Source organism: Streptomyces sp. NPDC048417, assembly GCF_040651615.1.
Classification (GTDB): Bacteria; Actinomycetota; Actinomycetes; order Streptomycetales; family Streptomycetaceae; genus Streptomyces.
Genome location: NZ_JBEZKI010000031.1, coordinates 1 through 56,896 on the forward strand (window position 1 = coordinate 1; position 56,896 = coordinate 56,896).

Annotated in this window: 52 protein-coding genes and 1 tRNA gene (1 of these 53 cut by a window edge); 9 read left to right on the forward strand and 44 right to left on the reverse strand. The window is 70.8% G+C overall.

The window, feature by feature from the left end; all coding sequences use genetic code 11:
* Window positions 1-288 precede the first annotated feature (288 nt).
* Window positions 289-1,188 carry a helix-turn-helix transcriptional regulator gene (locus AB0D59_RS38675; RefSeq protein WP_362575627.1) on the forward strand — a complete coding sequence of 300 codons (900 nt, stop codon included), beginning with the start codon at window positions 289-291 and terminating at the stop codon, window positions 1,186-1,188.
* Between the two features lie 60 nt (window positions 1,189-1,248).
* On the opposite strand, the gene AB0D59_RS38680 is transcribed toward AB0D59_RS38675, so the two are convergent.
* The 7 genes from AB0D59_RS38680 to AB0D59_RS38710 all read right to left on the reverse strand — a co-directional run bounded on the left by AB0D59_RS38680 (window position 1,249) and on the right by AB0D59_RS38710 (window position 5,679).
* Window positions 1,249-1,321 (reverse strand) — tRNA-Ala (locus AB0D59_RS38680).
* Window positions 1,322-1,457: 136 nt separating this feature from the next.
* The gene (locus AB0D59_RS38685; protein ID WP_362575629.1) at window positions 1,458-2,126 is read right to left on the reverse strand and encodes a histidine phosphatase family protein; all 669 of its coding nucleotides are present in this window, start codon (window positions 2,124-2,126) and stop codon (window positions 1,458-1,460) included.
* The gene (gene rsfS, locus AB0D59_RS38690; protein ID WP_362575631.1) at window positions 2,126-2,569 is read right to left on the reverse strand and encodes a ribosome silencing factor; all 444 of its coding nucleotides are present in this window, start codon (window positions 2,567-2,569) and stop codon (window positions 2,126-2,128) included. The genes AB0D59_RS38685 and rsfS overlap by 1 nt, the downstream gene beginning before the upstream one ends.
* A gap of 101 nt (window positions 2,570-2,670) precedes the next feature.
* The gene (locus AB0D59_RS38695) at window positions 2,671-4,395 is read right to left on the reverse strand and encodes a LytR C-terminal domain-containing protein (protein ID WP_362575633.1); all 1,725 of its coding nucleotides are present in this window, start codon (window positions 4,393-4,395) and stop codon (window positions 2,671-2,673) included.
* A 16-nt stretch (window positions 4,396-4,411) separates the two neighbouring features.
* Window positions 4,412-5,104: a nicotinate-nucleotide adenylyltransferase gene (gene nadD, locus AB0D59_RS38700; protein WP_362575635.1), complete on the reverse strand. Its 693-nt coding sequence runs from the start codon at window positions 5,102-5,104 to the stop codon at window positions 4,412-4,414.
* Window positions 5,105-5,173: 69 nt separating this feature from the next.
* Entirely contained in the window at window positions 5,174-5,341 is a 168-nt protein-coding gene (locus AB0D59_RS38705) for a hypothetical protein (protein ID WP_351692895.1), read from the reverse strand.
* A gap of 176 nt (window positions 5,342-5,517) precedes the next feature.
* Window positions 5,518-5,679 carry a hypothetical protein gene (locus AB0D59_RS38710; protein WP_362168800.1) on the reverse strand — a complete coding sequence of 54 codons (162 nt, stop codon included), beginning with the start codon at window positions 5,677-5,679 and terminating at the stop codon, window positions 5,518-5,520.
* A 101-nt stretch (window positions 5,680-5,780) separates the two neighbouring features.
* On the opposite strand from AB0D59_RS38710, the gene AB0D59_RS38715 reads away from it, so the two are divergent.
* Window positions 5,781-6,938, forward strand: a complete 1,158-nt coding sequence (locus AB0D59_RS38715) for a M48 family metallopeptidase (protein WP_362575822.1) — start codon at window positions 5,781-5,783, stop codon at window positions 6,936-6,938.
* 10 nt (window positions 6,939-6,948) lie between these two features.
* On the opposite strand, the gene AB0D59_RS38720 is transcribed toward AB0D59_RS38715, so the two are convergent.
* From AB0D59_RS38720 to proB, 5 genes are all read right to left on the reverse strand, one after another.
* On the reverse strand, window positions 6,949-8,019 hold the full coding sequence (locus tag AB0D59_RS38720; protein WP_362575637.1) for a hypothetical protein: 1,071 nt from the start codon (window positions 8,017-8,019) through the stop codon (window positions 6,949-6,951).
* A gap of 89 nt (window positions 8,020-8,108) precedes the next feature.
* On the reverse strand, window positions 8,109-8,684 hold the full coding sequence (locus AB0D59_RS38725) for a hypothetical protein (RefSeq protein ID WP_362575639.1): 576 nt from the start codon (window positions 8,682-8,684) through the stop codon (window positions 8,109-8,111).
* 150 nt (window positions 8,685-8,834) lie between these two features.
* Complete coding sequence (locus AB0D59_RS38730; protein ID WP_362575641.1) at window positions 8,835-10,121, reverse strand: glutamate-5-semialdehyde dehydrogenase; 1,287 nt, start codon at window positions 10,119-10,121, stop codon at window positions 8,835-8,837.
* Window positions 10,122-10,208: 87 nt separating this feature from the next.
* The gene (locus AB0D59_RS38735) at window positions 10,209-10,637 is read right to left on the reverse strand and encodes a hypothetical protein (RefSeq protein WP_189261483.1); all 429 of its coding nucleotides are present in this window, start codon (window positions 10,635-10,637) and stop codon (window positions 10,209-10,211) included.
* 133 nt (window positions 10,638-10,770) lie between these two features.
* Entirely contained in the window at window positions 10,771-11,877 is a 1,107-nt protein-coding gene (gene proB / locus AB0D59_RS38740; RefSeq protein ID WP_362575824.1) for a glutamate 5-kinase, read from the reverse strand.
* Window positions 11,878-12,111: 234 nt separating this feature from the next.
* Here proB and AB0D59_RS38745 point away from each other — a divergent pair, with 234 nt between their 5' ends.
* A complete protein-coding gene (locus AB0D59_RS38745; RefSeq protein WP_362575643.1) occupies window positions 12,112-13,509 on the forward strand; it encodes a polysaccharide pyruvyl transferase family protein in 1,398 nt (465 codons plus the stop codon).
* Between the two features lie 39 nt (window positions 13,510-13,548).
* On the opposite strand, the gene AB0D59_RS38750 is transcribed toward AB0D59_RS38745, so the two are convergent.
* The 7 genes from AB0D59_RS38750 to AB0D59_RS38780 all read right to left on the reverse strand — a co-directional run bounded on the left by AB0D59_RS38750 (window position 13,549) and on the right by AB0D59_RS38780 (window position 23,176).
* On the reverse strand, window positions 13,549-14,763 hold the full coding sequence (locus tag AB0D59_RS38750) for a glycosyltransferase family 2 protein (RefSeq protein WP_362575645.1): 1,215 nt from the start codon (window positions 14,761-14,763) through the stop codon (window positions 13,549-13,551).
* Between the two features lie 332 nt (window positions 14,764-15,095).
* Window positions 15,096-17,183 carry a hypothetical protein gene (locus tag AB0D59_RS38755; protein WP_362575826.1) on the reverse strand — a complete coding sequence of 696 codons (2,088 nt, stop codon included), beginning with the start codon at window positions 17,181-17,183 and terminating at the stop codon, window positions 15,096-15,098.
* A 183-nt stretch (window positions 17,184-17,366) separates the two neighbouring features.
* Window positions 17,367-18,866, reverse strand: a complete 1,500-nt coding sequence (locus AB0D59_RS38760) for a bifunctional cytidylyltransferase/SDR family oxidoreductase (RefSeq protein ID WP_362575647.1) — start codon at window positions 18,864-18,866, stop codon at window positions 17,367-17,369.
* Between the two features lie 291 nt (window positions 18,867-19,157).
* Window positions 19,158-20,399 (reverse strand): hypothetical protein, encoded by a 1,242-nt coding sequence (locus tag AB0D59_RS38765; RefSeq protein WP_362575649.1) that lies wholly within the window; start codon window positions 20,397-20,399, stop codon window positions 19,158-19,160.
* Between the two features lie 128 nt (window positions 20,400-20,527).
* Entirely contained in the window at window positions 20,528-22,078 is a 1,551-nt protein-coding gene (locus tag AB0D59_RS38770) for an alkaline phosphatase D family protein (protein ID WP_362575651.1), read from the reverse strand.
* 173 nt (window positions 22,079-22,251) lie between these two features.
* Complete coding sequence (locus AB0D59_RS38775; protein WP_362575828.1) at window positions 22,252-22,605, reverse strand: LysR substrate-binding domain-containing protein; 354 nt, start codon at window positions 22,603-22,605, stop codon at window positions 22,252-22,254.
* Window positions 22,606-22,774: 169 nt separating this feature from the next.
* Entirely contained in the window at window positions 22,775-23,176 is a 402-nt protein-coding gene (locus AB0D59_RS38780; protein ID WP_362575653.1) for a LysR family transcriptional regulator, read from the reverse strand.
* Between the two features lie 144 nt (window positions 23,177-23,320).
* Between AB0D59_RS38780 and AB0D59_RS38785 the strand changes: the two genes are divergently transcribed.
* Window positions 23,321-23,686 carry an NAD(P)H-binding protein gene (locus AB0D59_RS38785; protein WP_362575655.1) on the forward strand — a complete coding sequence of 122 codons (366 nt, stop codon included), beginning with the start codon at window positions 23,321-23,323 and terminating at the stop codon, window positions 23,684-23,686.
* 14 nt (window positions 23,687-23,700) lie between these two features.
* Complete coding sequence (locus tag AB0D59_RS38790) at window positions 23,701-24,204, forward strand: hypothetical protein (protein WP_362575657.1); 504 nt, start codon at window positions 23,701-23,703, stop codon at window positions 24,202-24,204.
* Between the two features lie 51 nt (window positions 24,205-24,255).
* Here AB0D59_RS38790 and obgE read toward each other — a convergent pair whose 3' ends face one another.
* The 7 genes from obgE to AB0D59_RS38825 form a co-directional block, all read right to left on the reverse strand.
* On the reverse strand, window positions 24,256-25,698 hold the full coding sequence (gene obgE / locus AB0D59_RS38795; RefSeq protein ID WP_362575659.1) for a GTPase ObgE: 1,443 nt from the start codon (window positions 25,696-25,698) through the stop codon (window positions 24,256-24,258).
* Window positions 25,699-25,832: 134 nt separating this feature from the next.
* The gene (rpmA, locus tag AB0D59_RS38800; protein WP_020940020.1) at window positions 25,833-26,087 is read right to left on the reverse strand and encodes a 50S ribosomal protein L27; all 255 of its coding nucleotides are present in this window, start codon (window positions 26,085-26,087) and stop codon (window positions 25,833-25,835) included.
* Window positions 26,088-26,101: 14 nt separating this feature from the next.
* On the reverse strand, window positions 26,102-26,422 hold the full coding sequence (rplU, locus tag AB0D59_RS38805; protein WP_030217740.1) for a 50S ribosomal protein L21: 321 nt from the start codon (window positions 26,420-26,422) through the stop codon (window positions 26,102-26,104).
* Window positions 26,423-26,794: 372 nt separating this feature from the next.
* Complete coding sequence (locus tag AB0D59_RS38810; RefSeq protein WP_362575661.1) at window positions 26,795-27,481, reverse strand: hypothetical protein; 687 nt, start codon at window positions 27,479-27,481, stop codon at window positions 26,795-26,797.
* 1 nt (window position 27,482) lies between these two features.
* On the reverse strand, window positions 27,483-31,136 hold the full coding sequence (locus AB0D59_RS38815; protein WP_362575663.1) for an Rne/Rng family ribonuclease: 3,654 nt from the start codon (window positions 31,134-31,136) through the stop codon (window positions 27,483-27,485).
* Window positions 31,137-31,412: 276 nt separating this feature from the next.
* Window positions 31,413-32,177: a TIGR03936 family radical SAM-associated protein gene (locus AB0D59_RS38820; protein ID WP_362575665.1), complete on the reverse strand. Its 765-nt coding sequence runs from the start codon at window positions 32,175-32,177 to the stop codon at window positions 31,413-31,415.
* A 108-nt stretch (window positions 32,178-32,285) separates the two neighbouring features.
* A complete protein-coding gene (locus tag AB0D59_RS38825; RefSeq protein ID WP_362575667.1) occupies window positions 32,286-33,137 on the reverse strand; it encodes a hypothetical protein in 852 nt (283 codons plus the stop codon).
* A 181-nt stretch (window positions 33,138-33,318) separates the two neighbouring features.
* Between AB0D59_RS38825 and AB0D59_RS38830 the strand changes: the two genes are divergently transcribed.
* A complete protein-coding gene (locus tag AB0D59_RS38830; RefSeq protein WP_362575669.1) occupies window positions 33,319-33,672 on the forward strand; it encodes a DUF805 domain-containing protein in 354 nt (117 codons plus the stop codon).
* Between the two features lie 51 nt (window positions 33,673-33,723).
* On the opposite strand, the gene AB0D59_RS38835 is transcribed toward AB0D59_RS38830, so the two are convergent.
* Window positions 33,724-34,188: a hypothetical protein gene (locus AB0D59_RS38835; protein WP_362575671.1), complete on the reverse strand. Its 465-nt coding sequence runs from the start codon at window positions 34,186-34,188 to the stop codon at window positions 33,724-33,726.
* Between the two features lie 83 nt (window positions 34,189-34,271).
* The gene (locus tag AB0D59_RS38840; protein WP_362575673.1) at window positions 34,272-34,880 is read right to left on the reverse strand and encodes a helix-turn-helix domain-containing protein; all 609 of its coding nucleotides are present in this window, start codon (window positions 34,878-34,880) and stop codon (window positions 34,272-34,274) included.
* Window positions 34,881-34,977: 97 nt separating this feature from the next.
* On the opposite strand from AB0D59_RS38840, the gene AB0D59_RS38845 reads away from it, so the two are divergent.
* Complete coding sequence (locus AB0D59_RS38845; RefSeq protein ID WP_362575675.1) at window positions 34,978-35,940, forward strand: zinc-binding dehydrogenase; 963 nt, start codon at window positions 34,978-34,980, stop codon at window positions 35,938-35,940.
* A gap of 25 nt (window positions 35,941-35,965) precedes the next feature.
* Here AB0D59_RS38845 and AB0D59_RS38850 read toward each other — a convergent pair whose 3' ends face one another.
* On the reverse strand, window positions 35,966-36,202 hold the full coding sequence (locus AB0D59_RS38850; protein WP_362575677.1) for a DUF6400 family protein: 237 nt from the start codon (window positions 36,200-36,202) through the stop codon (window positions 35,966-35,968).
* Between the two features lie 184 nt (window positions 36,203-36,386).
* Here AB0D59_RS38850 and AB0D59_RS38855 point away from each other — a divergent pair, with 184 nt between their 5' ends.
* Window positions 36,387-37,001 (forward strand): DJ-1/PfpI family protein, encoded by a 615-nt coding sequence (locus AB0D59_RS38855; protein WP_362575678.1) that lies wholly within the window; start codon window positions 36,387-36,389, stop codon window positions 36,999-37,001.
* A 50-nt stretch (window positions 37,002-37,051) separates the two neighbouring features.
* Here AB0D59_RS38855 and AB0D59_RS38860 read toward each other — a convergent pair whose 3' ends face one another.
* The 3 genes from AB0D59_RS38860 to AB0D59_RS38870 form a co-directional block, all read right to left on the reverse strand.
* On the reverse strand, window positions 37,052-37,669 hold the full coding sequence (locus AB0D59_RS38860) for a VOC family protein (protein WP_362575680.1): 618 nt from the start codon (window positions 37,667-37,669) through the stop codon (window positions 37,052-37,054).
* A 68-nt stretch (window positions 37,670-37,737) separates the two neighbouring features.
* The gene (locus AB0D59_RS38865; protein WP_362575682.1) at window positions 37,738-38,496 is read right to left on the reverse strand and encodes an SDR family oxidoreductase; all 759 of its coding nucleotides are present in this window, start codon (window positions 38,494-38,496) and stop codon (window positions 37,738-37,740) included.
* The gene (locus AB0D59_RS38870) at window positions 38,486-39,169 is read right to left on the reverse strand and encodes an isochorismatase family cysteine hydrolase (RefSeq protein WP_362575684.1); all 684 of its coding nucleotides are present in this window, start codon (window positions 39,167-39,169) and stop codon (window positions 38,486-38,488) included. Before AB0D59_RS38870 ends, AB0D59_RS38865 begins: the two co-directional genes overlap by 11 nt.
* 440 nt (window positions 39,170-39,609) lie before the next feature.
* Between AB0D59_RS38870 and AB0D59_RS38875 the strand changes: the two genes are divergently transcribed.
* Entirely contained in the window at window positions 39,610-40,299 is a 690-nt protein-coding gene (locus tag AB0D59_RS38875) for a DUF899 family protein (RefSeq protein WP_362575686.1), read from the forward strand.
* Between the two features lie 171 nt (window positions 40,300-40,470).
* On the opposite strand, the gene AB0D59_RS38880 is transcribed toward AB0D59_RS38875, so the two are convergent.
* From AB0D59_RS38880 to AB0D59_RS38935, 12 genes are all read right to left on the reverse strand, one after another.
* Entirely contained in the window at window positions 40,471-42,447 is a 1,977-nt protein-coding gene (locus AB0D59_RS38880) for a TIGR03960 family B12-binding radical SAM protein (protein ID WP_362575688.1), read from the reverse strand.
* A gap of 230 nt (window positions 42,448-42,677) precedes the next feature.
* On the reverse strand, window positions 42,678-44,183 hold the full coding sequence (locus AB0D59_RS38885) for a CYTH and CHAD domain-containing protein (protein WP_362575689.1): 1,506 nt from the start codon (window positions 44,181-44,183) through the stop codon (window positions 42,678-42,680).
* Window positions 44,184-44,319: 136 nt separating this feature from the next.
* A complete protein-coding gene (gene rodA, locus AB0D59_RS38890; protein WP_362575691.1) occupies window positions 44,320-45,519 on the reverse strand; it encodes a rod shape-determining protein RodA in 1,200 nt (399 codons plus the stop codon).
* Window positions 45,520-45,547: 28 nt separating this feature from the next.
* Window positions 45,548-47,797 carry a penicillin-binding protein 2 gene (mrdA, locus tag AB0D59_RS38895; RefSeq protein ID WP_362575693.1) on the reverse strand — a complete coding sequence of 750 codons (2,250 nt, stop codon included), beginning with the start codon at window positions 47,795-47,797 and terminating at the stop codon, window positions 45,548-45,550.
* A gap of 94 nt (window positions 47,798-47,891) precedes the next feature.
* Window positions 47,892-48,569, reverse strand: coding sequence for a rod shape-determining protein MreD (mreD, locus tag AB0D59_RS38900; protein ID WP_362575695.1), 678 nt, complete (start codon window positions 48,567-48,569; stop codon window positions 47,892-47,894).
* Window positions 48,570-48,584: 15 nt separating this feature from the next.
* The gene (mreC, locus tag AB0D59_RS38905; protein ID WP_362575697.1) at window positions 48,585-49,595 is read right to left on the reverse strand and encodes a rod shape-determining protein MreC; all 1,011 of its coding nucleotides are present in this window, start codon (window positions 49,593-49,595) and stop codon (window positions 48,585-48,587) included.
* A 161-nt stretch (window positions 49,596-49,756) separates the two neighbouring features.
* On the reverse strand, window positions 49,757-50,776 hold the full coding sequence (locus AB0D59_RS38910) for a rod shape-determining protein (protein WP_004931372.1): 1,020 nt from the start codon (window positions 50,774-50,776) through the stop codon (window positions 49,757-49,759).
* Between the two features lie 322 nt (window positions 50,777-51,098).
* Window positions 51,099-51,512: a nucleoside-diphosphate kinase gene (gene ndk / locus AB0D59_RS38915; RefSeq protein ID WP_362575699.1), complete on the reverse strand. Its 414-nt coding sequence runs from the start codon at window positions 51,510-51,512 to the stop codon at window positions 51,099-51,101.
* Window positions 51,513-51,663: 151 nt separating this feature from the next.
* Window positions 51,664-52,020: a DUF4233 domain-containing protein gene (locus AB0D59_RS38920; RefSeq protein WP_362575701.1), complete on the reverse strand. Its 357-nt coding sequence runs from the start codon at window positions 52,018-52,020 to the stop codon at window positions 51,664-51,666.
* Between the two features lie 2 nt (window positions 52,021-52,022).
* The gene (locus AB0D59_RS38925; protein WP_362575703.1) at window positions 52,023-53,525 is read right to left on the reverse strand and encodes a folylpolyglutamate synthase/dihydrofolate synthase family protein; all 1,503 of its coding nucleotides are present in this window, start codon (window positions 53,523-53,525) and stop codon (window positions 52,023-52,025) included.
* 46 nt (window positions 53,526-53,571) lie between these two features.
* Complete coding sequence (locus AB0D59_RS38930; RefSeq protein ID WP_362575705.1) at window positions 53,572-55,971, reverse strand: SpoIIE family protein phosphatase; 2,400 nt, start codon at window positions 55,969-55,971, stop codon at window positions 53,572-53,574.
* A 212-nt stretch (window positions 55,972-56,183) separates the two neighbouring features.
* On the reverse strand, window positions 56,184-56,896 hold the 3' portion of the coding sequence (locus tag AB0D59_RS38935) for a valine--tRNA ligase (RefSeq protein WP_362575707.1). Its footprint extends 1,912 nt past the window's final position; only the last 713 of its 2,625 coding nucleotides appear in the window; its start codon lies beyond the right edge, outside the window; it ends in the stop codon at window positions 56,184-56,186.

Here is a 56,896-nt window from a genome sequence, read left to right on the forward strand (position 1 = left end):
CCGGACAGAACAGCCGGAAGACAGCCCAGCAGGGCGTCAGTCAGTGCCCGAGCCACGACCACCGGAACCTGAGTATCAGCATCAATGTCAGTGCCGGGTGCTTCACTTTTCGCAGGGGTTCGAGCGGGTGCGGGACCGGGTCCCGTCCGGGATGTCGTCGTCATGCGTCCGAGCGTGGCGAGGGGCCGGTACGGGTGCCGAGAGCCCGCCGATGCTGGTACTGGCAGCACCTGGCAGAGCGCGGGTGCTGCGCCCACGATGGAGGACGTGACGACGGGGGGCGTGACGATGAGGACGACAGCACACCGCCGCAGGCCGGAGCTGGCCGCGTTCCTGCGCAGCAGGCGGGCCCGGGTGACACCGGCCGACATGGGGATGCCGCCGGGGCTGCGGCGGCGTACTCCGGGGCTGCGCCGGGAAGAGGTCGCCCAGCTCTCGGGCGTGGGGGTGACCTGGTACACGTGGCTGGAGCAGGGCCGGCCGATCAACGCGTCGCCGCAGGTGCTGGACGCGGTGGCGCGGACACTGCGGCTGGACGCGCCGGAGCGGGAGCATCTGTACCGGCTGGCGGAGGTGCCGTACGCGGCGGCGCCGGAGGGTCTGTCCCGGTCGGTCGGCGCGGAGGTGCAGGGCATCATCGACGCCCTGCACCCGCTGCCCGCGGTGGTGTACACGTCGCGGTACGACGTGCTGGCCACCAACCCGGCATACCGGGACCTGTTCCTGGTGCCCGAGACGGTGCGGATCGGTGTGCCGAACGTTCTGTGGACGTTGTTCACGGTGTCGGAGGAGGCCTGCCCGGTGGTGCACCGGGAGCGTGAACTGCCGGTGATGGTGGCGACTCTGCGCTCCTGCTACGGCAGACATGTCGGAGAGCCGGCCTGGGAGGAGTTCATACAGGCGTTGTCCGGGGCGAGTGCGTACTTCGCCCGGTTGTGGGCGAGCGGTGCGGTGGCACAGCCGGGGCCGCGGGTGAAGACGTTCCGTCATGAGGCGGTGGGCGAGCTGCGGATGACGTCGCAGTCGCTGTCGATCGACGGGATGCCGGAGTCCCGGATCGTGGTCTACACGCCGGAGGACGAACGGACGCGGGAGCAGGTCGCGTTGCTGCGGGAGCGCAGGGAGCGGCTGTGGCCGGTGACCGGCGCCGAGATCATCCAGAAGCACACACAAAATCCCGCCCTCTGAAGAGGACGGGATTTTCTCACCGATCTTTGACAACTCGACAGTGTGTGGAGTGTCGATCTGTGGAGCTAAGGAGAATTGAACTCCTGACCTCCTGCATGCCATGCAGGCGCTCTACCAACTGAGCTATAGCCCCTCGTGTTCTTCCCGTCTTTCCGCTCGGCGGGGCGAACAAGAAGAACTTTAGCCTGCGACCTGCCGGAAAGTGAAATCCGGGTCCCGGGGCGGGACGGGCGGCCGGAGGACCGTCGGCCGACGGCCGAAAAGGGCTCTCAGTCGTCGTCGCCGAGGACCGGCTCCGGGAGGGTGCCCGCGTTGTGCTCCAGGAGCCGCCAGCCGCGGGCGCCTTCGCCGAGCACGGACCAGCAGCAGTTGGTGAGGCCGCCGAGGCTCTCCCAGTGCTGGGACTCCAGGCCGAGGAGGCGGCCGATGGTGGTGCGGATGGTCCCGCCGTGGCTGACCACCACCAGGGTGCCGTCCTCGGGGAGCTTCTCGGCGTGCCGGAGCACGACGGGGGCGGCCCGGTCGGCGACCTCGGTCTCCAGTTCGCCGCCGCCGCGGCGGACCGGCTCGCCGCGCTTCCAGGCGGCGTACTCGTCGCCGTGGTGGGCGATGATCTCCTCGTGGGTGAGGCCCTGCCACACGCCCGCGTAGGTCTCGCGCAGCGCCTCGTCGCGGATCACGTCGAGGCCGGTGAGCTCGGCGAGCTGGGCGGCTGTGTCGGATGCCCGCCTCAGGTCGGAGGAGACGATCGTGTCGGGGCTCAGGGAGGCGAGCAGGCGGGCCGCGCGGCGGGCCTGGCCGATGCCGGTCTCGGTGAGCTCGACGTCGGTGGAGCCCTGGAAGCGGCGCTCCACGTTCCAGGAGGTCTGGCCGTGCCGCCACAGGATGATGCGGCGGCCGCGTCCCTTGCGGTCGGTGACCTCGCCCGTGGCGCTCATCACCACTCCCCGGCCGGCTCGTCGGCGTCCTCGGCGGCCTTCAGCTCGGCGTGCTCCCTTGCCTTGCCTCGGGTCGCCTTGGCGTCGGCGGGCAGCTCGATCTCGGGGCAGTCCTTCCACAGCCGCTCCAGGGCGTAGAAGACGCGCTCCTCGCTGTGCTGGACGTGGACGACGATGTCGACGTAGTCGAGCAGGATCCAGCGGGAGTCGCGGTCGCCCTCGCGGCGCACCGGCTTGGCGCCGAGTTCCTTCTGGAGGCGCTCCTCGATCTCGTCGACGATCGACTTGACCTGGCGGTCGTTGGGCGCGGAGGCCAGCAGGAAGGCGTCCGTGATCGACAGGACGTCGCTGACGTCGTAGGCGATGACGTCGTGGGCGAGCTTGTCGGCGGCCGCCTGTGCGGCGGCGGTGATGAGCTCGAGGGAACGGTTGGTGGCGGTCACTACATGGCTTTCCGTCGGCGGTCGTTTGACCTCAAGGGTCTCACGGACCGCCGGGCGCACCCCACGTGATTACCGCGTCACGTGGGGTGCGGGGGGCGTGCTCAGGAGGAGGACGGTTTGTAGTCCTGGCCGAGGACGACCGAGACGTCGGCGCCCGAGCCGACCGTGCCCCTGGCGACGGCGCCGGTGCCCAGGCCGAGGGTCTTGGCGACCTCGGTGGCGTTCTCCTTGTCGGCGGCGTCGGAGTACAGCACCTTGGAGGCGGCCTGGGAGCCGGAGGCCGTACCGCCTTCCAGGAAGGTGTAGCCGCCGTTGACGAGGACCACGCGGGCCTTGTCGGTGTTGTCCTTGACGCCGGTGGCGTTCTGGACGGAGACCCGGACCGCGGAGTCCGCGGAGGGGCTCTTGGCGGTGCCGCCGAGGATGTCCTTGACCACGCTGGAGCTGGTCTGGGCGCTGAGGGTGCCGTCGCTCTGGACGGGCAGCAGGGCGGTCTTGTAGTCGCCGCCCTTGGCGAGGTCGGCGAGCTTGGCGAGGAAGGTGCCGAGGTCCTTGTCGGTCAGCGAGGGGTCGAGGATCTGCGCGAGGGTCTGCACAGTGACCGTGGCGGCCGAGGAGTCGGAGGACATCTTGCGCAGCACGCCCTGCATGACCTGCCCGAACCGCTCCAGCTGGGCGTTCTGGGCCTCGCCGGAGGCGCGGTAGGTGGCGTAGGCGACGGCGGCCTTGCCGCTGAGGGTCTGGTCCTTGCCCTTGTGGACCAGAGGTGCCTCGCCCTTCTTCTTGGCGTCCGGGTCGGGGACGTCGGCGTCGGTGTCGATGTCGATGTTGCCGACGAGTTCGACGAGGTTTTGCAGGTAGGGGGTGTCCAGGCGCCAGGTGCCCTCGATGTTGGTGCCGAGGACGGTGTCGAGCTGGTCGCGGGTCCCGGAGGAGCCGTCGTCGCCGACGGACTTGGCGAGGGTCGTGGTGGTGCCGTCGTCGTCGGTCATGGCGAGCGAGTTGGGCAGCAGGACAGTGGTGCCTTGCTTGGTGGTGGTGTTGTCGACGAGCAGGGCGGTCGAGGTGCCGCCGCCGCTGGTGTTGTGCAGGTGGACGACGACCACGTCGCGTTTCTGGGCGGCCGCGGACGTCGTCGTACCGCCCTTGGAGCCGGAGGAGGACAGGCCGGGCAGTTTTCCGGCGTACCAGAGGTAGCCGGCGCCGCCGACGGCGACCAGGGCGAGGACGACGACCAGGGCGATCATGCGGCTGCGGGCGCGGCGCTTGGCCTCCTCGCGGCGCTCGGTGCGGTTCTCGGTGAAGTTGAGCCAGTCGATGACGTCCTCGGAGTCACCGTCCGGGACCTCGACGAACGCGAACTGCTCGGTGTGGTAGTCCCGTTCGTCCCCGGGGGCCTGCCGGGGACCGGCGGGTTCCGCGACGGGCCCGGCCTGCTGCGGGATGTGCGCGGTCTGCTCGGCGACCCGGGGCTGCCGGCCGCTGGTGGCGGCCTGCCCGTAGGGGTCGTAGACGGGCTGGCCGCCGGTGCCGTACGGGTCGTAGGCGGGCGTGACCGGCTGCTGCCCGGTGTCGTGAACGGGGGGGACGGGGGCCTGCTGCCCGGTGTCGTACGACGGCGGGCCCTGCCGGCCGGTGTCGTACGGCTGCGTGCCCTGCCGGCCGTCTCCGGCGTACGGGTCGTAGCCGTAGCCCTGTCCGGCGTACGGATCGTACGTCTGCTGTTGCTGTGCCGGGATCTGGCGGTACACCGGCTGCCCGTACTCGTCGTAGCCGACGAGTTCGTACTGGTCGCTTCCGTAGCCCGCGTCGTATCGGTCGTTCACCGGTGCCCCTCTCGGCTCACTCGCCGCGGTACAGCTCGCGCTTGTCGATGTAGCGCACGACTCCGTCCGGCACCATGTACCAGATGGGGTCGCTCTTGGCGACTCTCGCACGGCAGTCTGTGGAGGAGATGGCGAGCGCGGGAACCTCCACCAGCGAGACGCCGCCCTCCGGGAGACCGCGGTCGGTCAGTTGGTGGCCGGGCCGGGTGCAGCCGATGAAGTGGGCCAGGGAGAAGAGTTCCTCCGAGTCCCGCCAGGTGAGGATCTGGCCGAGGGCGTCGGCGCCGGTGATGAAGAAGAGGTCGGCGTCGGGGTTGAGGGCGCGCAGGTCGCGCAGGGTGTCGACGGTGTAGGTGGGACCGCCGCGGTCGATGTCGATACGGCTGACGGAGAACTGCGGGTTCTCCGCGGTCGCGATCACCGTCATCAGATAGCGGTCCTCGGCCGGTGAGACCTTGCGGTGGGTCTTCTGCCACGGCTGCCCGGTCGGCACGAACACCACCTCGTCGAGGTGGAACTGGGCGGCGACCTCGCTGGCCGCCACGAGGTGCCCGTGGTGGATCGGGTCGAACGTCCCGCCCATCACACCGAGGCGGCGTTTGCCGGTGTGCGAGGGGCCCGCGGGGGTGTACCGCGGGGTCGTCACCGTGTCCTCGGCGGCATCGGCCGCGTCATGCGCCGGACCGGTAGGCATGTCCTGCTCTCCCATGCGTGCAGACCCTACCGGCCCGGCCCGTGGGCCCCGCCCCGAGGACGGGTGCCGGGCTCGGCCGCCGGCTCAGCGGTCGCGGTTGAAACGGGTGGTGATCCACAGCAGGAGCAGCAGGATGATGAACGCGCTGCCACCGGTGACGAGCGGGTTGAGGCTGTTGTGGTTGCCGCCGTGCTCCTCGCCCTCGGCGGCGAGGGTGACCAACTGGGCAGCGGCGCTGTGAAGATTCATCATCTGCGGCAGGACCTATCGCGTGTGGACGGGATAAAGACGTCGGCCCATCGTATGCGGGCGGCCCGGCGACGATCACGCCGACTCCTCCGTTGAGCCGACTCCTCGGGTCCGTCGGGCCGGCTCCTCGGTCATACCGGCTCCCTCGGCCACACGGGGTGGGGAACGATCCCGGCGGCTCAGTCGTCCTTCTGTCTGTACCCGCGCAGCAGGAACCAGGCCGTCAGCGCGCAGCCCAGGAACATGACGATCAGAACGACCCGCAGCAGGTCGCCCGAGCCCTGTTGATGGGCGGCGCTCGCGGCCTGGGTGAGCCAGGCGGCTCGGGGGTTGTGCTCCATGAGGCACTCCTTCGGCTGTACTGCCCGTCCACGGTATCTCCGCCTAGGCTGGGCCCTGCTTCGGGGGCACGGTGGGCACACTCACGCACATGGGGGATGACATGTCCGACGACGGCCACGAGCGACACGGGCACGAGCGGGTGCCGAGCAGGCAGCGCAGGCGGTTCCCGGGGATCTCCTCGCGCGCGTACGAGCATCCTGCCGACCGTTCGGCCCTGGTGGCGCTGCGCAAGCTGAGCGGCTTCGACACGGTCTTCAAGGCGCTCAGCGGACTGCTTCCGGAGCGGAGCCTGAGGCTGCTGTTCCTGTCCGACTCGGTCCGTGTGTCGGACCAGCAGTTCGCACACCTGAACGACATGCTGCGGGACGCCTGTTACATCCTGGACCTGGAGAAGGTCCCGCCGATGTACGTCAACCAGGACCCGCAGCCCAACGCGATGTGCATCGGCCTGGACGAGCCGATCATCGTCGTCACCACGGGGCTCGTCGAACTGCTCGACGAGGAGGAGATGCGTGCGGTCGTCGGGCACGAGGTGGGGCACGCGCTGTCCGGGCATTCGGTGTACCGCACGATCCTGCTGTTCCTGACGACGCTGGCGCTGCGCGTCGCCTGGATCCCGCTGGGCAATCTGGCGATCATGGCGATCGTGACGGCGCTGCGGGAGTGGTTCCGCAAGTCGGAGCTGTCCGCCGACCGGGCGGGGCTGCTGGTGGGGCAGGATCCGCGGGCTTCGATGCGTGGGCTGATGAAGATCGCGGGCGGCAACCACCTGCACGAGATGAACGTGGACGCGTTCCTGCAGCAGGCCGAGGAGTACGAGGCCGGGGGCGATCTGCGCGACTCGGTGCTGAAGATCCTGAACGTGCTGCCGCGCTCGCACCCCTTCACCACGGTCCGCGCGGCCGAGCTGAAGAAGTGGGCCGAGTCCCGTGACTACCAGCGGATCATGGACGGTCACTATCCGCGGCGGGACGGGGACAAGGACACCTCGGTCAGCGACTCGTTCAAGGAGTCGGCGGCGAGCTATGCGAGCGATGTGAAGAGCTCCAAGGACCCGCTGATGAAGCTGGTCACGGACATAGCGGGCGGGGCCGGCGGCCTGGGCGGCCGGGTCAAGCGCGGCTTCGAGGGGTTCACGAGCGCGTCGCCCCCCAAGGACGCTGCCTCGAAGGACACTGCCTCGAAGGACGCTCCCCCGCAGGACGCGCCGTCTCAGGACGGTCCCGCGCAGGAGGCTCCCCCGCAGGACGAGGAGTAGCGGGGGCTCGTCAGACCTTCGGTTCGGCCCCGGCGGCCAGCGTCCCGCACAGGGCGGTGGCGCTGTCCGTGGCGTACGGGTTGGTGCCCGCCGGGCCGCCCGCCCTGGCCGTCTCGCCGGCCAGCAGCGGGTGCAGGTGGTCGGCGGAGTCCCCGGCGCAGGACAGCGGGCCGGCCTGGACGTAGGAGACGACCAGCTGGGTCTGGCGCAGGCGCAGGTCGTCCCGGTCGAAGCGGAAGGTCAGCTCGCGGCGGACGGTGAACAGGGAGATCTGGGAGCCGGCCGGGGCGCCGGTGGCCCGCAGTGCGTAGACGAGGGTGTGGTCGGCGGTGACCTCCAGGGTGGCCGAGTCGGTCTCGGTGGCCTGCATGCTGCCCTGGACGCGGATCTTCGGATCGGCGAGCTCGGCGCGGGTGGGGTCGAAGCGGACCAGCCATCCGGTGGGCGCGTGCCGTCCGTCCGCCGCGGGGTGGTCGAGGCTCTGGTCGAACTGGTCGAGCTGCCCGGGGTCGAGCAGCACCCGCGCGGGCCGTACCTCGCTGCTGTCGAGGACCTCGGGGTAGAGCGCGGAGCGGACGATGAAGTCCTTGGCGGTGGTCAGGGCGGTGACGACCTGACTGTCGGAGAAGTGCGCGGTGCTGCGGGCGGGCGGCAGCGGTATCCCCTCGGCACCGACCTCGTACTCTGCGGCGGGGCTGTGCGCGAACAGGGTCTCGGCGTCCGCGGCGCCGGGCACCTTGCCCTGCGGGGCGAGCGGGACCACGGTCATCCGCAGGGGTTCGACGGGCCGCTGGGCCTCCTGGGTGCCGTAGGGGTGGCGGACGCCCATGTAGATCGCGGTGCCGAAGGCGACGAGGATCAGCAGGACGAGGATCAGGGCCTGCCGGGTGAGGCCCCGGCGCAGGGGCGGACGGCGGCGTACGGCGGGGGCGTGGTCGGCCATGCGTTCGCGCGCGGAGGACTCCTGGAGGCGGGCAGCGCGAACGAACGATTCGTCGAAGACGACGGATCGGTATTCGTCCTCTCCACCCACGGGGCCGCCCTCGGGTGTCCCCTCGGGTGGGTCCACAGGCCCGCCCATACTCTCAGAGTAGGTCTCGGAAGCCTCAGGTAAACGCCCAGCTACACGACAACTTCTGACAGGTTCTCACCAGAACGGGCAATCGCCGCTCAGGGGGTGCGCGGGACCGCGGAGACCGCCGGCTGGGCGGGCGGGGAGTACTCGGCGGACGCGGAGGGTGCCGCCGCGGTGCCCTGTTCCAGGCCGGTGGAGGGGGGCCTGGGCACTTGGTCGCGGCTGCCGCCCGAGGAGGCGCCGCGGTAGACGGCCGCGAAGGCCAGCGCGACCATGCCGATGCCCATGACGACGGCGAGCACCCAGGCGACGGGACGGTGCCAGCGGACGTGCTTGCCGTACGTCCCCGCGGTGCCGTACCGGTCTTCGAGTACGTCGGGGTCGTCCAGGTCGTCGAGGTCGGCGCCGTGGCCGAAATCGGGGCCGTAGCCGTCGTCGTAGAGCTCGCCTCTGGCATGGGCGCGGCGGGCCTCGGCCTCGGAGGCCTCGGCTCTGGCCTGTGCGGCGGCAAGGAGGCGTTCGACCGCGGTCGGCTCGTGGATCACGGCCGCCTTCACGAAGGCCTCGTCGAAGACCACGGAGTCGAACTCTTCGTCCGACATCCCGCGGTCATGGTCGTCGTCGGGCTCCCAGCCGTCAGGGAACGGCGTGCCCCCCACGTCCTCCGGCACGGATCCAGAGTAGACCTGGGGGGTCAATTTGGGCAGACGGTATGGAAATTCATAGGCCCTGTGAGACGCCTCTCACGCCCGTGCCCGGGCCTGCACGCCCTCCCGCGCGCCCGCACGCCGCGGGGCGTGCGCGGCTGGGCCATACGGGTGTCAGCGGCGGATGTGGCCGTCACCGGTGACGATGTACTTGGTACTGGTCAGCTCCGGCAGGCCCATGGGGCCGCGGGCGTGCAGCTTCTGGGTGGAGATGCCGATCTCGGCGCCGAAGCCGAACTGGCCGCCGTCGGTGAAGCGGGTGGAGGCGTTCACGGCGACGGTGGTGGAGTCGACCAGCTGGGTGAAGCGGCGGGCGGCCTGCTGGGAGGTGGTGACGATCACCTCGGTGTGCCCGGAGGTCCACAGCCGGATGTGCTCGACGGCCCGGTCGAGGGAGTCGACGACGGCGGCGGCGATGTCGTACGACAGGTACTCGGTCTCCCAGTCCTCCGGGACTGCCTCGACGACGGTCGCCTTGGAGTCCTTGGCATAGGCCAGCACGCGTTCGTCGGCGTGGACGGTGACGCCGGCCTCGGCGAGGGCGTCCAGGGCGCGCGGCAGGAACTCGGGGGCGATGTCCTGGTGGACGAGGAGGGTCTCGGCGGCGTTGCAGACGCTGACCCGCTGCGCCTTGGAGTTGATCAGGATGTCGATCGCCATGTCGATGTCCGCGTGCGCGTCGACGTAGACGTGACAGTTTCCGGTGCCGGTCTCGATGACGGGGACCTTGGACTCCATGACGACGGTCTGGATGAGGGAGGCGCCGCCGCGCGGGATGAGGACGTCGACGAGGCCGCGGGCGCGCATCAGCTCGTGGACGGACTCGCGGCCCTCGCCCGGCACCAGCTGGACGGCGTCGGCGGGCAGCCCGGCGCCGCCGACGGCGTCGCGCAGGACGCGGACGAGGGCGGTGTTGGACTCGTAGGCGGAGGCGGAGCCGCGCAGCAGGACGGCGTTGCCGGACTTCAGGCAGAGGACGGCCGCGTCCACGGTGACGTTCGGGCGGGCCTCGTAGATGATGCCGACGACGCCGAGCGGGACACGGACCTGGCGCAGGTCGATGCCGTTGGGGAGGGTGGAGCCGCGGACCACCTCGCCGACCGGGTCGGGCAGCTTCGCGACGTCACGGACGTCGGAGGCGATGGCGCGGACCCGCTCCGGGGTGAGGGTGAGGCGGTCGACGATCGCCTCACTGGTGCCGTTCTCGCGGGCCTTGGCGATGTCCTTGGCGTTGGCCTCGACGATCTCGCTCGTACGGACCTCCAGGGCGTCCGCGATGGCGAGCAGCGCGTCGTCCTTCACGGCACGCGGCAGCGGCGCGAGGTCGGCGGCGGCGGCCTTGGCGCGGTAGGCGGCCTGGGTGACCGGGGACATGGCGTCGTACGGCGAGAGCGTGGTCATGGGGGAAGGGTAGTGCGCGCCGACGTCCCGTCCAGGCGTCATCCCATACCGCGAGACGGGATCAAAAGGGGGCAATAGCGGTCATGGTCAGAACGGGTGGATACCGACCGGTGTCGCCGGTGGCGGACCGTAACCCTCGGCGATCCGCTGATGGTAGGTGGTGCGGTCGATGACCTCCAGGCCGACGATCTCCCAGGCGGGCAGGCCGGCGGTCTGGCGATGCTCGCCCCACAGGCGCAGCGCGACGGCGGCGGCGTCGTGGAGGTCGCGGGCCTCTTCCCAGTAGCGGATCTCGGCGTGGTCGCAGGCGTAGCGGCTGGTGAGGAGGAACGGGTGGTCGTGGGCCAGTTGTTCGAGTCCGCGGCGCAGTTCCGGCAGGGGGACCTCGGCACCGCAGACGCTGAGGGTGACGTGCCACAGACGGGGCAGGTCCTTCGGCTCCTCGTAGGTGTCCCCGGCCGCGACGCTCGTCAGAGCACCGCGGGACGCCGCAGCCCCAGGGCGCACTCGTCTCACGACGGCCTCCTTCAGCTGTGCCAGCTGTGTTCGTGCGGAACGTGGTCCTGAGACAAAGTTGAGCAGGCCGCAAGGGTTCGTGTGGCGGTTTTACGGAACGTCCCCCACCGGGGTCCGTCGTTACGCCCCGTTTTTACGGGTGCAGGATCACCAGGTCGTCCCTGTGTACGACCTCGCGTTCGTACGCCGGGCCCAGTTCGCGCGCCAGCTCCCTGGTCGAACGCCCGATCAGCTGGGGGATCTCCTTGGCGTCGAAGCTGACGAGCCCGCGTGCGACCGCGCGTCCTTCGGTGTCGCGCAGCTCGACCGGGTCGCCCGCGGCGAACTCGCCCTCCACGGCGGCGATCCCGGCCGGCAGCAGCGACTTGCGGCCCTGTACGACCGCGCGGACGGCGCCGTCGTCGAGGGTGAGCGAGCCCTGCGGGGTGGAGGCGTGCTGGAGCCACAGGAGGCGTTCTGCGGACCGTTTGCCGGTGGGGTGGAAGTAGGTGCCGGTGTCACCGCCGGAGAGCGCGTCGGCGGCGCGCACGGCGCCGGTGAGGACGACGGGGATGCCCGCGGCGGCGGCGATCCGGGCGGCCTCCACCTTGGTGACCATGCCGCCGGTGCCGACGCCGGCCTTCCCCACGCTGCCGATGTCGACGCCCGCGAGGTCCTCCGGGCCCCTCACCTCCGCTATCCGCGAGGTGCCGGGCCTGCCGGGGTCGCCGTCGTAGACGCCGTCGACGTCGGAGAGCAGGACCAGGAGGTCGGCGTGGACGAGATGGGCGACGAGGGCGGCGAGGCGGTCGTTGTCGCCGAAACGGATCTCGTCGGTGGCGACGGTGTCGTTCTCGTTGACTACCGGCAGGGCGCCCATCGCGAGGAGTTTGTCGAGGGTGCGGGAGGCGTTGCGGTGGTGGGCGCGGCGGCTCATGTCGTCGGAGGTGAGCAGGACCTGGCCGACGCGGACTCCGTAGCGGGCGAAGGAGGCGGTGTAGCGGGCGACGAGCAGGCCCTGGCCGACGCTGGCGGCGGCCTGCTGGCGGGCGAGGTCCCTGGGGCGGCGGCGCAGCCCGAGCGGGGCGAGTCCGGCGGCGATCGCTCCCGAGGAGACGAGGACGACCTCCTTCTCTCCTCCGCTGCGGCTCTTGGCAAGGACGTCGACGAGCGCGTCGACCCGGTCGGCGTCCAGGCCGCCGGAGGCAGTGGTCAGTGAGGAGGAACCCACCTTGACGACGATCCTGCGGGCCTCGCTCACGGCCTGCCTTGCGCTTGTCACGTCCTGTCCCCACTTCCTTGCGCGTGGCAGCAATCTACGCGAAGCGGATGTACGGGAGACGCGGCCGTCCAGCCTCCGGACAGGAACACGCACGCGCGTTGCGTGACCGATCGATCACGCCCCGCTCACGGCAAAAAGGTTGCACGGACTGCTTATAGAAAATGAAGCAAACGCAAAGTTAATTTGAAGTTTGTGTCATCTAAAGTTCGCAGCGTGAAGCGCATCCTCCTCAGATCGGGCAAGAGTCCTTACGACGTGGTCAGCGTCGAGGAGGCCCTGCACCGGGACGTCATAGCCACCAACTCCGGCAACCTGATCTTCAGCGATGCCGCGCACAAGATTCTCGAGGCCCCAGGCACCGAGGTCGTCTCGAACGGCATGCCCTCCGACGCCTCCGCCGCGGCACGGATCAACGAGGAGTACGACGCCTTCGTCATACCGCTCGCCAACGCCTTCCGGCCGTCCTTCGAGAGCGCGTTGAAGCGGATGACCCGGCTGATCTCGAAGCTGAAGATCCCGGTTGTCGTGCTCGGTGTCGGTGCGCAGACGGGAGTCGGCTACAACCCGGACCGGCTGAAGCGCATCGAGCCGACCGTGCGGGAGTTCTGCGCGGCGGTGCTGGAGCGCAGCGCGTCGATCGGCGTGCGGGGCGAGTTCACCGAGCAGTACCTGAGAAGCATGGGCTTCAAGGACGTCGAGATCATCGGCTGTCCTTCGCTGTTCCTGTACGGCGACCGGCTCCCGGTGCACAAGAAGGCGCTGGAGTTGACGCCGGATTCGCGGATCGCGATCAACGGCTCGCACAGCGCGGTGCGCACGCAGGGCCTGGACCGGATCATCACGCGCACCCACGAGCGCTACCCGTATCTGCGGTTCGTCGGCCAGAACCTCAGTGACGCGCGGCAGTTGCACTGGCGGGACCTGTCGGACCCGAACGCCGCGGTGACCGCGATGCCGACCCACCCGGACCATCCGATGTTCCGTGAGGACAAGGTGCGGGTCTACATCGACCCGGTCACCTGGATCGACGATCTGCGGTCTTTCGACTTCTCCTTCGGTTCGCGCATCCACGGCAACATCGCGGCGCTGCTCGCCGGCACGCCGGCCACCGTGCTGTGCGGTGACTCGCGGACGCTGGAGCTGTGCCGTTACTTCGAGATCCCGCACCTGCTGCTGGACCAGGCGGTCGAGGATCCCGATTCGGCGGACCCGGCGAAGCTGTACGCGGAGGCGGACTTCGGCGGGCTGGTCGGCGGCCACCGGGAGCGCTTCGAGCGGTTCACCGGATTCCTCGACCGGAACGGTCTGGAGAACACCTTCACGCACGGCGACGGCGGTGCGGCCTTCGAGGAGCGGATGCGCGCGCTGACGTTCCCGGCGGGCATCCGCCCCTGGAACGAAGCGGATCTCGCCTCGCTCACCTCGCGGTTCGGCTGGCTGCACAGCCGTATCGACGAACTGTCGCTGGACAACGTCAGGCTGCAGAAGGAACTGAAGCGCGCGGGGTCCCGCGCCAAGGCGACGGTCGTCGTGCCGCCGCCCTCGGTCTACCGGCGGGCCCGACGGGCCATGGGCAAGCCGATCCGGCGGGCGCTGGGGACGGGCCAGTAGGCCGGCGGCCTGACTGGGCACCGGGCGCCAGACGCCCGGTCAGGCCGCCGCCGCTTTGACTTCCCGTGCCGGCAGCGATCTGCGGAGTCTGCGCAGGGCGCGCCGCAGGAAGGTGTTGGCCGCGTCCTCCCGGTAGCCCGCGATGTCGCGGGCCTCGCGGGCCTCGGCGAGGTAGATCCAGTCGGGAACTCCTGCCGTCCTGGAGCGGAAGTGCGGGTAGGCGAAATAGACGCGGGTGCCGCGCTTCTCCAGGAGGGCACCGGCCTGCTTCTTGGCGCGTACGAACTCGACGACGTCCAGGAGGAGGTCGGGGCGCTGTACGGCGACCAGGTGGAGTCGCAGTCGTTCGTGGACCTTGAGGCGGCGGGCGATCTCCGGATTCCAGTGGGTGTCCATCAGCGGCTTGGCCAGCTCCAGTTTCTTCCGGCGCACTTCGTCGCTGTCCTTGAGGAACTTGGGACCGAACTGCGGGAGCAGGGTGACCAGGAACGGCCGGACCATGAGCGCGTCGCGACGCGGTCCGGCCGGGACCATGTCGGCGATCAGGTTCATCAGGGCACGTGCGGAGTCGAAGCGGAGGGTGTAGCTGCCGCTCTTGGTGACGTGTTTGCCGTCCTCGCGGCCGACCAGGTAGTAGCAGGGGTAGTCGGCGACCACGGAGACTCCGTCGGCGCGCAGATAGGCCTCCATGGTGAACAGCGCGTCCTCGCCGGTCCACAGGGACTCGTCGAAACGCATGCCGTGCTGTTCGAGAAGTGCGCGGCGGAACAGTTTCTGCGCGCTGAGCGTGAACTTGATGTTGGACGAGAAGACGTCGGTGCGGTCGAGCGTCCGGCCCCACATGGACCGCGGGGCTGTGCGGTTGATCCCCTCGACCTTGCCGAGGACGACGTCCGTGTTGTTCTTGTCGGCCATGGCGACCATACGGGCGAGGGCCTCAGGGCCGAGCCGGTCGTCGGCGTCCAGGAAGAACACATAGCGGCCGGCGGCCTTGGCGAGGCCGACGTTGCGGGGGCCGCTGGGGCCACCCGAGTTCTCCTGGCGGATGACGGTGACCGGCATGGCCACACGGTCCGCGAACTCCTCCAGATACTCCCCCGTGCCGTCGGTAGACCCGTCGTCGACGGCGATGACCTCCATGCGTGCCGGGTCGAGTGTCTGGCGCTCCACGGAGGCCAGGCATTCGACGAGATACGGCATCGCTTCGTACGCCCCGATGATCACAGTCACATCAGGCTGCGCAACGACGGTCACGTTTTCCCCCTAGTCAATGGTGCGTTCCCCCTGCGTCACCTCGATCGCAACGTGTTAGATGGCCGGTCGGCACAACCGGTTGCCTTGACGTGCACTTCCAGTGGCGCATGTCACATGACGAGTGGCAAGCCGTGCGGTGTACAGCGGGTTACGTCCGACAGTACGGACGTGCGGTAAGAGCTGCTCACCGGAAATTGCGAAGCATCGGTAAGAAGATGCGGCGTGAATGGCTAAGCAGAGGTAAGAAGTCGCGCCCTCGGAGGAACGCCGAGGGGCTCGGTCCCGGGCGAACCTCCCGGGACCGAGCCCCCTCGGCGTTGTGGTGCGAGCGGTCAGCCGGCGATGGTGTCCTCGGCCTCGCCGGCGGCCTTCAGCGGGTCTCCGGGCAGCACCTCGGCGAGTTCGGCCGCCTCGGGGTCACCGGCCGCGATCCGGGCTTCCTGGCCCAGGTTGCGGACCTCGGCCTTGCGGGCGAGCGAGGCGACGGCGGCGTTGAACTGCTCGATGGAGGTGGGCTCGTCCGGTCCCAGCAGATACCGCTTGAGCTCGTCCCGGTCCACGGCCAGTGGATCGGCCGAGGGATCGCGTACGGCGTCCAGCAGGGCGTCCAGTTCCTTGGCGCCGTTGGAGAGGATCACGGCGGCGCGTACGGCGGTGTTCGCCCGCTTGAACTCCTCCGCGCCGACTTCGGCGGAGTCGGTGACGGCGTACGGCTTGCCGCTCGCGATGAAGTCGGAGACGACGCTGGAGATGTCGGAGACCATCGCGTCGGAGACGTTGAAGCAGTCGTACAGGCGTGGTTCGGCGCCGGTGACGACCCGGTGCTCGTGGTCGGGGAAGGAACGCCAGTGGGCGTCGTTCCACTCGGCGCGCAGCCGGGCGATCTCCTCGTGCTTCTTCAGGTCGACGACGTCGTCCCGGCTGGCCTCGGCCTCGTCGCGCTTCTCGCCGCCGGTGCCGGTCAGCTCGGCCAGGCGGGCCTCGATACGGGTCAGCTCGGCCCGCGCCGCCGTCTGGGCGGCCGTGTCGGCGGTGAAACGGGGGTCGGCGGCCCGCTGGGCGGCGGCCTTCTCGACGAGGGCGATGACGCGCCGGTGGGCGGCGCCGGCCTCGGCGCTGACGGTGCCGGTGAAGGGGTGCGGCTTGTAGAGGACGCGGACCGGCGGGTCGGCCTTGACCAGCTTCTTCACGATGTTCTCGCCGGCGAGCACGAGGGAGGTGTTGCCGGGGTTGCCGTCCCAGCCCTCCCAGGTGGGCGCGTAGAGGACGGTGGGGCAGTGTCCCTCGGCGGCGGTGTCGTCCGGCCGGCTCTGGATGGGGGCCAGCTGCGGGCGGCCGACCTCGACGATGTCGTCGTCGCGGACACCGACGTCGGCGATGGCGTAGCGGTCGCGGCCCGCGCGGCCGGCGGTCCACACCTCGTCGTAGACCTTGCTGAAGGGGTTGACGCTGGCCAGCTTGTCGCTGTCGCCGTGGCCGATGAAGACGTGCTTCATGGTGGGGACGCGCAGCAGGTGGATGTTCTTGCCGACGTTGGCCGCGTAGAGGGCGACACGGACCGTGGAGAGGTCCAGGTTCATCAGGTGCACACCGCCGGGCACACAGATGACGGGGGCGGTCGTCGGGGCGAGGTTCTGCAGGATGACCCGTTCGCGCAGCAGGACCAGCGGGCGGGAGTCCAGCTGTTCCATGGTCTCCAGCCACATGTTGACCTGGTAGGCGGAGTCCTTGGAGCCGGAGAAGTAGAGCACGGTCTCAGGCTTGTAGCGGCCCAGCCAGTCGTCGACGGCGGCCAGCACGGCGTCCGCGTTCGGCGGGGTCTTGCGGCCGCGCACGTACGGCATCAGCACCATTACGTACCCGCAGCCCAGGGCGAGGGTGATCCCGATGCCGACGAAGCCGGCGACGGCGTTGTCGGTCATCGCCGAGACGAGCAGGCCTACAACGGCCGCGAGGTCGAGGTGGAGCATCTTCTCGGCGGAGCGGTCGAGCAGGCCGCGCGGCGGGGCGTTCGGGATGCGGATGCGGGACTTCAGGTCGACGTTGCGGGTGGCGACCGGCATCCGGCGGCGGTTGCGGATCAGGGTGACCAGTGCGCCGTGCGGGGCCTGCAGGCCGTAGAAGGCGATGAAGCAGGCGATCGCGCCGTAGAAGATCAGGTCGTTCGACAGGGACATCCGGGCCAGCAGCAGGATCAGCAGCAGCTGTCGGATCAGGAAGCGGATCGACAGGCCGGCCCGGACCTTGCTCAGGCGGTTGATGAGGTAACTGCCCTTGCGGTGCAGGTAGTGGTCCGCCAGGTACGTGACGGCGGCCGCGGCCGCGAAGGCGTAAACGCTCGGGACGAGCGCGGCGATCATGAGTACGGGGAAGCCCAGCATCATGAGTGCCGCCGCGGCCAGCTCGGCCGCGCTGCCCACCCGGGCGACGCGAATAGCGGTGGATATCACGGAGAACCTTTTGCTGACAAAAAGGCCGGAATTTGACCTTGCGGACGATCTGGGAGGTTGTCGATCGGGAATTCTTACGGTTCAGGCCCCTGTGATTGCTCCGCGAACGCGCAGCCACAGAGGCCTGAATTACAGATGACTAATGAAGGTTGATTATGCCACGCCGGCCTGTCGGTCCAGGACACTGGCCAGCGCCTGCTCGAAGCCGGTGGCCAGGCCTGCGGCGGCCGTCGGGTCCTGCTGGCGGACGTCGATGACGTGGCCGGTGAGTTCGGACAGCAGCACGTCGAGGGAGGTGCGGGCGACGGCCTCGGAGGAGAGCAGCGAGCCCGCCGGTTCCTGGCCGAACGCCTTGGTGCGCATCGGGGTGGCGGTGCGCTCGGGGTTGACGCAGTTGACGCGGATGCCGTCGCCGGCCCACTCGTCGGACAGGGCCTGGGTGAGGTTCACCATGGCGGCCTTGGTCGAGGAGTAGAGGCTGTACTCGGCGCGGCCGCGGGTGTAGCTGCTGGAGGTGTAGAGCAGCAGCTGGCCGTTGGTCTCGGCGAGGTACTTGTAGCTGGAGCGGGCGATCTGCACCGGGGCCAGGTAGTTGACCTTCAGCGCCTCTTCGATGGTGGCGTTGTCGGTCTCGGCGAGCTTGCCGATGCGCAGCACGCCGGCGGTGTTGACGACGTAGTCGATGCGGCCGGTCTCGGCGTACGCCTTGGAGAGCGCGTCGTCGACCTCCTCCGGGTTCTCCACGTGGGTGCCGGTGGTGGAGCGGCCCAGCGCGTAGACGTTCGCGCCGTAGGACTCGGCGAGTTCGGCGATGTCCTTGCCGATGCCGTAGGAACCGCCGAAGATCACCGCGGTCTTGCCGGTAAGCAGCTCGCGGTAGGCGTCCTCGTCCTTCTGCTCGGGCGCGGCCGTGGAGCCGAGCTGGAAGAGCTTGTCGGCGATGAAGACGTCGACGGGCTGGGTGACCTTCATGTTGTACTCGTCGCCCGCGACGACGTGGATCGGGACGTCCGGCAGGTACTTGAGGACGACGGAGCAGTCGTCGGTGGCCTGGAAGTTGGGGTCGCCGTCGGCGACCTCGTAGGCCCGCTTGATCGTGGACAGCTTGAACGCCTGCGGGGTCTGGCCGCGGCGCAGCCGGGAGCGGTCCGGGATCTCGGTGATGAACTCGCCGTCCTCGCCGTGCGTCCGCGTGACGATGATGGTGTCGGCGGACGGGATGGCGACGTCGACGGCCTGGTAGCGCTCCAGGGCGGCCACGCAGTCGTCGATGACGCGCTGCGACAGCAGGGGGCGTACGGCGTCGTGGAAGAGGACGTTGAGGTCCTCGCCGTCGGCCAGGCCCTCGCCGAGCGCCTCGATGGCGCGCTCGGTGGTCTCGTTCCGCGTGGTGCCACCCTCGATGATCTTCTTGACCTTGGCGAACCCGGCCTTGGCGACGATCTTCTCGACGTCCGCCACGTAGCCCGGCGCCATCAGCACGATGATGTCGTCGATCGAGTCGGCGTTCTCGAAGGTGGTCAGGGTGTGCTCGATGACTGCCTTGCCGGCGATCTTCAGCAACTGCTTGGGGATCGACAGACCCACCCGCTGGCCGGTGCCACCGGCCAGGATGACTGCGGTGGTTCGGGGCTTGGCTATGCGCTGGGACACAGGTGACCTACCTTGGGGCATCAGGGAACCAGGAAATGGTCCCACTTCCGGTAACCGCAGTGCAAGGTGAGTGCCGCCCGCTGCATATGTGCCCGCAACCTTTCATTCACCTTGCATCGCTGGTGATGGGCGTCGCCCATCGGACGTCCGGGGAAGTTCCGTGAATTTGCTGTGAGTAACTACACAGGGCATTCCGATTGCTGTGCGTGACGCATGGCACGTCTCAGCAGGGCTAAGCCGTGCCGCACGGACGGCTTAGCGCAGCTAAGCCGTCCACACGCAGGACCACGCTCAGCGCCGTCGCAGCTTCTTCAGACATCGGTGCCCCAGTACCCGTACGAGTTCCTTCGACGACGTCTGGTGCACCGTGCGGGCCTTCGCCTCGGCGGTGTGCCGCACCGGCGCCGCGGCCGCTGCGGCGAGTGCGCCGTAGAGGGCCTGGGCTGCGACCTCGGGTGCGATGCGGGCCTCGGCGGTGGCCGGGCCGGCGGCCGGTTCGCGCTGCTCGGGCACGGCGGAGAGCAGGGACGGGTCGCCGATGACCCGGACGCCCATGGCGCCGATGCGTTCCACCATCTCGGCGCCGATGCGGCCGGCGGCCTCGACGGCCCAGTCGGGGGTGGAAATCTTCACGTCCTCGGCGGTGGGGCTGCACGTGTTCTTCATATGCATGACGGCACCGTTGCGGACGAGCTTGGAATAGAGCTCGTCGGGCAGTCCATTGCCGCGGAATTCCATGTTGAGCTTTCGCAGCATTTCGGTCTCGGCGAGGGTGAGGGAGCGGTTCGCCGCGTCCGGGACGGGCCGCAGGAGGTTTTCGGGCAGTCCGAGCAGCGCTTCGAAGGTGCGCATCAGGCTGTCGCGGTCCTGGTCGTCGGCCACGACGACGGTGAGCCGGTCGGCGCCGACCGCGCGGATCCAGCGTTCGACGAGCCGGTCGTGCCGGTGCCTGCGCCAGAAGCTGGGGTTGGGCTTCTCGTAGGGGGCCTTGCGGAGCATGTGATCCAGCCACTCCTCGTACCCCATGCGCAGCCCGTTCTGCACGTACTGCTGCCACTGCGAGGGCATGATCCGGGCGATCGGGCGCAGGGTGACGAGGATGTGGACGCGGTCGCCGCCGAGCTGCTCGACGATGCGGGCGACGGTCTCGTCGTCGGGGGCGTCGGCGAAGAACTCGCTGCTGATCACGGAGGTCCGGGATCCGGTCGCCTCGACCTGCTTGAGCAGCCGTGTCCAGTGCTTCTCGGTGGGCATGGTATCGCCCATCATCGCGGGCCGGGCGCAGGCGGCGAGGGCGGCTTCCATGGGGTGCCGGGTGGTCGCCGGGAACACCACGCCGTGCTCGGGCAGCTTGTCCTTCGCGGCGAAGAGGGCGCCCTGGATGGCCGTGGTGCCGGTTTTGTGCGGGCCGATGTGCAGCAGGCGGGTGCCGGCGGGCAGGGCGGCAAGGGGGCCGGTGGGGCTCGTGCGGCTCATGGGGCCTATGGGGGCGTTGTCCACCGGGGCTTCGCTTCTCGTACAGTCCGTCTCCATGGTTAACGGAAGGTAAGACGTTTACCTTAGGTTCACCTGAGAGGAGCCTGGGACACAGATGAGTCCCAGGCTCCCGTTACACAGACTTCACTGTCGGCGCGCCCGATCCGTTCGTCGCTCTTCGCCCGTCACACGACCTGTACGCCGGGTTCGTCCGCCTCGACGCGCAGGGTCGCGAAGGTGCTCGCGGTGGCCTGCGGCTTGACGACGGTGTCGACGACCCGCACGCGCGCGTCGATGCCGTCGCGGCGGATGTCGAAGAGGTGGTAGCCGCGGTGGGCGTCGATGACCTTCCAGTGCGGGTTGTCGGGCTTGAGCGGGTCGAACTGGGCGTGGAAGGCGGCCTGGTCCTGGTCGCCGTTGCTGGAGATGGAGGTGCCGACGAACTCGGCGCCGACCACGTCCGACGACGGGTCGGCGAAGTCCTTCTTCAGGTCGCTGATCATCGTGAGGTGCCGGTCGCCGCTGAGCACGACGGGGTTGCGGATCGAGGCGAACTCGTCCAACAGGGCGTTGCGCTCGACCTGGTAGCCGTCCCAGGCGTCGTAGTACCAGAGTTTTCCGTCGCCGGGCAGGATGTCGGTCTCGGCCATCATGATCTGCGAGGCGATCAGGTTCCAGCGGGCCGGTGAGCGGTGCAGTCCGTCGAGGAGCCACCGCTTCTGCTCGGCGCCGAGCATGGTGAGGGAGGGGTCCTCGGCGGCCGCCTGGCCGGTGACCTGGTCGCTGCGGAACTGCCGGGTGTCGAGGACGTTGAGCCGGGCCAGCCGGCCGAACTCCAGACGGCGGTACATCTGGATGTGCGGTCCGCCCGGGATCGCGGTGGCCCGGACCGGCATGTGCTCGTAGTAGGCCTGGAAGGCGGCGGTCAGCCGGGCGACGAACGCGTCGTGGGACTGCTTGTCGGGGTCCTGCGGGACCTGGCCGGCCCAGTCGTTGTCGACCTCGTGGTCGTCGAAGGTGACCACCCAGGGCGCGTTCGCGTGCATGGCGGCGAGGTCGGGGTCGCTGCGGTACTGGGCGTAGCGGTTGCGGTACTGCGCCAGGGTGTACGGCTCTCCGGTCCCCTCGTGGCGGCGTGGGCCGGCCGAGGACGGCGTGGACTCGTAGATGTAGTCGCCGACGAAGAGGACGACGTCGGGGTCCTGGGCGAGCATGTCGGCGTACGGGGTGAAGTAGCCGTGCTGCCAGTTCTGGCAGGAGGCCAGGGCCACGCGCAGGGAGCCGCCCCCCGCGTGCGGGTGTGGCGCGGTGCGGGTGCGGCCGGTCGGGGAGATCCGGCCGCCGGCGCGGAAGCGGTACCAGTAGGAGCGGCCGGGGCGCAGCCCTCGGACATCCACGTGAACGCTGTGCCCGTACTCGGGCCGGGCGTGGGCGGTGCCCCGGCGGACGGTCTTGCGGAAGCGCTCGTCCTCGGCGATCTCCCAGGCGACGGGGACGACGGTGTCGGGCATGCCGCCGCCGTCGAGGGGGTCGGGGGCGAGCCGGGTCCAGAGCACGATGCCGTCGGGGAGCGGGTCGCCGGAGGCGACACCGAGGCTGAACACGCCGTCGGGCAGCGGGGTTTCGGCCGCCTGTGCGGAGGCGGGCAGCCAGAGCTGGGCGGATGCGGCGGCTGTGAGGACGGCGGCACCGGCGGTCAGAAAGCGGCGTCGGTCGGGCGATGGTGCTCCGGTCATGCGCGGACTCCCTTGCCACAGTGGCCTCTTGAACGGCCTGACCTTCGGAAGCTCCCACGGTCGGACGGTCCGTGCGCTGAACCAGAGCATTCGTGCGCATGACAACTAGGCAGACAACGGGCGCCCCCGGTGCCAGAGGAACAGACCACTGAGGTCCCGGATCTGAGGGTGGTTCAGCAGTCGCGTCGGCCGTGGTGTGAACCGGCCTGTGTGGCAGCCGTGACCGCCGCCCCCAGCCGGTCGCGGAACCAGCGGTGGCCCGGGTCGGCCGAGTTGCGTGGGTGCCAGGCCATGCCGAAGTCGAGGGGTGCCAGGTCGAGCGGGATCGGGAAGGTGCGCAGGCCCAGCGCCTCGATGGTGTCGTCGAGCCAGTCGGCGACGGTGAGTGCGACGAGGTCGGTGGTACGGGCGAGCATCATCGCGCTGGTGTGGCTGGGGACGACGACGGCGATACGGCGCTGGAGGCCGAGTCCGTCGAGGGCGCGGTCGATGGGGCCGAGGCGTCTGCCGTGCCGGGAGATGCCGATGTGAGCGGCGGCGGCGAAGCGGCGGGCGGTGCCGCCCCTGGAGGAGCGGGTGTCCGGCGCGGGCGACGCCGACCAGGGTCTTGCGGGTGAGCCGGCGGGTGCGGATCTCGGGGTCCAGGTGGCCGAGGACGCCCAGTTCGACGTCGACCAGGCCCTTCCGCAGCGCGGGTCAGCCCTCCAGTGCCTCCGGTACGAAGACGACGTCCACGTGCGGGGCCTGTGCGTGAACGTGGTCGGTGAGGGTGCCGGCGAGGCTCACGAGGAGCAGTTCGGTGCTCTGCACGGTGAAGGTGCGCTGGAGGTGGACGGGGTCGAAGCCGGCGCCCGGCCGCAGGACGTCGTCGCAGCCGCGCAGCAACTCGGCCACCTGGTCGCGGAGTTCGAGGGCGCGCGGGGTGGGGACCAGGCCCTGTCCGGCGCGTACCAGGAGGGGGTCGCCGACGGCTCGGCGCAGCCGGGCGAGGGTGCGGCTGATGGCGGCGGGTGAGGTGCCGAGCCGTTCGGCGGCCCGGGTCACGCTGTTCTCCTGGAGGAGGGCGTCCAGTACGCGCAGCAGGTTGAGATCGATCAAATTCACCCTCCTGAGCTGCGTCTTTGCGTCTGCGGCAAGGGTTCGCTGCTCATCTTTGCATGGTCGCGGGACGGTGGGCCGCGGAGAGTGGTCGTCGCCGGCGAGACCGACCCCGGTGGACCGGCCCGACAGAAAGGCACGCACGTGTACGTCATCACCGCACCCACCAGCACCATCGGACGTCTGATCGTCGACGACCTGCTCACCCGCGGGGAGAAGCCGCGCCTGGTCACCCGGGACGCCTCGCGGCTGGCCCCCGGGGTCCGGGAGCGGGCCGAGATCGTCGAGGGCTCGCACGGTGACGAGGCCGTGGTCGACCGGGCCTGTGCGGACGCCGAGGCGGTCTTCTGGCTGGCGCCGGACGACGGGGACGCGCCGAGCACCGACGCCGCCTATGTCGACTTCACCCTCCCGCGGCGCGGGCGTTCGCCCGGTACGGCGTCCGGCGGGTCGTCACCGTCACGGCGCTGGGCCGTGGCACGCGGCTCGCGGAGCACGCCGGTGCGGTGACCTCGTCGCGGGCGATGTGTGACCTGATCGCCGCGTCCGGCGTGAACTTCAGGGCGGTGGCCTGCCCGTCCTTCTTGCACAACCTGCTCAACCACGTCGGGTCGATCAGGGAGCAGGGCGTGTTCTCCATGATGGCCGACCCGGATCTGAAGGCTCCGGCCGTGGCCGCCCGGGACATCGCCGCGACCGCCGTACGACTGCTGCTCGACGGCACCTGGACGAGGTCGGGCGAGGTCGCCTGCCTCGGTCCCGAGGGTCTGTCGCCGAACGACATGGCCCGGATCGTCTCCGAGGTGCTCGGCACCGAGGTCGGCTACCGGCAGATCACCGGCGCGGCGTTCAAGGAGCGCATGACCGGTTTCGGGATGAGCGAGGGGATGGCGCAGGGGCTGGTCGACATGTTCGGGGCGAAGAACAGGGGCCTGGACAACGCCGAGCCGCGCACCGCCGGGTCGACGACGCCGACGACGTTCCGGCAGTGGTGCGAGGAGGTGCTCAGGCCGGCCGTGACGGGCTGAGCACCCACAGGCACCCGGGCGCAGCCGTCCAGGCCCGCGCCCCCTCCCCCGTCACTCCTCGAACGGGTCGAAGTCGCCGTACTCGCGCAGCGACTCGTCGCGCTCCGCCTCGCGGTCGCGGCGGCGCTGCGCGGCGGGGCGCGGTTCCTCGAAGCGGTGGTCCTCGCCGCGGCGGCCGAGCATCTCGGCGCCGGACATCATGGACGGCTCCCAGTCGAAGACGACGGCGTTGTCCTCGGGGCCGATGGCGACGCCGTCGCCGCTGCGGGCGCCCGCCTTCATCAGCTCCTGCTCCACACCGAGGCGGTTGAGGCGGTCGGCGAGGTAGCCGACGGCCTCGTCGTTGTTGAAGTCGGTCTGCCGGACCCAGCGTTCGGGCTTCTCGCCGCGTACCCGGAAGAGGCGGTCGTCCTCCTGGGTGACGGTGAAGCCGGCGTCGTCCACGGCCTTGGGCCGGATGACGATCCGGGTCGCCTCCTCCTTGGGCTTGGCGGCGCGGGACTGGGCGATCAGCTCACCGAGCGCGAACGACAGCTCGCGCAGGCCGAGGTGGGCGACCGCCGACACCTCGAAGACGCGGTAGCCGCGGGCCTCCAGGTCGGGGCGGACCAGCTCGGCGAGGTCCTTGCCGTCGGGGATGTCGGTCTTGTTGAGGACGACGATCCGGGGCCGGTTGTCGAGGCCGCCGTACTGCCTGAGCTCCTCCTCGATGATGTCGAGGTCGGAGACGGGGTCGCGGTCGGACTCCAGGGTGGCGGTGTCCAGGACGTGCACGAGGACGCTGCACCGCTCGACGTGCCGCAGGAACTCCAGGCCGAGGCCCTTGCCCTGGCTGGCGCCGGGGATGAGTCCGGGGACGTCGGCGATGGTGTAGACGGTCGAACCCGCCGTCACCACACCGAGGTTGGGGACCAGGGTGGTGAACGGGTAGTCGGCGATCTTCGGCTTGGCGGCCGACAGCACCGAGATCAGCGAGGACTTGCCGGCGCTGGGGTAGCCGACCAGGGCCACGTCGGCGACGGTCTTCAGCTCCAGGACGATGTCCCCGAGGTCGCCGGGCACGCCGAGCAGGGCGAAGCCGGGGGCCTTGCGGCGGGCGCTGGCGAGGGCCGCGTTGCCGAGGCCGCCGCGGCCGCCCTGGGCGGCGATGTAGGAGGTGCCGTGGCCGACGAGGTCGGCGAGGACGTTGCCCGCCCCGTCCAGCACCACGGTGCCGTCGGGCACCGGCAGGACGAGGTCCTGGCCGTCCTTGCCGGCCCGGTTGCCGCCCTCGCCGGGCTTGCCGTTGGTGGCCTTGCGGTGCGGCGAGTGGTGGTAGTCGAGGAGGGTCGTCACGGACTGGTCGACGGTCAGGATGACGTCGCCGCCGCGGCCGCCGTTGCCGCCGTCGGGGCCGCCGAGCGGCTTGAACTTCTCCCGGTGTACGGAGGCGCAGCCGTGGCCTCCGTTACCCGCGGCGACGTGCAGCTCGACGCGGTCCACGAAGGTGGTCATGGTGGGGTGCCTCCAGTTACTTACGGGGTGATGCCTATGTCAACACGCGAAAGGCGGACCCGCCTTCCCGATCGGGAAGTGAGGTCCGCCTCGCGAATCGTTCGGTCTGAGCCGTCCAGTCAGAAGACCAGGACTCAGGCGACCGGAACGATGTTCACGACCTTGCGGCCACGGTGGGTGCCGAACTCCACCGCACCGGGCTGCAGCGCGAACAGCGTGTCGTCGCCGCCGCGGCCGACGCCGGCACCGGGGTGGAAGTGGGTGCCGCGCTGGCGGACCAGGATCTCGCCCGCGTTGACGACCTGACCGCCGAAGCGCTTCACGCCGAGGCGCTGAGCGTTGGAGTCACGACCGTTACGGGTGGACGATGCGCCCTTCTTGTGTGCCATCTCTCCTCAGTCCCTTACTTCGCAGCCGCGGGGATCTCAGTGACCTTGATCGCCGTGTACTGCTGGCGGTGGCCCTGGCGACGGCGGTAACCGGTCTTGTTCTTGTAGCGCAGAATGTCGATCTTCTGGCCCTTGTGGTGGTCCACGACCTCGGCCTGGACCTTGATTCCGGCCAGCACCCACGGGTCGCTGGTCACGGCCTCGCCGTCGACAACGAGCAGGGTCGAGAGCTCGACCGTGTCGCCAACCTTGGCAGTGGAAATCTTGTCAACCTCAACGATGTCGCCGACAGCAACCTTGTGCTGGCGACCACCGCTGCGCACGATGGCGTACACGCGGATCTCACTCTCTCGCTCGGAACCGGCACCCCCGCAGTCCAGCCGTCCGGCACGCGGGCGGCCTCTCCAGAACACCGTGTGCTCCGGAGGAAGAGGTTTACGGGGATGTGGCACGTCCTCATATCCATGGACACGCCGACGGTCAAGGTTACGGGGCGGTGGCCGAGGGGGTCAAACCGGGCCCCGGGGGGTGTGGGGCCGGTCACTCGGAACAGGCCCCACGGAGTGCGGGACCGGCCGCCCTGGGCAGGCCCCACAGGGTGCGGGACCGGCCACCCCGGGCAGGCCCCACAGGGTGCGGGACCGGCCACCAGGAGCCACCCCGCAGAGTGCGGGACCGGCCGCACGGACCGGTCCCGCACCCGGGCGTCAGCCCTCGTCGGAGGCGGTGGTGACCGTGGTGGTCTTCTTCGCCGTCGACTTGGCGGCGGCCGTCTTGGCGGTCTTGGCCGCCTTCTTGGCCGTCGTCTTCTTCGCCGCCGTCTTCTTGGCCGCGGTCTTCTTCGCGGCCGTCTTCTTCGCGGCGGTCTTCTTGGCAGCCGTCTTACGGGCCGTCTTCTTGGCCGGAGCGGCCTCCTCGACGCCCTCCGCGGCGGTCTCGTCCGCGACCGGCGCCCCCGCAGCAGGAGCCTCCGGCCGCTCGGCGGCCTCCGTCGACGGTACGACCACGACGGCCGCCTCCTGCGACGCGGTCGGCGCGGTGGCCTTGCGCACCGCGCGGCGGCGCGGACGGGCCGGGGCGGCGCTCTCGGCGGGCGCCGCCGCCTCGGGCTCCGCAGCGGGCTCGGCCACCGGCTCCGCGGCAGGTTCGACCACCGGCTCCACCGCCGCTTCGGCCGCCGGGGCGGTCTCGGCGACGACGGTCACCACGGCCGTCTCGGACCCTGCCGGGGAACCGGCGGGCGCCGACACCTTCCGGGTGGCCCGGCGACGGGTACGGCCCTTGGACACGGCCTCCTCGGCTGCCGGGGCCTCCGGCGCCTCGGGGGCCTGGACGACCGGGTCCTCCACGGCGACCGGCTCGGCGTGCGCCTCGGCGGCCGGCTCCGGCAGCACCTCACGCTCCGCCTCCGCGGCGGCCTCCGCGCCTCGGCTCCGGCCCGCACGCTCCCTGGGCGCACCGGCCGGAGCCGAGGCCCGGCGGCTCGCCCGGCGGGGGGGTGGGGCCGCGGCCGGCGCGGGCCCGCCCCCCCCCCCGCCCCCCGCGCCCCCCCCCGCCCCCCCCCCGCCCCCCCCCGCCCGCCGGGCGGCGCGCGCGGCGGCGGCACCGGCCGCGGCCGGCCGCGGCCTCCGCCTCGGCGACGCTGCTGTACAGCTCCTCGTCCGGCGCGAAGTCGGGGGCGGGCAGCGCGACGGGCGAGGCGGCCTCGGCCGCGACCTCCGCCGCCGTCTCGACCGCGTGGACGGCCTCGGCGTGCTCCACGGCCCCATCGGCCACGACCTCGTGCGTCTCGTGCACTTCGTGGTCGTGCTCGTGCCCGTCTCCGCCGCGCCCGCGCTTCTTGCGCTTACCGCCGCCACCGCCGCCGGAGCTGGGCTGCTCCATGTGGACGATGACACCTCGGCCGTTGCAGTGCACGCAGGTCTCGGAGAAGGACTCCAGCAGGCCCTGCCCGACCCGCTTGCGGGTCATCTGGACGAGCCCCAGCGAGGTCACCTCGGCCACCTGGTGCTTCGTACGGTCCCGCCCGAGGCATTCGAGCAGGCGGCGCAGCACCAGGTCCCGGTTGGACTCCAGGACCATGTCGATGAAGTCGATGACGATGATGCCGCCGAGGTCGCGCAGCCGCAGCTGGCGGACGATCTCCTCGGCCGCCTCCAGGTTGTTCCTGGTGACCGTCTCCTCCAGGTTGCCGCCCTGGCCGGTGAACTTGCCGGTGTTGACGTCGATGACGACCATCGCCTCGGTCCGGTCGATCACCAGCGAACCGCCGCTGGGCAGCCAGACCTTGCGGTCCAGGGCCTTGGCGAGCTGCTCGTCGATCCGGTAGGTGGCGAAGACGTCGACCTCGGAGGTCCACTTCGACAGCCGGCCCGCGAGGTCGGGGGCGACGTGCGAGACATAGCCGTGGACGGTCTCCCAGGCCTCGTCACCGCTGACGACGACCTTGGAGAAGTCCTCGTTGAAGATGTCGCGGACGACCCGGACGGTCATGTCCGGCTCGCCGTACAGCAGCGTCGGTGCGTTCGAGCTGCCGCCGTTCTTCGACTTCTTCTGGATCTCCTCCCACTGCGACTGGAGCCGTTCGACGTCGCGGCGCAGCTCGTCCTCGCTCGCGCCCTCGGCGGCGGTGCGCACGATGACACCCGCGTCCTCGGGGACGATCTTCTTGAGGATGGTCTTCAGCCGGGCCCGCTCGGTGTCGGGCAGCTTGCGGCTGATGCCGGTCATCGAGCCCTCGGGGACGTACACGAGGTAGCGGCCCGGGAGGGAGACCTGGCTGGTCAGACGGGCGCCCTTGTGGCCGATCGGGTCCTTCGTCACCTGGACGAGCACGGACTGACCGGACTTGAGGGCGGCCTCGATACGGCGCGGCCCGTTGGCCATGCCGAGCGCCTCGAAGTTGACCTCACCGGCGTACAGGACGGCGTTGCGGCCCTTGCCGATGTCGATGAAGGCGGCCTCCATCGAGGGCAGCACGTTCTGGACCTTGCCCAGGTAGACGTTGCCGACGTACGAGGTGGCCTGCTCCTTGTTGACGTAGTGCTCGACGAGCACGCCGTCCTCCAGGACGCCGATCTGGGTGCGGTCGCCGTACTGGCGTACCACCATCACGCGCTCGACGGCCTCGCGGCGGGCGAGGAACTCGGCCTCGGTGATGATCGGGACACGTCGGCGGCCCTGCTCGCGGCCTTCGCGGCGGCGCTGCTTCTTGGCCTCCAGGCGGGTCGAGCCCTTGATGGACTGCACCTCGTCGGACGGCTCGGACTGCTTGCGGGGCTCGCGGACCTTGACGACCGTGCGCTCCGGGTCGTTCTCACCGGGCTCGCTGTCGGCGGAGGTGTCCCCGGCGCGACGCCGGCGGCGACGGCGGCGACGGCTGCTGGAGGAGCCGCCCGCCTCGTCGTGGGCGTCCTCGTCGTCCTCTTCCTCCTGCTCGGCGGCGTCCGCGGCGTCCTCGTCGGCCCGCTCGCTCTGCTCGGCGGCCAGCTCGTCGCTGTCCGCGTCGCCGCCCTCGCCGTCACCGGCGTCACCACGGCGGCGGCGACGGCCACCGCGGCGGCGACGGCGGCGGGAACCGGCCTCCTCGGCCTCGTCCTCACCGTCGGCGGCGTCCTCGACGTCCTCGGCGGGCTCCTCCGGCTCCTCGGTCTCGTCCTCGGCGGCGGGCCGGGCGACCGGGGTCTCCTCGGGGGCGCCCCGGCGCCGGCGCCGGCGGCGCGAACCGGTCTCGGCCTGCTCGACCGGCTCGGCCTGCTGGGCCTGCTGGGCCGGCTCCGGCTGGTAGGGGGCGAGGTCCTCGGGCTCCTCCGCGCCGGCGGCCTCGGCGGCCGCTTCGGCGGCGGCCCGCTCCGGGGTCTGGAACTTCGGCTCGGTGAACACCGGCGCCTGGAACACGGCGACAGCGGGCCGGGCGGGGCGGCGCTGCGACTCGTCCTCGGCGGGCGTGGCCGCGGCGGCGGGCTCGGAGAACCCGATGGCGGCCTGCCGCACGACGCGGCGCCGACGCCGCGGGGACTCGGTCCCCGGCTCCTCGACGGCGGGGGCCTCGGTGGTGGAGGTGACGGCCGGGGCCTCGACGGCCTGCGGCTGAGCCGCGGCGGGGGCCTCGGCGACGGCCTCGGGCGCACCGGCGGGCGCGGCGACCCGGCGGGTGGCACGGCGGCGGGTACGCGGCGCGGGCTCGGTGGGCTCCGCCTCGGGGGCGGGGGTGCCTCCGTGGGTCTCGGCGGCGGGCGCGGGCTCGGCGACGGCCTCGACGGCCTCGGCGGTATCCGCGACGGCGGCCGTGGGTGCGGTTTCCGCGGCGGCGGCCGTGGGTGCGGTTTCCGCGGCGGTCTCGGCGGTCACCGGGGCACCGGTGGGCGCGGACGCCCGACGGGTCGCCCTCCGGCGGGTACGCGGCGCGGGCACGGTCTCTTCGCCGGCCTCAGCGGCCTCAGCGGCCTCAGCGGCCTCAGCGGCCGGAGCAGCCTCGGCGGCCGCAGCGGTCTCGGAAACCGCGGAAGCCTCGGCAGCCTCTTCCTGCTCGGTCGCCTCGGTGGGCGCGGAGACGCGACGCGTGGCACGCCGACGCGTCCGGCGCGGCGCGGCCTCCTCGTCGCTCTGTACGGCGGTCTCGACGGCCTCGGCCACAACAGGCGTGGCCTCGGCAGGCTCGGTGGCGGTCGCGGGAAGCACGGTCTCGGCCGTCTCGACGGCCTCGGCTCCCGTCGGGGCACCGGCGGGTGCCGACGCCCGGCGGGTGGCCCGGCGGCGGGTACGCGTGGCCGGCACGGCCTCCTCGGCGGTCTCGGCCGCCTCAGAGGTCACAAGGGTCTCTTCCCTCTCGTCGGCTGCCGTCTCCTCGTCAGCCTCTGCGGGCTCGGAGGGGAACGACTCGGCGGCCGGTGTGGCCGGCGTGGTGATCTCGGCCACGGCCTCGCCCGCCGCGTTCGCGGCAGGCGGTCCCGCGGGGCGGGACGCGGCACGGCGACGCCTGCGCGGCGGCAGGGTGTCGCTCGGGGTGTTCGGTTCGGAGCCCTCGATGGGCTCGGTCGGTTCGAGCATGCGGGCGGTTCTCCCGTCAGGCTCCCGGGCGCCGCGCCTGGTCCGGCGGCGTTCGCTTCGAGCGACCGCCGGTGACGTCCACGGCTCGCGCGATGCGCGGTGCCGCCGTGTGGGGCGCGGGCGCCGCACAGGAGCTCTCTGTGTCCTGTCTCGCCGGTTCCGTACGCCTTGTCGCGGACGGCCTGGCGAAAGTCTTCTGGTCGGTGCGCTGCCCGACCCAGGTGGCTCCCGAGTACGAGGGCTGCGCTACGACGTCCGTCCTTCGCGGGACCTTCCTTACGCCGGCGCTGTCGCGGCGGCAGCGGGTTCGGCCTTCGAGAGGGCCTCCACTGCCTCGCGGTCGGGCGCGAGCGGGTCGGTCACCGTGCCGGTCTCTTCATCGAGCAGCCCCTGCGCCAGCCTGGTCACCGCTGCGGGGACCGGCGGCGCCAGGTCGGCCACGGCGCGGAGACCGGACAGGACGTCGTCGGGTCGTACGGCAGGCGTCACGTGCCGAACAACCAGCCGCAGTATCGCACAGGGCTGGTCGCTCGGCCTATCAGCCGTTTCATTGTGCGTTTCAAGTTGTACGACCGCGGGGCGGGCGTCGAAGGTCCGTACGCCGTTCTTGGTCATGCGCTGGACCTCGACGGCGTCGGCCGCGTTGAACGCGGCGACGGCCTGTGCGGCCTGCTCCGGGTCCTGGCCGGCCAGTCGCAGCTCCCACACGGAGGCGGTGAGCCGGTCGGCCAGTCCGGACGTGCGGGCCTCGACCGCGTCGACGATGTCGAGCCCGGTGGGCAGGGACTCGTCGAGGAGGACGCGCAGTCGCTCCGGGTCGCGGACCGCGGTGAGCGCGATCTCCAGGTACTCGGCCTCGCTGCCGGTGCCGGTGGGTGCGGCATTGGCGTACGACACCTTCGGGTGCGGTGTGAACCCCGCCGAGTAGGCCATCGGCACCTCGGCGCGGCGCAGCGCACGCTCAAAGGCGCGCTGGAAGTCTCGGTGGCTGGTGAACCGGAGGCGGCCGCGCTTGGTGTAGCGCAGTCGGATGCGCTGCACCGCCGGTGCGGGCGGCGGGCCTTCGGGCTGTCGCTTGCCCAGTGTCGTCAGTCCTTCGTGGTTCTGGTGAGAGCAGTCGTACCGCGGGGGCCGTGCTGCCGTGTACTGCTATCCATCAAGAGTACGTGTGTCGCGGCCGGCAGGTTCCCGCCGGTCCACGGCCGGCGGGCGGGCCGGCTCGCCGAACAGGGCGCGTCGCAGGTCGGCGCGGGCCTGCCGGACGGCGCGTCCGACGGCCCGTGCGACCTGGGCGGCGGGGCGCAGCACGAGGTCGCGTACGACGTGTCCGACCGGGGTGAGGACGGTGCGGTAGAGCCAGCGCACCGGCTCCAGGAAGATCCACCGGAAGAGGGTCCCGAGGATCCGTCCGACGGCGCGTGCGACGTGTCCGGCGGCCCGCCAGGCGTGGCCGAGGGCGTCCCGGATCTCCTTCAGGACGATGGCGAGGACGTGGCCGACGGGGGTGAGGATCCAGCGCCACAGGGCGACGGCGGGCAGCACGAGGAGCACGCGTGCGATCCAGTACAGGGCGGTGGCGAGCTGCTCGAACACCCAGGCGACGGCTTGGGCGACGGGCGTGAGGAGCCGGAGCACCGCGTGGCCGATCGGGGTGAGCACGCGCGCGTAGAGCCGTCCAAGGGCGTGGCCGACAGGGGTGAGCAGGTAGCGGTACAGCCAGGTCAGCGGGACGACGAGGAGGACGTGGAGGAGCCAGGCGACGGCGTGGCCGACGGGGGTGAGGACGTACCGCCGCAGGAATCGCGCGGGGGGGACGACGAGGTACCGCCACAGGAACCTTGCGACGGCGGCGAAGGCGTCCCAGAGCAGCCGTATCGGCAGGACCACCAGGAACACGAAGACACGGACGGGGATCCTGATCGCGACGACGAGACACCCCTCGGGGTGCTGCGTCTGCGAATGTGGCTGCGGTTGCCGTTGCGGCTGTTTCTGCATGTCCATGGCCACAGAGACGCTATCGCGTGCCGCGCGGATGCGATCGGCGACCCTTGATCACCGATCGGCGGCGACACGGTAACGGTTGACCCGCACACGCCAATCTGGATGGATCCGGCCACTACGGCTTGATTTGCTGGGCGCCAGCCAAATCTTGAACCTTTCTTGGGTCCTTGGGGGACGAGCAATGAACTGGTACGTGGACGTACTGAAGAAGTACGCGGTGTTCAGCGGCCGCGCGCGCCGGCAGGAATACTGGATGTTCTTCCTGTTCAACCTGATCATCAGCATCGTGCTGGCGATCGTCGGGCGGGTCATCGGGTTCGCCGCCCTCGGCGCGATCTACAGCCTGGCGGTCCTCCTGCCCGGCCTGGGCGTCGCGGTCCGCCGGCTGCACGACACCGGCCGTTCGGGCTGGGCGGTCCTGGTCAGCATCATCCCGCTGGTCGGCTGGATCATCGTGCTGGTCTGGCTCGCCTCCGAGGGCAAGCCGGAGCAGAACCAGTACGGCGACAACCCGAAGTACTCGGCCGCCGTCTGAGCTGTCATCGCCCGAAGGCCCGCCGGACGGATCCGGCGGGCCTTCGGCCGTCTACGAGGCGGCGGACGCTCTCTTGTTGCGCTCGGCCTGCAGGTGCAGGACCAGGAAGAGCACACGCAGGAGGTCGTCGGGGAGGGCGCCCAGGTCCTTGGGGAGGGTGATGCGGCGGGGGCGGGTGCCGAGGGCGTCGTAGGACAGGGCGAGCGGGCCGATCGCCCTCGCCCGGCCGCTGAACCTGGGGTGTTCCACGGGGTACGGCCCGATGCGGCGCGGGATCCCGGACCAGGCGGCGCAGTCGACGTCCCAGGTCCCGAAAGTCCTCGGGACGCTGCCGAGGCGGCCGTACCCGATCTCGATGTCGCCGATCCACCGCAGCCGGCTGCCGAGCATGTCGTACTCCAGCGGATGCGGTCCGAGCGCGTGGGGCCTGCCGCCCCACCGGCCGTAGGTGAGGGGGACGTCCCCGATGGAGCGGAGCCTGCTGCCCAGCAGGTCGTAGCCCAGTTCCAGTTCCATGCCCGCCAACTCCCCCGTGTCTCAGCGGTCTTCGCTCTTCCCGATTGTGCGGCCGGACCGGTGCGCCTTCCATGGCGGTCGTGTCACGGTTTCGCCGCCGACCGCGAAGGCGTGGGAGCCGGCGGGTCCTGGAAGGCCTGGATCACCAGCGTGGCGAAGCGCCGGGAGGCCGCGACCCGGCCGGCCGGCGACGCGGTGCGGATGCCCCGCTGGGCCATGAGCATGAGGACCAGGTCGTCCATGACGAAGTCGGGGCGCAGCCGTCCGGTGCCCTTGGCGCGGTCGGCCAGCCCGGCGACCGACCTCAGTGTGGCGGCGCGGTCCGCGGCGAAGTCCGTCGCGTCGGGGAAGGCCGACCTGAAGGCCTCGGTGAAACCGCGGTCGTGCGCGTGCAGTTCGCAGATCTTCTCGATCACGAGACGGAAGCCGTGCCACGGGTCCGGATCGGCGAGCCCCTCGTCGACGATGGCGTGACAGGCCCGCGCCTGGTCCCGGAAGACCTCGGTGACCAGGGTCTGCTTGGTCGGGAACCGGCGGTACAGGGTGGCGGGGCCGACCCCGGCGCGCCGGGCGATCGTGCGCATCGGCACGTTCAGCCCCTCGGTGGCGAAGAGCGCGCGGGCCGCGTCGAGCACGCGTGCGCGGTTGTCCCGGGCGTCGGAACGCAGTGAGTGAGACAAACGGTCGGTCACCGCTCTCACATTAGCCAAGCCGGGGCAGGGTGCCCCTTAGCGTCCGGGAGCAGCGGACCACCACGGCTCCGCTCCATCCCGTACGCAGGAGGCCCATGTGAAAGCAGTGACGATCCGGAGGTTCGGCGGCCCCAAGGGCCTGGCGGTCGTCGATCTCCCGGCGCCGGTTCCGGCCGGCGGACAGGTGCTGATCACCACCGAGGCGATCGGGGTCGGCGGCGTCGACACCCTGATCCGCAGCGGTGTGCTCGCGGGCTACGGCTTCCGGGAGGGCCATGTTCCCGGCAGCGAGGTGGCGGGCACGGTGAGCGCCGTCGGCGAGGGCGTCGACACGGCGTGGCTCGGCCGCCGGGTCTGGGCGTTCACGGGCACCGGCGGCGGCTATGTGGAACAGGCGATCGCCGCGGTCGAGGAGGTCCTCGCCCTCCCCGCGGACCTGTCCGCCGCCGACGCGGTGACCCTCGGGAGCTCCGGAGTGGTGGCCCACTTCGCGCTCGACCGGGCCCGTTTCAGGCCCGGCGAGTCGGTGCTGGTGCGGGGCGCGGCCGGGAGCATCGGGATCGCGGCGATCCAGCTCGCGGCCCAAAGCGGTGCCGCGGCGGTCGCGGTGACGACGTCGTCGGCCGGGCGCGGCGAACGGCTGCGCGCGCTCGGCGCGACCCATGTGCTGGACCGCTCCGGAGAGGGCGGCGGGGACTCGCCGGCCGGCTATGACGTGATCATCGACATCGTGGCCGGTGCGGACCTGCCGTCGTTCTTCGGCAGGCTCGGTCCGAACGGCCGTCTGGTGGCCGTCGGCATGGTCGCCGGACCGCCGCCGGCCGACTTCGGCATGAGCATGGTCGCGGCGTTCCGCAGGTCCCTGTCGTTCGCGACCTTCAGCGCAGACACCGTGCCCGCGACCGACCGGCGCGCGGTCAGGACCGGCCAGTTCGCCGCCGCGGGCCGCGGCGAGCTGGAGACGGTGGTGCACGAGTCGCTGCCGTTGGCCGAGGCCGTGCTGGCGCACCGGAAGATGGCCGCCGGGGAGGTGTTCGGCCGGATCGTGCTGACGCCGTAGCGCCACGGTGTCCCGGGGACGGGAATCAGCGTCGGGGCAGCACCCCGGCCGCGACGAGCGAGTCGTACAGCCGCTGCTGTTCCTCGTCGAGCCCGGAGTACAGCATGTCGTACGCCTCCTCCTCGCCCCGCGCCGTCTCGACGGGGTCCCAGGCGTCGCCGAGCGCCTCCATGACGTGGGCGCGCCGGGTCATCTCGTGCCCGGTGAGATCGACGGCGAAGTCGACCGGTTCGGCGGGAAGGGAGGCATCAGAACTGGACATATGACCGAATTTAGGCAGGCGAACCGGTCCGCGACAAGAGCCCGTGGGACACATCACAGCAGGTCATCGGCGCCGCGGGACGCTGTACGGTGACCGCGAACGGCCACCGGCCGCGGATTGGCCCGCGACCCGGTCCCGGCATCCTGACAAAATCGCACCCCCCGCCGTGTTTCGAGGAGACGCCATGCAGGTAGCCGTGCTCACCTTCGACGGATTCAACGAACTCGACAGCTTCATCGCCGCCGCGCTGATCAACCGGTGCCGGAAGGACGGCCTGGAGGCCTTCATCACGACACCGGCGCCGGTGGTCACGTCGATGAACGGCGTCGAGGTGACCGGGCAGCGCCCGATGGAGTTCGTGACCGAAGCGGACGTGGTCCTGGTCGGCAGCGGGGTGAAGGCACGGGAGGTGGTCGCCGACGACCGGCTGATCTCCCGGCTGCGGCTCGACCCCTCCCGGCAGCTGGTCGGCGCCCAGTGCTCCGGCGCGCTGGTGCTCGCCCGGCTCGGGCTGCTGGACTCCATGCCCGTCTGCACGGACCGCAAGAGCCGGCCCTTCGTCGAGGCCGCCGGGGTCACCGTCCTGGACACGCCGTTCCACGCGGAGGGGAACATCGCCACAGCCGGTGGCTGCCTGGCGTCCCAGTACCTCGCCACGTGGGTGATCACCCGGACCCTCGGCGAGGACGCCGCACGCGCGGTCCTCGACTACGTGGCCCCGGTCGGCGAGAACCAGGAAACCGTCGACCGCGCCCTGCGCGCCGTCCGCACGGCCACGGCCGGGACCGCACTGCGCTGACAGGAGGGGCGGCGGGACCGCGTCTGCCGGGTCGGAGGCCTTGTGCACGGTCACGTGGGCGGTTGCGTCCCGGCCCGCTCGCTCACCATGTACCGCGCGTACCAGTCCGGCCAGTCGGGGTCCTCCGCGCCGGTGCGCGCCTCGTGCTCGCCGTGTGCGGCCGCGGCCCGCCGCAGGGCGCCCGCCAGGTCACCGGCCGAGGCGAACGAGGTCGCCGCGGGATCCAGCCGTCCCGGGAGCCGCTCGGTGACCTCCTGGAGGAGCCAGCCGTTGCCGTCCGGGTCGCTGAACGACAGGAAGGAGCCGTAGCTGCCGTGCCGCGGTTCGGGACCGGGGACCCGGGCGTCGCCGTCGGCGTGGTGGAAGACACCGCCGGCGTCGTGGAACACCTCGCTGGGGTGGGCGCCGTGCCGCGCCAGCTCGTCGTGGGCGGTGTCGATGTCGTCGACGACCAGGTGCAGCCCCCGGGCCGAGCCGGGCGTCTGCTCGGTGACCGACTCGCCGAAGATGACCGACGCCGGGGAACCCGGTGGGGTCATCTGCACCACCCGGAACTCCCCGTCGGTGGCGACGTCCGCGTCGAGCCGCCAGCCCAGCTCCGTGTAGAACTCCTTGGCCCGGTCCACGTCGGACACCGGCACCACGACGACCTCTAGTTTCATGTCCATGGCTCGCACTTCCCGTCTCGGAGGGGACACCGGTGACGGCCGCACCCGCGACCGGGCCGAGCAGGGGCTCAGTGCGCGAGGAGTTGCTGGCCGCCGTCGATGTCGTAGGTGGCGCCGGTGAGGGCGTCGTTGACCATGAGGTGCACCGCGAGGGCGGCGACGTCGGCCGGACCGACCACCCGCCCGATGGGCAGCGCCTTCCTCAACGCCTCCCGCCGCGCCTCGAGTTGGTCGCCCAGCAGGGAGGCCGACAGCGGTGTGTCCACGAACCCGGCCGCGATGAGGTTGACCCGGACCGGCGCGACCTCCAGCGCCAGGTTGGCGACGAGCGCCGGCAGCGCCGCGGTGAGGGCGCCCGTCACCGCCATCCCGGGCGCGGGCCGCCGGCCGCCGGTGCCGCCGATGAACAGCAGTGTCCCGCCGGCCCTGACCTTCCCCCGGCTCGCCCGCGCCACCGCCAGCACCATCGCGAGACGCCCGCCGAAGTCCCGTCCGGCGTCGGTCAGGTCGAGGTCGTCGAGCAGCGCGTACGACGGACTGCCCGCCGTGACCAGCACATGGTCGACCCGCCCGGGCAACTCCCCGAGGAAGCGCTCCATCCGCTCGGTGTCAAAGGCGTCGAACACGGCCGTGCTCAGCGGACGCAGTTCGTCCGCGGCCCGCTGAAGGCGCTCGGCGGCGCGCGCCACGAGCACCAGCTCACCGCCGGCCGCCCGCACCTGCCGGGCAGTCTCCAGACCGATGCCCGCGCTGCCGCCCACCACCACGACCGTCTGACCGGCCAGTTCGCCGCGCGCACCGCCGCGCTCGGCACCATCACCGCTCATGACCCCCGCCTCCGGTGTCCAGGGGGCCCGCACCGGCCCCGCCGTCCGCCCTCCCGACGAACTCCTCGGTGGTGAGGACCGCATGGGCGTACAGGGGCGCGTTGAGGTCGAAGGTCGCGGTCATCTCCGCCCAGCTGAAGGAGGCGATGGCATCGCGGACGAGGGTCACGTGGTACCCGAGTTCCTGGCCGTAGCGGGCGGTGGTGTCCACGCAGGTGTTGGCCCGCATCCCGATCAGCACGATCTTCCGGATGTGGTGCTGCTTCAGCAGGAAGTCGAGGTCGGTGTTGGCGAACCCGCTGGACGCCCAGTGCTGCCGTACGACGATCTCGTCCTCGCGCGGCTGGAAGTCGGGGTGCCACTCGGCCCCCCAGCTGCCCTCGGCGAAGGTCTGCTGGGCGGCGACGCGCCGCTGGGTCGGGGACAGGTGGTCCCAGGTGACGTAGTCGCCCGGGATCGTCCGGTGGTGGGGCACGACGAAGACGCGAGAGCCCTGGGCGCGGGCGGTGGCGAGCACGGTCCGCATGTGGTCGAGCAGGCCTACGCCCTCCGCCACCTCCTTCGCCCGGGGCCACAACTTGCCGCCCTCGGAGAGGAAGTCGTTGTAGGGATCGACGATCAGAAGGGCGGTCTCGTCCGGGGAGTACCGCGCTTCGGAGGTCTCAGCAGTCATGGACGGTTCCCAACTGGTAAGCGACCGGATCGCTCGCTGCCGGGACACGGCTCGGGAGCGCTGCCCGGGACACGCCACCGGAGAGAACAGCCGACGGCCGCCCCAAGCCCTCCGCGCCCCAGGCCCTCCGTAACACTCCGTCACGGGCCCGCCGACTCAGAAACCCCAGTCTGTCACTCCCCCGGCCCAACGGCATCCGGGCCGCGCATCCGGGCCAACGCCCCGGCCGACGCCGCGAACGACTTCGTCCGGGCGGCCGTGAAGACCGCCCGTGGCCCCCTGGCGAACGATCCCGGCTCCCACCCGTTCGAGACCCATGTCGGCGGCCCCTGCATCGCCGTGTCCTGCGCCGCGTTCGCCGGCCGGCCGATGAGTTCCCGAGCCCTGTGCAGTCTGCCTCCGCACAGGCCAAAGCCGCGCACGAGAGCTGTGAGGGAACCATGACCGACCACGCGCTACCACCCGTCGTCGACGCCGCAACCTGGGAACGCCGGCTCGAGGCACTGCGTGCCCGGGAGAAGGCCGCAACGCGGGAACTCGACGCCATCGCCGCCGAGCGTCGCCGCCTGCCGATGGTCGAGATGCCCGACTACACCCTCGAGGGCGAGGACGGTCCCGTTCGGCTGGCGGACGTCTTCGAGGGCAAGAGGCAGCTGATCGTCTACAACCACATGTGGTTCACCGGCAAGGAATGGCAGTGCCCGGGCTGTACCGGGTTCACCTCGCAGTACACCCGTCTGGAGTTCCTGGACAACTACGACGCGCGATTCGTCGTCGTCACCCAGGGCCCGATCAAGGAGGCACTCGCCTACAAGCAGCGGGTCGGCAACCGGATGACCTGGTACTCGACCGCGAACAGTCCGTTCGGGTCGGACGTCGGCGCACCCCCCGATGGAGGGTTCGCGGTCAACGTGTTCCTGCGCGACGGCGACACCGTCTACCGCACCTGGCACACCGACGGCCGGGGCACCGAGCAGCTCAGCCACAGCTTCGCGCTGATCGATCTCCTGCCGTACGGACGTCAGGAGGAATGGCAGGACTCGCCCGAGGGCTGGCCCCAGTCCCCCACCTACAGCCGGTGGGAGACGTCCGAGAACATCGCCGCGCTCTATGGCCCGGGTTCCGGCTGAACTCGTCACGGACGACGAGCGGGTGAACCCGACTGCTTGTCAACGGCCATGGCACGGACGTGAGAGGAGGTCGCCGACACCTGAGGGCGGGGACACGAGGCGCCCACAGCGGTCGCCCCGCCCTCACTCGCCCGCCGAGTCCCCACCACCCGGTCGAGCGCCCGGCTCACCTCAGTGCGCGTGCCCGCCCGGTGCCGACGCGCCGCTCTTGACCGTGAGCGGCAGCAGCTTCTTGCCCGTCGGCCCCACCTGGATGCTCGTGTCCATGGCCGGGCACACCCCGCAGTCGAAGCAGGGTGTCCAGCGGCAGTCCTCGACCTCGGTCTCGTCGAGGGAGTCCTGCCAGTCCTCCCAGAGCCAGTCCTTGTCGAGGCCGGAGTCGAGGTGGTCCCAGGGGAGGACCTCCTCGTAGGCGCGCTCGCGGGTGGTGTACCAGTCGACGTCCACGCCGTAGGCCGGCAGCGTCTTGTCGGCGCAGGTCATCCAGCGGTCGTAGGAGAAGTGCTCGCGCCAGCCGTCGAAGCGGCCGCCGTCCTCGTAGACCGCGCGGATCACGGCGCCGATGCGGCGGTCGCCGCGGGAGAGCAGGCCCTCGACGATGCCGGGCTTGCCGTCGTGGTAGCGGAAGCCGATCGAGCGGCCGTACTTCTTGTCGCCGCGGATCTTGTCGCGGAGCTTTTCGAGGCGGGCGTCCGTCTCCTCCGCCGAGAGCTGCGGGGCCCACTGGAAGGGCGTGTGGGGCTTCGGGACGAAGCCGCCGATCGAGACCGTGCAGCGGATGTCGCCCTGGCCGGAGACCTCGCGGCCCTTCTGGATGACGTTCATCGCCATGTCGGCGATCTGGAGGACGTCCTCGTCGGTCTCCGTGGGCAGGCCGCACATGAAGTACAGCTTCACCTGGCGCCAGCCGTTGCCGTAGGCGGTGGCGACCGTGCGGATCAGGTCCTCCTCCGAGACCATCTTGTTGATGACCTTGCGCATGCGTTCCGAGCCGCCCTCGGGGGCGAAGGTCAGGCCGGAGCGGCGGCCGTTGCGCGTCAGCTCGTTCGCCAGGTCGACGTTGAAGGCGTCGACGCGGGTGGAGGGGAGGGAGAGGCCGATCTTGTCCTCGGTGTAGCGGTCGGCCAGGCCCTTGGCGATGTCGCCGATCTCCGAGTGGTCCGCGGAGGAGAGGGAGAGCAGGCCGACCTCCTCGAAGCCGGTCGCCTTGAGGCCCTTGTCGACCATCTCGCCGATGCCGGTGATGGAGCGCTCGCGTACCGGGCGGGTGATCATGCCGGCCTGGCAGAAGCGGCAGCCGCGCGTGCAGCCGCGGAAGATCTCGACGGACATGCGCTCGTGGACCGTCTCCGCCAGGGGGACGAGGGGCTGCTTGGGGTAGGGCCATTCGTCCAGGTCCATGACCGTGTGCTTGGAGACGCGCCACGGGACGCCCGACTTGTTGGGGACCACGCGGGCGATACGGCCGTCGGCGAGGTACTCCACGTCGTAGAAGGCCGGGATGTAGACGGACCCCGTCCTGGCCAGGCGGAAGAGGACCTCCTCGCGGCCGCCGGGGCGGCCCTCCGCCTTCCACTCACGGATGATCTTCGTCATGTCGAGGACGGCCTGCTCGCCGTCGCCGATGATCGCCGCGTCGATGAAGTCGGCGACGGGTTCCGGGTTGAAGGCCGCGTGGCCGCCCGCCAGGACGATCGGGTCGTCCAGGCCACGGTCCTTCGACTCCAGGGGGATGCCCGCGAGGTCGAGGGCCGTGAGCATGTTCGTGTAGCCGAGTTCCGTGGAGAAGCTCAGGCCCAGGACGTCGAAGGCGCGGACGGGCCGGTGGCTGTCCACCGTGAACTGCGGGACGCGGTGCTCGCGCATCAGCGCCTCCAGGTCCGGCCACACGCTGTACGTGCGCTCGGCGAGGACGCCCTCCTGCTCGTTGAGGACCTCGTAGAGGATCATGACGCCCTGGTTGGGCAGACCGACCTCGTACGCGTCCGGGTACATCAGCGCCCAGCGGACGTCGCAGTCCTCCCACGGCTTGACCGTGGAGTTGAGCTCACCGCCGACGTACTGGATCGGCTTCTGCACATGCGGGAGCAGAGCTTCGAGCTGCGGGAACACAGACTCGGCGACCTGGGCGGCGGCTTCGGCAGGCATCTCGCGGACCTTTGTGAGCGGACAGGGGTGACCATCAAGCCTAACCCGGTCGGCGGCCTCCCCCGTACGACCCGGACCTCCCCCTTACGACCCGGTCAGCTCCGGTCGGCCCCCGGTGAGGGTCCGGCCAGGGTCCCGGTCTGACTCCGCCCGGAGTCTCCGGCAGAGTCGACCAGGGTCTCGGTCAGCGTCCGAACAGGGTCCCGATCAGCTTCCGACCAGGGTCCCGATCAGAACCGCGCCTTGTTCTTGGCCTTCTTCCAGGCGTCCGGCAGCTCCGCCTCCACCGCCGCCGCCCGCTGTTCCTCACGGCTGTAGAGCAGGCCGTAGGTGAACGTGCTCTCGCCCGCCGCGTGGGCCACCGCGGACAGCTCGCGCAGGGTCGCGCGGGCCATGACGCTGTCCTGGTGCTCGCCGATCCGGGACTGGAGGGACTTCATGGACTTGACCATGGCCTTCGCCGGCTTGCCGAGGGCGGGGTGGGCCGCCTCGGCCGCGTAGCGGGTGCGCTTGGCCTTCTTGCGGGCCTCGTGCAGGCCGTGGTCGCGGTCGGTGCCGGGCGGTTGCGCCATGCCCGTCTCGATCAGGTCGGTCACCTTCGCGAAGTCCTTGTGCACGGCCTTGGGCAGGACCTTCTCCGGTTTGCCGGCGGCCGCCTTCAGCAGCGGCGGGGCGGCGACCAGGGCGTCCAGGGTGTCGAGCAGGGTCAGGTAGCGCTTGGAGTCCAGGACGCCGAGCAGTCGGCGCCGGGAGCCGCGGTCGCCGGCTTCGGCCCAGTTGCGCAGGCGGTCGTGGATGGGGCCGTCCACGAGGAGGGGCGGCACCTCGTCCAGGGACGCCGCCAGGCGCTCGGCGAGGACCTCCAGGTCGCGGCCCACGCCCAGCTCGCCGGCGAGCCATTTCAGCTCGTCCGCGATCGGGTCGGTGACCTGCCGGTCGAGGACCTTGGGGAAGGAGCGGAACGTGCTGCGCAGCCGGCGGGTGGCCACGCGCATGTCGTGCACGCCCTCCTCGGTGTCCAGACGGACGGCCGGGTCGAGTTCGACGATCGCGTCCCGCTGGGCGCGGACGTAGGCGAGGACGTGGTCGCCGGCCGTGCCGGGCTCGCCGGCGTCCGGCTCCTTCGGGTGCGGTTTGCCGCCGTGCGTCTCGGCGAGTGCCCGGGCCAGCTTCGACGGGGACTTCGACGGCCGTACGCCCGCCTTGCCCAACCGTTTCTCCGCCTTGTCGAGGAAGGCCGGGTCGCCGCCGTCGGCCAGCTCCACCTCGATCTCGGTCCACTGCGCCTCGCCCTCGCCGCCGAACAGCCGGGTGGCCCGGACGCGGTCCACGCTCACCTCGGCGAGCAGCCTGCCCTCCGCGTCGATCAGGTGCTGGACGTCGCGGGTGGTGCGCAGCCGGACGACGGGCACGAGTTGGCCCTCGCGGACCCGGGAGCGTGCCAGTGTGGCGAGTTCGCCGGGGATCGTGTCGGAGAGGGGGGCGTGGATCTCGTCCCGGACGCCGGGGGCGACGGGGAGTTTGAGGTGCCAGCCCGCGTCGCTGCCTCCGCTGCGGCGGCGCAGGGTGACCTTGGACGAGGCCAGGCGCAGGTCGGAGGTGTCGTAGTAGGTCGCGTCGAGGTCGACGGTGCCCTTGTCCACGACGTCGGCCACCCCGGCGACGCCGGTCAGGTCGGGCAGACCGCTGTCATCGGATTCATACTTGCGCTCGATTTCACGCTTCGTATCCGCCATGAGCTGAATCTAGTGGTCGGGCCGCTGCGGGGGCAGAGGCCAACGCAGATGAATCGGAGGAAAACCGTAGATGCGACCGAGGCGAACACATCGCGATGAATGTGTTCACCTCCGCGAGTTCCCCGGTGTCGCCCGGCTATGCCGACATCGGCCGCTGCACCCTGATCGACTGCAACAGCCCCACCCCCACCCACACCGCGAACATCGACGAGCCGCCGTACGACACGAACGGCAGCGGCAGGCCGGTGACGGGCATGATGCCGAGGGTCATGCCGATGTTCTCGAACGCCTGGAACGCGAACCAGGCCACGATCCCCGCCGCCACGACCGTGCCGTACAGCTCGGTCGTCTCGCGGGCGATGCGGCAGGCCCGCCACAGGACGACGCCGAGGAGCACGATGATCAGGCCCGCGCCGGCGAAGCCCAGCTCCTCCCCGGCCACCGTGAAGACGAAGTCGGTCTGCTGCTCGGGGACGAACTGGCCGGTGGTCTGCGAGCCGTGGAAGAGGCCCGCACCGGTCAGACCGCCGGAGCCGATGGCGATCCGGGCCTGGTTGGTGTTGTAGCCGACGCCCGCGGGGTCGAGGTCGGGGTTGGCGAAGGCCGCGAAGCGGTTGATCTGGTACTCGTCCAGGATGTGCAGCTGCCAGACCGCGATCGCGCCCAGCAGGCCGGTCGCGAGCAGGCCGAAGATCCAGCGGTTGGAGGCGCCGGAGGCGAGCAGCACGGCCAGGATGATGATGACCATGACCATGACCGAGCCGAGGTCGGGCATCAGGAGCACGATCAGGATCGGCACCGAGGCCAGGCCCAGGGCCTGCAGGACCGTGCGGTGGTCGGGGTACTTCTTGTCACCGGCGTCGACCCGGGCCGCCAGTATCATCGCCATCCCCAGGATGATGGTGATCTTGACGAACTCGGACGGCTGGAGCGAGAAGCCGCCGCCGAGCACGATCCAGGAGTGCGCGCCGTTGACGGTGGAGCCCAGCGGGGTGAGCACGGCGAGGATGCCGAGCAGCGACAGGCCGTAGAGGATCGGCACCGCGTTGCGCAGCTGGCGGTGGCCGATCCAGACCGTGGCGATCATCAGGGCGAGCCCGATGCCGGTGTTCATCAGGTGCCGGAACAGGAAGTAGTACTGGTCGCCCTGGTTGATCTCGGTGCGGTTGCGGGTCGCCGAGAACACCAGCAGCGAGCCCAGCAGGGACAGCGCCAGGGCCGCCATCAGCATCGGCCAGTCCAGGCGGCGGGCCAGCGAGTCCCGGGCGAACAGCCGGGTCCAGCCGGCCCGCGCGGGACCGTAGCCGGAGACGGAGAAGCTGTTGACTCCGGTCATGCCGGGAACCTCCCGCCAGAAACGCTTCTCACGTCGGCATCCTCCGGCTTCCCCTCTTCCGCGCCCGCCTTCGGGTGTTGCGGTTGCCCGTCGACGGCGAGGACGTGGTGGCCGGGGTCTGCTGGCCGTCGTCGCCCTTGTCGCCCTGCTGGCTCGCCTGGAAGTCCTTCACCGGGTCCTTGGAGATTTTCGGGGAGGCGATGGTGCCGTCCGTGCGAACCTTCGGCAGACCCTGCTGCGGGGTGGAGAGCAGCGCCTTGTTCTTGTCGATGGAGCCGTCGGCACCGACGCCGTACAGCGCGCTGTAGATGTTGCGGACCGCCTCACCGGAGGCACCGGAACCGGTACCGGCCTGGGCGATGGTCATGATGACCGTGTAGTCCTTGCTGTAGGTGGCGAGCCAGGACGTGGTCTGCTTGCCGTAGACCTCGGCGGTACCGGTCTTGCCGTGCAGGGCGATCTTGTCCTGCGGCCAGCCGCCGAACTTCCAGGCGGCGGTACCGCGGGTGATGACGCCCGCGAAGGCCTCGTCCATGCCCTTGAGGGCGGCCTGGCTGACGGGCAGCTTGCGCAGCGCCTTGGGCTTGATCTCCTGGACGGACTTGCCGTCGGCGCTGACGATCGCCTTGCCGATGGTCGGCTGGTACTCGGTGCCGCCGTTGGCCACCGCGCCGTAGATCATCGCCTCCTGGATCGGCGTGACGAGGGTGTCGCCCTGGCCGATGGAGTAGTTGATCTCGTCGCCCTCGCGCATCTTGTTGCCTTCGAGGCAGTTCTCGTACTCGATCTTCTGGACGTAGGTGCCGTCCTTCTTGCCGGACTTGCACCAGGCGTCCTTGTTGGCCTTCCAGTAGTCGAGCTTCCACTGGCGGTCGGGGACCCGGCCGGTGACCTCGTTGGGGAGGTCGACGCCGGTCTCCTTGCCGAGGCCGAACTGGTGGGCGGTCTTGAAGAACCAGTCCTTGGGCTCGCCCTTCTTCGGGTTGATGCCGCCGTCCTTCTTCCACTCGCGGTCGGCGAGTCCGTAGAAGACGGTGTCGCAGGACACCTCCAGGGCGCGGCCGAGGGAGATCGGGCCGAAGTTCTCGCCCTCGAAGTTCTTGAAGACCTGGCCGCCCACCGAGTACGAACTCGTGCAGGGGTAGCCGCCGTCCCACACGTAGCCGGCCTGGACCGCGGCGGCCGTGGAGACCACCTTGAACGTCGAACCGGGCGCCGCCTGACCCTGTATGGCCCTGTTGAGCAGCGGGTAGTCGGAGTTCTTGCCGGTGAGGGCCTTGTAGTCCTTGGCGGAGATGCCGCCGACCCAGACGTTCGGGTCGTAGGTCGGCGCGGAGGCCATGGCGACGATCCGGCCGGTCTTGGCCTCCATCACGACGACGGCGCCGGAGTCGGCCTTGTAGTTCTCCTGGGTGATCTTGTCGTACTGCTTGCGGGCGACCTTCATCGCGTTGTCCAGCTCGTACTCGGCGACCCGCTGGACGCGGGAGTCGATGCTGGTGACCAGGTTGGAACCGGGCTCGGCGGCGTCGGACTTGGCCTTGCCGATGACCCGGCCGAGGTTGTCCACCTCGTAGCGGGTGACGCCTGCCTTGCCGCGCAGTTCCTTGTCGTACTCGCGCTCCAGGCCGGAGCGGCCGACCATGTCCGAGCGCAGGTAGGGCGAGCTGGTGTTCTGGGCCTGCTGGATCTCGTCGTCGGTGACCGGGGAGAGGTAGCCGAGGACCTGGGAGGTGTTGGCCTTGCCGGGGGCCGGGTAGCGGCGTACCGCCTCGGGCTCGGCGGTGATGCCGGGGAAGTCCTCGGCGCGCTCGCGGATCTGCAGGGCCTGCTTGGCGGTGGCCTCGTCGGTGATGGGGATCGGCTGGTAGGGGGAGCCGTTCCAGCAGGGCTGGGGGGTCTTGGAGTCGCAGAGTCGGACCTTCTGCGCGACCTCGCTGGGGCTCATCCCGAGGACGCCGGCGAGCTTGGTGAGGACCGCCTTGCCGTCGTCCGCCTGCTTGAGCAGGTCGGTACGGGAGGCGGAGACGACCAGCCGGGTCTCGTTGTCCGCGATGGGGACTCCGCGCGCGTCCAGGATCGAGCCGCGGACGGCGGGCTCGACGACCTGCTGGACGTGGTTGCCGGAGGCTTCCTTCTGGTACTCGGCGCCCTCACGGATCTGCAGGTACCACAGGCGGCCGCCGAGGGTGCCGAGCAGGGAGAGGACCAGGATCTGGATGACGACGAGACGGATCTGGACCCGTGGGGTCCGTCCGGTCTCGGGAATGTTGGTCACTGGGTTGCCTCCCCCTCTCAGTGATGTGTGTATGTGTCATATACGACGAAGCTGTGCGCCGCGTCGCCGGGTCCCCGGGTGAACTCCCGTGCGCTCACAGCCGCTTGACCCCCTTGATCCGGCCGACGCGGACGTTGCGGGTGCGCGCCCTGGCCTTCAGGGAGCTGAGGCCGCCGCGCTGGCCGCCGATGCGCAGTCCGGTGCCGGAGGAGAGCCAGCCGGAGGAGATGTCGCCCGTCCTGGTGCCGGAGCCCGCCTCCGTCAGCGGGTCGCTGTCGGCGCGGCGGGCCAGCCACATGATGCCGGGGACCACGAACGGGGCGAGCAGCAGGTCGTAGAGGGCGGCGCTGATCAGCAGGCTGGTCATGCCGACATGGCGGGCGGCGGTGTCGCCGACGAGGGCGCCGACACCGGCGTACAGCAGGGTGGAGCCGACGGCGGCGGCGACCACGACGAGCATCGGCCCGGTCGCGGACTTCAGCCGGCCGTTCTCCGGCTTGATCAGGCCCGCGAAGTAGCCGACGACGCACAGCACCAGGGCGTAACGCCCGGCCGCGTGGTCGGCGGGCGGGGCGAGGTCGGCGAGCAGTCCGGCGCCGAAGCCGACGAGGGCGCCGCCGACATGGCCGTACACCATGGCGAGGCCGAGGACGGTGAGCAGCATCAGGTCGGGGACGGCGCCCGGCAGGTGGAGGCGGGCGAGGACGCTCACCTGGACCACCAGGGCGACGACGACCAGGGCGGAGGAGAGCAGGATCCGGTTGACACGCATGAAGGGATTCAGCTCCTACCGCTGCTGCTGGTCGTTGGTGGCGGTCTCGTCCGTGCCCGAGTTCGTACCCGAGTCCGTACCCGAGTTCGTGCCCGAGCCCGATCCCGTGTTCGCGCTCGCGGACGGGGTGACCGTGACGGTCACCGTCGGGGTCGGCGTCGGCTTCGGCTTGGCCGGGAGCACCTCGTCGCGCGGGTCCTTCTTGGGCGCCTCGACGACCACGCCGACGATGTCGAGCTTGGTGAAGGACACGAACGGCGTGACGTAGAGGGTGCGGGTGAGGCCGCCGTTGGACGGGTCGACGCTGGAGACCGTGCCGACCGGGACGCCGGGCACGAAGGGCCGGTCGGCCTGCGAGCCGAAGGTGACGAGCCGGTCGCCCTTCTTCACCTCGGCCTTGCCGTTGAGGAGTTCGACGCGCAGCGGGCGGTCGCCCTGCCCGGAGGCGAAGCCGAGTTCGTCGCTGCCCTCCATGCGGGTGCCGACGGTGAAGTCGGGGTCGTTGGCGAGCAGGACGGTGGAGGCGTCGGGGCCGACGGTGGTGACGCGGCCGACCAGGCCGTTGCCGTTGAGGACGGTCATGTCGCGCTTGATGCCGTCGTTGGCGCCGACGTCGATGGTGATGGTCCAGGAGAAGCCCTGCGCCGACCCTATGGCGATGACCTGGGCGCCCTTGATGCCGTACTGGCCCTCGGCGGCGATGTTCAGCATCTTGTCGAGCTGCGCCAGGCGGCTGCGGTTGCGGTCGTTGCTGCCGAGCTTCGCCTTGAGGGTCGCGTTCTGCTTCTCCAGCCGGGCCAGCCGGTCGTGCCGTTCGCCGGAGTCGCGGATGGCGGAGACGGCGTTGCCCACCGGGTCCACCACCGTCGACATGCCGTTCTCGATCGGGCCGAAGACCGTGGCCGCGGCCTGCCGGGCGCCGTCGACCGGGGAGTTCCTGCCGCCTCGGATGTCCACCGTGATCAGCGCGAACGCGATGGCGATCAGCAGCACCAGGAGCAGCCGGCTCTCTTTCGTGTCCCTCACGTGCGGCGGCCGTGCCTTCCTCGATAGGAACTTGCGGGAGCTTGGGGGGTGAGTGGGGGAAGTCAGGGGGAGGAAGCTCGTTCGTGTGAGCCTATGCCTCGATATCAACGATCCGCCGCACGAGAGGAGATCATCTCGTACGGCGGAATCGAAGAGTTACGTCATCTGCGCGGCTGGGCGTCCAGGACCTGCTGGAGCGCCTCGAACTCCTCGACGCACTTGCCGGAGCCGAGCGCCACGCTGTCCAGCGGGTCCTCGGCGATGTGGATCGGCATGCCGGTCTCCCGGCGCAGCCGTTCGTCCAGACCGCGCAGCAGTGCGCCGCCGCCGGTCAGAACGATTCCCCGGTCCATGATGTCGCCGGACAGCTCCGGCGGGCACTTGTCCAGCGTGGTCTTGACTGCGTCCACGATCGCGTTGACGGGTTCCTCGATCGCCTTGCGGACCTCGGCGGCCGAGATGACGACGGTCTTCGGCAGCCCCGACACCAGGTCCCGGCCGCGGATTTCGGTGTGCTCGTCGGCGTCCAGGTCGTACGCCGAACCGATCGTGATCTTGATCTGCTCGGCCGTCCGCTCCCCGAGAAGAAGGCTGTACTCCTTCTTGATGTGCTGGATGATCGCGTTGTCCAACTCGTCGCCCGCGACACGGATCGACTGGGCGGTGACGATGCCGCCCAGCGAGATGACCGCGACCTCCGTGGTGCCGCCGCCGATGTCCACCACCATGTTGCCCGTGGCCTCGTGGACCGGCAGGCCGGAACCGATCGCGGCCGCCATGGGCTCCTCGATGATGTGCACCTGGCGGGCACCGGCCTGCGACGACGCCTCGATCACCGCGCGGCGCTCGACACCGGTGATACCGGAGGGCACGCACACGACGACCCGCGGCCGTGCCAGGTAGCGCCGCTTGTGGATCTTCAGGATGAAGTAGCGGAGCATCCGCTCGGTGATCTCGAAGTCGGCGATCACGCCGTCCTTCAGCGGACGTACGGCGACGATGTTGCCGGGCGTACGCCCGATCATCTTCTTCGCTTCCGCGCCGACCGCCAGAATTCCACCGGTGTTCGTGTTGATCGCGACGACGGACGGCTCGTTGAGTACGATCCCGCGACCCCTGACGTACACCAGCGTGTTGGCGGTCCCGAGGTCGACAGCCATGTCACGGCCGATGAACGACATTGAGTTCCCCATCAGGATTCGTCTGGCCTTCCCGGGAGCTTTTGAGGGCATATCAGGTCGGCGAAGTGCGTGCTGTGACGTGAAGGCTTCCATGGTAGACGCGCCTGCACGAACACTGCGCGAGGGTCTTCGCCATTGTCAGCACGTACAGGGCCGTATCGCTTGTGGAGACGGTCCGACGGGGGCACTCGTTCCCCCGATCGGCACGCATATGCCGAGGGACGGCCGAAATCATTCGACCGCCCCAGGCCAGACGGAGTAGTGGACTGACATCCAGTCAGAAATATCTACGGAAGCTCTACGGGGGCCCCGCCCCGGTGAGTCAGGCGCGGCCCGGGAAGAAGATCTTGACCTCGCGCTCGGCGGACTCCTCGGAGTCGGACGCGTGGATCAGGTTCTCGCGGACGATCACGCCGAAGTCGCCGCGGATGGAGCCCGGCGCGGCGGCGATCGGGTCGGTGGGCCCGGCCAGCGCGCGGATGCCCTCGATGACCCGCTCGCCCTCGACGATCAGGGCGACGACGGGGCCGGAGGCCATGAACTCGACCAGCGGCTCGTAGAACGGCTTGCCGACGTGCTCGGCGTAGTGCTGCTCCAGCGTCGCCCGCTCCAGGGAGCGCAGCTCCAGCGCGGTGATCCGCCAGTCGGCCTTGCGCTCGATACGGCCGATGATCTCGCCGGTCAGGCCGCGACGGACGGCGTCGGGCTTGAGCAGGACGAGGGTGCGCTGAGTCACGTGAGGGCTCCTTCGCGGTACTTACGTGTGCGGTGAGGAGAGGCTACAGGGCTGGTCCGGGCGTCCGTCACGCAGTGTCAGTAGGCCCGGTCGGCGGCGGCCGGGGGCAGCCGCCGACCGGACCCCCGCTTCGGCCTGGACCGCCTCGTCCTCACACCCCGGACGGGCTGTTCTCGGTGCTCTCCGCCGCGAAGCGGGCCTTGGCCTCGTCGATCTTCCTGCCGTAGTGCACCGAGGCCCACCACAGGGCCGCGAAGACGGCGCCCATGAAGTACATCGTCGGCACGAAGACGCCGGAGGCGATCAGGGCGATCTGCAGGGCCCAGCCGAGAGCGATGCCGCCGGGGCGGGTGATCACACCGCACAGGGCCACGCAGAGGAACATCGCGATGCCGCTGACCAGCCACACCGTGGCGGTGGACAGGTCGGGGTCCTTCATGGCGACCAGCGCGGCGAAGCCGATGACGAAGAACTCGCCGATCAGGGTGGAGGAGCAGAGCGTCCGCATGGTCAGGCCCTCCCCAGCAGCAGCCGGGCCTCGCCGACCGTGATGACCGAGCCGGTGACCAGCACCCCCGCGCCCGCGAACTCGCCCTCCTCCTCGGCCAGCGTGATCGCGGCCTCCAGGGCGTCGGGCAGCCGCGGCTCGACCTGGACGCGGTCCTCGCCGAACACCTCGACGGCGACCGCGGCCAGTTCGTCCGAGTCCATCGCGCGGTGGCTGGAGTTCTGGGTGATCACGACCTCGGCGAAGATCGGCTCGAAGGCCTCCAGGAGGCCCCGGACGTTCTTGTCGCCGCTCGCCCCGACCACGCCGATCAGCCGGCTGAAGTCGAAGGCCTCGCCGACCGCCTCGGCGGTGGCGCGGGCGCCGGCCGGGTTGTGCGCGGCGTCCAGGACGACGGTGGGAGAGCGCCGTACGACTTCGAGGCGGCCCGGCGAGGTGACCGCCGCGAACGCCTTGCGGACCGTGTCGATGGCGAGGGGCTCGGGGCGCTGGGCGCCGACGCCGAAGAACGCCTCCACGGCGGCCAGCGCGACGGCCGCGTTGTGGGCCTGGTAGGGGCCGTGCAGCGGGAGGTAGACCTGCTCGTACTCGCCGCCGAGGCCGCGCAGGGTGAGCAGCTGGCCGCCGACGGCGACCTGGCGGGCGACCACGCCGAACTCCAGGCCCTCCCGGGCCACCGTGGCGTCCACCTCGACGGCCTTCTTCAGCAGCACCTGGGCCGCGTCCACCGGCTGTTGGGCCAGGATCACGGTGGCGTCCTGCTTGATGATCCCGGCCTTCTCGCCGGCGATCGCGGCGGTGGTCTCGCCGAGCCGGTCGGTGTGGTCGAGGTCGATGGGGGTGACGACGGCGACATCCCCGTCGATGACGTTGGTGGCGTCCCAGGAGCCGCCCATGCCGACCTCGACGACGGCCACGTCGACGGGGGCGTCCGCGAAGGCCGCGTACGCCATGCCGGTGAGCACCTCGAAGAAGGAGAGCCGGTACTCCTGCCGGGAGTCGACCATCTCGACGTACGGCTTGATGTCCTCGTAGGTCTCGATGAACCGCTCGGCGGAGATCGGGGCGCCGTCGAGGCTGATGCGCTCGGTGACCGACTGCACGTGGGGGCTGGTGTAGCGGCCGGTGCGCAGGTCGAAGGCGCCGAGCAGGGCCTCGACCATGCGGGCGGTGGAGGTCTTGCCGTTGGTGCCGGTGATGTGGATCGAGGGGTACGACCGCTGGGGGTCGCCCAGGACGTCCATGAGGGCGGTGATCCGGGTGACCGACGGCTCCAGCTTGGTCTCGCCCCAGCGGGTCGCCAGCTCCGCCTCGACCTCGCGCAGGGCCCGGTCGACCTCGGGGTCCTCGGGGCGGGCCGGGACGTCGGCCTGCGCCGGGCCGCCCTGGGTACGCAGGGTCCGGCTGCCGGCCTCGATCACCGCGAGATCGGGGTCGCGGTCCGTCTCGGCCTCGATGATGTCGTCGAAGCTCTCATTGGGGTCGCGCGGGGGCAGATCACTCACGGCACCAGTCTACGGAGCACCGCACGGGCCCGGCGGCCCAGGAGGGCTAGGAAGGTTCGGCAGGGGGCAGGGCCTGCTCGCACCAGATGGTCTTGCCGGCGGAGGTCTGCCGGGTACCCCAGCGCTGGGTGAGCTGGGCGACCAGCAGCAGGCCGCGGCCGCCCTCGTCGAAGACACGGGCCCGCCGCAGGTGGGGGGCGGTACTGCTGCCGTCGGAGACCTCGCAGATCAGCATCGTGGTGTCCCGGATGAGCCGCAGCTGGATCGGGGAGCCGCCGTAGCGGATGGCGTTGGTGACCAGCTCGCTGACCACCAGTTCGGTGGTGTACGACAGGTCCTCCAGCTGCCAGGCGCCGAGCTGGCCGGTGGTCAGGGTCCGGGCCCGGGCGACGTGCTCGGGGTCCGAGGGGACGTCCCAGGTGGCCACCTGCTCGCCGGGCAGGGCGCGGGTGCGGGCCAGCAGCAGCGTGACGTCGTCGGCGGGTTCGCCCGTGCGCAGGGCTGCCACCACGTGGTCGCAGGTCGCCTCCAGCGACTCCCCGGGCGTCGCCAGCGCACGGCGGAGCCGGTCGAGGCCCTGGCTCAGGTCGAGGTTGCGGGAGTGCACCAGTCCGTTGCTGAACAGCGCGAGGGTGGTGCCTCCGGCGAGGTCCAGCTCGGTCGTCTCGAACGGCAGTCCGCCGAGCCCGAGCGGCGGTCCGGCCTGGCCGGGGGCCTTCTCCACCACGCCCTGCGGAGTGATCACGAAGGGCAGCGGATGGCCCGCGCTGGCGAGGGAGCAGCGCCGCGAGACCGGGTCGTAGACGGCGTACAGGCAGGTCGAGCCGACCTCGCCGGCCGGTTCCAGGGCGCCGTCGTCGAGGTGGAGGACGAGGTCGTCGAGGTGGGTGAGGAGTTCCTCGGGCGGCAGGTCGACGTCTGCGAGGGTGCGGACCGCCGTGCGCAGCCGGCCCATGGTGGCCGAGGCTTGGATGCCGTGGCCGACGACGTCTCCGACGACCAGGGCCACCCGGGTGCCCGACAGCGGGATCACGTCGAGCCAGTCGCCGCCGACTCCGGCCCGGGTGCCGGTCGGGAGGTAGCGGTAGGCGATGTCGACGGCCGGCCGGGCGGGCAGGTCGTGCGGCAGCAGGCTGTGCTGGAGGGCCAGCGCGGTCTCGCGCTCCCGGGTGTAACGGCGCGCGTTGTCGACGGCGGCCGCGGTCTTCGCGGCCAGCTCCTCCGCGTCGGACAGGTCGTCCGCCTCGAACGGCGGCGAGTCCTGGGTCCGCCAGAAGGCGATCATGCCCATCTGGACGCCCTGCGCCGACAGCGGCGCGGTGATCAGCGAGCCCATGCCGTACGCGAGGAGCCGCTCCGCCCACTGGGCGTCGGGAGCCCACCCGGCCGGGGCGGTGCGCAGGTCGGGCAGGAGGGCCGCGCCGGTGCCGGGGACGTGCGGGAACGGTACGGCCGATGCGCCGACCGGGGCCAGCGGCGACCCGTCGTGGATGCCTCCGCGGGCGACGCGTCGCAGGCCCTCGCCGTCGGCGTTCGCCGGCTCCCCGCCGGTCAGGACGGATGCCGCCAGGTCGACGGTGACGTGGTCGGCGAAGCGGGGGACGGCGACCCGGACCAGTTCGTCGGCGGTCCGCCGCACGTCGAGGGTGGTGCCCACGGCCGTACCGGCGTCGTAGAGCAGTCTGAGCCGCCGGTGGCTCTTCTCCAGGGAGTCGGCCATGGTGTTGAACGCCGTCTCCAGCTGCCCGATCTCCCGTCTGCCGGAGGGTGGCACCCGGGCGCTCAGGTCACCGGTGGCGAGCCGGGTCGCGAAGCGGGCCATCCTGCGCACCGGCCAGACGATCACCCGGGTCACGTAGGCGCCGTAGCCGACGATCAGGCAGACCGCCACTCCGACGCCCATGGACGCCGCGACCATGAGCATGTCCATCCGGTTCTCGAGGTCGTTCTCGCGCCTGTCGATGGTGACGCGCTCGACGTCGAGATAGCGGGAGAGCTGGTCCCGGAGCCCGTCGACGCGCTGCCGGCCCTCCAGCGTGCGCGCCGTGCCGCTCGCCTCGGGGGCGCCACGCCGGGCCTCGTCGACGAGCGGGACCGAGTAGTCGTCGATGAAGGACTGCCCGGCCTGCCGGATCTGCTGGGCGAACCGCCGCTGGGCGGGGGACGTGCTGATGTCCACGAGTCGCTGTGCCTGGGCCGGAAAGGCGGCTCGTGCGGCCCGCCAGGGCTTGAGGAACTCGTCCTGGTGGGTGATGACGTAGCTGCGCTGTCCGCTCTCCATGTCACGGATGGTCTCCTCGACCACTCTGACCTGCTGCAGGGCCGGTCTGCCGCTCCGGGCCGCCAGCAAGGAGCCGCGCGCGTCCCCGATCGCCCACACCAGCATCAGGAAGACGAGGCCCATGAGCACCGCGAGAAGGCCGCCCGCGACAGCCGTCAGGGGCACCAGTCCCCTGTGCGGAGGTGTCTTCGTTCGGCCCCTGCGCAGCATGCGGGCGTTCCCTCCGCCACGAAGCATCAAAACGGAACATTAAGGTCATGTTCCTACTTTTGGATTGTAGGGGGGTGGCCGGTCGGTGCTTGGTGACGGAGAAAATACGCGCAGGCGCCCGGCGGCCCGGGGAACGGGCTGCCGGACGCCTGCGGGGACGTGGCGGGTTATGCCTGCGGCAGGCGGTCCAGCTGGGCCTGGATCCGGGCGATGTCCTCGTCCGCCTTGGCCAGCCGGCCGCGGATCTTGTCCACCACGTTGTCCGGGGCCTTCGCCAGGAACGCCTCGTTGCCCAGCTTGGCCGTCGCCTGGGCCTTCTCCTTCTCGGCGGCCGCGAGGTCCTTGGCGAGACGCTTGCGCTCCGCCGCCACGTCGATCGTGCCGGAGAGGTCGAGGGCGACCGTGGCGCCGGCGACCGGGAGGGTGGCCGTGGCCGCGAAGGCGTCGCCCTCCGGCTGGAGGCGCAGCAGCTGGCGGATGGCCGCCTCGTGCGGGGCGAGCGCCGTGCCGTCGAGGGTGAGGCGGGCCGGGACCCGCTGGCCGGGCTGGAGGCCCTGGTCGGCGCGGAAGCGGCGGACCTCGGTGATGACGGACTGGAGGGACTCGATCTCCCGCTCGGCCGCGGCGTCGCGGAAGCCGCTGTCGGACGGCCAGTCGGCGACGACCAGGGACTCGCCGCCCGTGAGGGTGGTCCAGAGGGTCTCCGTGACGAACGGGACCACCGGGTGCAGCAGCTTGAGGGTGACGTCGAGGACCTCGCCCAGGACCCGCTTGCTGACCTCGGCCGGCTCGCCGCCCGCCTGGAAGGTGGTCTTGGACAGCTCGACGTACCAGTCGAAGACCTCGTCCCACGCGAAGTGGAACAGCGCGTCGGAGAGCT

Excerpts from the sequence above, each read along its gene's own strand:
- rpmA (WP_020940020.1), bottom strand. The coding sequence starts at position 26,087 with ATGGCACACAAGAAGGGCGCATCGTCCACCCGTAACGGTCGTGACTCC.
- AB0D59_RS38855 (WP_362575678.1), top strand. The coding sequence starts at position 36,387 with ATGCAGGTAGCCGTGCTCACCTTCGACGGATTCAACGAACTCGACAGC.
- AB0D59_RS38710 (WP_362168800.1), bottom strand. The coding sequence starts at position 5,679 with ATGGAGCACAACCCCCGAGCCGCCTGGCTCACCCAGGCCGCGAGCGCC.
- AB0D59_RS38765 (WP_362575649.1), bottom strand. The coding sequence starts at position 20,399 with ATGGAGACGGACTGTACGAGAAGCGAAGCCCCGGTGGACAACGCCCCC.
- AB0D59_RS38720 (WP_362575637.1), bottom strand. The coding sequence starts at position 8,019 with ATGGGCGGGCCTGTGGACCCACCCGAGGGGACACCCGAGGGCGGCCCC.
- AB0D59_RS38825 (WP_362575667.1), bottom strand. The coding sequence starts at position 33,137 with ATGGACATGCAGAAACAGCCGCAACGGCAACCGCAGCCACATTCGCAG.
- obgE (WP_362575659.1), bottom strand. The coding sequence starts at position 25,698 with ATGACCACCTTCGTGGACCGCGTCGAGCTGCACGTCGCCGCGGGTAAC.
- AB0D59_RS38910 (WP_004931372.1), bottom strand. The coding sequence starts at position 50,776 with ATGTCGTTCATCGGCCGTGACATGGCTGTCGACCTCGGGACCGCCAAC.
- AB0D59_RS38920 (WP_362575701.1), bottom strand. The coding sequence starts at position 52,020 with ATGCGGACGCTCTGCTCCTCCACCCTGATCGGCGAGTTCTTCGTCATC.
- AB0D59_RS38790 (WP_362575657.1), top strand. The coding sequence starts at position 23,701 with ATGTGTGACCTGATCGCCGCGTCCGGCGTGAACTTCAGGGCGGTGGCC.
- AB0D59_RS38705 (WP_351692895.1), bottom strand. The coding sequence starts at position 5,341 with ATGATGAATCTTCACAGCGCCGCTGCCCAGTTGGTCACCCTCGCCGCC.
- AB0D59_RS38730 (WP_362575641.1), bottom strand. The coding sequence starts at position 10,121 with ATGACCACGCTCTCGCCGTACGACGCCATGTCCCCGGTCACCCAGGCC.
- AB0D59_RS38850 (WP_362575677.1), bottom strand. The coding sequence starts at position 36,202 with ATGTCCAGTTCTGATGCCTCCCTTCCCGCCGAACCGGTCGACTTCGCC.
- AB0D59_RS38675 (WP_362575627.1), top strand. The coding sequence starts at position 289 with ATGAGGACGACAGCACACCGCCGCAGGCCGGAGCTGGCCGCGTTCCTG.
- AB0D59_RS38865 (WP_362575682.1), bottom strand. The coding sequence starts at position 38,496 with ATGAGCGGTGATGGTGCCGAGCGCGGCGGTGCGCGCGGCGAACTGGCC.
- AB0D59_RS38685 (WP_362575629.1), bottom strand. The coding sequence starts at position 2,126 with ATGAGCGCCACGGGCGAGGTCACCGACCGCAAGGGACGCGGCCGCCGC.
- AB0D59_RS38875 (WP_362575686.1), top strand. The coding sequence starts at position 39,610 with ATGACCGACCACGCGCTACCACCCGTCGTCGACGCCGCAACCTGGGAA.
- AB0D59_RS38880 (WP_362575688.1), bottom strand. The coding sequence starts at position 42,447 with ATGCCTGCCGAAGCCGCCGCCCAGGTCGCCGAGTCTGTGTTCCCGCAG.
- AB0D59_RS38835 (WP_362575671.1), bottom strand. The coding sequence starts at position 34,188 with ATGGAACTGGAACTGGGCTACGACCTGCTGGGCAGCAGGCTCCGCTCC.
- AB0D59_RS38860 (WP_362575680.1), bottom strand. The coding sequence starts at position 37,669 with ATGGACATGAAACTAGAGGTCGTCGTGGTGCCGGTGTCCGACGTGGAC.
- AB0D59_RS38815 (WP_362575663.1), bottom strand. The coding sequence starts at position 31,136 with ATGCTCGAACCGACCGAGCCCATCGAGGGCTCCGAACCGAACACCCCG.
- AB0D59_RS38715 (WP_362575822.1), top strand. The coding sequence starts at position 5,781 with ATGTCCGACGACGGCCACGAGCGACACGGGCACGAGCGGGTGCCGAGC.
- AB0D59_RS38870 (WP_362575684.1), bottom strand. The coding sequence starts at position 39,169 with ATGACTGCTGAGACCTCCGAAGCGCGGTACTCCCCGGACGAGACCGCC.
- mreD (WP_362575695.1), bottom strand. The coding sequence starts at position 48,569 with ATGCGTGTCAACCGGATCCTGCTCTCCTCCGCCCTGGTCGTCGTCGCC.
- nadD (WP_362575635.1), bottom strand. The coding sequence starts at position 5,104 with ATGGGAGAGCAGGACATGCCTACCGGTCCGGCGCATGACGCGGCCGAT.
- AB0D59_RS38830 (WP_362575669.1), top strand. The coding sequence starts at position 33,319 with ATGAACTGGTACGTGGACGTACTGAAGAAGTACGCGGTGTTCAGCGGC.
- AB0D59_RS38770 (WP_362575651.1), bottom strand. The coding sequence starts at position 22,078 with ATGACCGGAGCACCATCGCCCGACCGACGCCGCTTTCTGACCGCCGGT.
- rodA (WP_362575691.1), bottom strand. The coding sequence starts at position 45,519 with ATGACCGGAGTCAACAGCTTCTCCGTCTCCGGCTACGGTCCCGCGCGG.
- AB0D59_RS38885 (WP_362575689.1), bottom strand. The coding sequence starts at position 44,183 with ATGGCGGATACGAAGCGTGAAATCGAGCGCAAGTATGAATCCGATGAC.